The sequence below is a fragment of the Streptomyces changanensis genome, from assembly GCF_024600715.1.
GTDB classification, from domain to species: Bacteria; Actinomycetota; Actinomycetes; order Streptomycetales; family Streptomycetaceae; genus Streptomyces; species Streptomyces changanensis.
In genome coordinates, this window is sequence record NZ_CP102333.1 from 1 (window position 1) to 56,264 (window position 56,264).

Sequence of the window (56,264 nt, forward strand, 5' to 3'; positions counted from 1 at the left end):
GTCCCACAGCGCTGCGCGCTGTGCAAGCGAACCCCCGCGCTGCGCGCGGGGTTGCGCTCCGCTCCGCGGGAGCGCTGGTGGGCCGCTCCGCGGCCCACCCAACCCGCCCGCTTCGCGGGCGGGTTGACGCTCCGTTCGCTGCGCTCTCGGAGCTGCGGAACTTCGTCCCGCAGCCGGTCTTCCGCTTCGCTGCAGACCGACTGTGGCGGGTCCGCTGCGCTCCCCCGCCCCCAGGCTTTCCGGCTTCGCCTTCAAGCCTGCGGCCCGCTGGCGCGGGCCAGGCTGGCTACGGAGTCAGGGGGTTGGGCATCGGCGTGGTCAGAGGTCGCTGTCGATACCGGTGACGGCCGGCGGGCCGAGCGGGGCGTCGGCTTCCGCGATCCCTGCCTCCTTCAGCGCGGCTGAGACGAGCCTTGTGGCGTCTAGCTCGGCCTCGTACCGGTCTGGGGCGTCGACCTCGAGGCGGACGGAGAAGGTGCCGTCCTCGTGCAGTGTGAGGAGGTTCAGACCTTCACTCTCACTGACGTCCGTGTGCTGCGAGGACAGCTTTCGCTCGAGAGCCGAGCGCGCAGAGTCGGTGATGCCCGAGATGAAGGTGCCGGGAACAGTGATGACAAAGGTGGTCATGGCGACTCCTCGCATGGGACGGAGCTTGAATGTCGTCCTGCTTCCCTCATTGTCTGCAATGAACTCGTCTGGCCATGTCTGACCTGCCTGGGAGGTGAGCCGGTGACACCTTCACCTCTACTCCCGTTTGACTGCCCGGCTGCCAAGGGCACATGCGGTCACCCGTACGCGCCACGAAATCCAGGTTTGCGCATGTCAGGCTCAGGCGTTTGCGTGGCGTGGGGCGATGGCTCGTCGGGCGGCGTGATGTGCCGGCTTGCGTCCTGCGGCAGCCTGGAGGCGCTGCAACCACAGGGACGCGGCGCCGAGCAGGCCGGTGAAGACCGCCAGGAGGAGCAGGGAGATCCACATCTGCCGACTCCCGGGATGGACCCGTCCCGTCCAAGCCGCGGCGGCCGCCCACAGCAGGGCGCCTGCCATGTAGAAGGTACGGACGCGGCGCAGCTGCCGCACGGCCCGCGGGGGCATCGGGTGTTCAGTCTTCGGTGCCATGCCGGCCCGTGTACCCCGATCCGCGCTACTCACCGGGGGGTGGCAAGTGGAAGAGGGGGGTGGGGGCGGGTGGTCAGGTCGGTTGCGGGTGCATACGGAGTCGGCCATTCGGGGGCGGCCTGAATGGCCGCCAGGTCCCTGAACGTCTGGGGCTTTCAGCTTGCTGGCCAACCGGTTCTCAACCATCGACCAACTCCCCTCACCTCACTGTCCAGCTCCAACACCCTCCCCCACCACCCCGCACAACCCGCAAGACAAATCCGATCAGCCCACTCAACCGTATCCGCCCACCTGGACACCGAAATGAGAACCACACCGGACAAGAACACACGAGAACTCCCAGCTGGGCGAGCCGTTCTCCATGCCTGCTTCGCAGGCATGGAGACGCTCCGTTTGCTTCGCTCCCGGAGCTGGTGGGGGACTTCGCCCCCTGGGGCTTCCGCTGCGCTTCAGCCCTGCGCGGGGTTCGCTGCGCTCCCCCGCTTGATGACCTGTCCGTTGTGCTCCCAGGCCTAGCCCGCTTCGCGGGCTGCTGGCTGGGTGAGGGTCAGAAGAGGCCGAGTCCGTATGCGATCCCCCCTGCCGCGAAGGCGCAGCCGATCAGAACGAACCCCTGCCTGCTCACGTTCTCCACTCCAGTCCTCCCTGCCGTTTCACCCCAGCCCTGTCCGCTGCCCTCACGGCGACTACGCAACCGGGGGCCCGCTGTAGCGAAAAGCACCCCGAAAGCTATGAACAGCACCATGACCGCAATTCGCACCGCACTCCCCCTCCAACAGATGGCTTGCCCTGTACCCCCACGCCAGCCAGACATGCGGATGCCGCCCGAGGTGGCGTGGCCGCGATTGGGAAGAGCCGGGAGGAGTTGAGTGGGTGTCACTTCTTCAGGTTGGCTTACGGGGCCGCTTAACGGCTTTCGGCTACGTCAGGAGAGAGTCTAGGATTCGGTGTGCTTCATTTTGAGGAGCGGGATAGACTCTGGATTCGGATCACACCAACCCGGTTCGCTTCGGAGGGGTTGTTGAGCTCCATCCCACAGCATTGTCAGCGCTCTGGTGAGACAGAAGCGGCCAGCCGACCGCGATGGACCAACCGTAGCCCTGCAGCTCATCTACGCGGGTGTTTCCCCGCTTCTCGCCGCTCGAATCGACCGGACGGCACCCAGGAGAAGGCAGACGGATATGTCGACCACGAGCCGAGCTGATCAGCGCGAGGCAGCCCAGCGAGAAGCTGTTGACGCGGTGCTTAGTGCCCTCGAATTGCCTGCAAAATCGCTGGTGCCCGAGCGGGGGCTCCGAACGCAGGTCATCATGGCGACCGGGTCCGGGAAGACCCGGGTGGCGGTCCGCAGCGCGGAGGAGCTCCATGCGGGCCGTGTGCTGGTGCTCGTTCCCTCGCTGGACCTGCTGGCGCAGACCGAGGCCGCGTGGCGGGAGGGGGGCCGCAGGGGGCCGATGCTCGGGGTGTCCTCGCTGCGAGGTGAGGAGGTGTCCTTCCCCAACACCACGGACGTGAACGAGCTGGTGGAGTGGACGCGGGGCCTGGAGAAGGTGACCGTGTATGCCACGTACGCCAGCCTCGGTCTGGGCACGCTGGAGCGGGCGCACGCTGCGGGTTTGGCCGCTTGGGACCTGATCGTCGTGGACGAGGCCCACCGGGTGTCGGGCCGGATCGGGAAGCCGTGGGCGGTCGTCCACGACAACACCCGCATCCCCGCTCTGCGGCGCCTCTACATGACGGCCACGCCGCGGCTGTGGCAGCTCGGGGACGAGGACGAGGCCGGCGCACCCGGCGAGCTGGTCGCGAGCATGGACGACGACCCCGACGGGCCGTTCGGCAGCAGGGCGTACACGCTGACGCTCTCGGAAGCGATCGACCGGGGGATCTGTGCCCCCTACCAGGTCGTATGCGTGGACGTCACCGACACCCAGCTGCAGGCCGCGCAGCTCCTGGGCGCCGAGGGCCGCTCCGCGGAGGTCCGCGGGGCGCGGCTCGCCGCGCTGCAGACCGCCCTGGTGAAGGCTTCGGCGGAGGAGGGCTTTAGGCGCACGCTGGTCTTCCACCACGTGGTGAAGGAGGCCGAGGCGTTCGCGGCCGGCCTCCCGGACGTCGCCGCGCAGCTGCACGCCAGCGACCCGGAGCTGTATCCGCGCACGATCTGGGCGGACTGGCTGTGCGGTGATCACAAGCCGCTCCACCGGCGGCGTCTGCTGGGCGAGTTCGCGGCCGGGGTCGCCACGGACGGCACCGTGGTGGAGAAGTGCTTCCTGTGCTCGGTGAAGGTCCTGGGCGAGGGCGTCGACACCAAGAACTGCGACTCCGTGTACTGGGCGGACGTACGCGGCTCGATGCCGGACCTGGTCCAGGCTGTCGGTCGGGCGCTGCGGATGCAGCCGGGTGAGGGGAAGGTCGCCTCGCTCGTGGTGCCTGCCCTGCTCGGGCCGGGCGAGACGGCGGACAACATGCTGACCTCGCGGGCGTTCGGCGGGCTGGCCAAGCTGTTGGAGGCGCTGCGGGCTCACGATGCTCGGGTGGTGGAGCAGCTCGCCGAGCAGCAGGCGCAGAGCCGGGTGCGGGGGGTGCAGAGCCGCAGCGGGGCAGACGGTGAGGAAGCCGGGAGCGACCGAAGCGACCGTGGACTGTCGATGCCGGCACGGGCGCTGCTGAAGTTCTCCACGCCCCGCGACCCGGCGCAGCTGGCGGCGTTCATCAACCTGCGCGTCCTCGACCCGGAGCACGAGCATTGGCGGCGCGGGGTGGAGGCCGCCGTCATCTATCACCGGCTGCATGGCGACCTGCGGGTGCCGTTCACGTACCGCGTGCCCTCCGTAGACGACCAGGAGGCGGAAGGCGAGGGGTGGCCGGGCTCGCTTGCCGGGTTCCCGCTGGGGCAGTGGATCGCCGACGCCCGCCGCTTCTACGCCCGCGGCGAGATGGACGAGGGCCGTGTCGAGCAGTTGGAGAAGCTCGGCATGGTGTGGTCGCACTTCGATGTCGCGTGGGAGGAGGGCCTGGCCGCCGCGCGCGGGTGGGCCGAGACGAACGGGCACCTCCTGGCCCCGCTGGACGCCACCTTCCAGGGCTACCGGGTGGGCATCTTTTTGAAGAACGCGCGGGCCGCCGCCCGGAAGGCTGCCGAGATCGAGCGGCGGCGTGTCGAGGGGTTGCCGGTCGAGTCGTCGGCCGGGGCCCTGACAGACGAGCGGCGCGAGCAGCTGGAAGAGATCGACCCATCCTGGTGCCCGGCCTGGCCGGTGACGTGGCAGCGTGCCTTTCACCTGGTGCGGGTGCACCTGGACGCGGGTGGGGCGCTGCCCACTGAGACGGGCGAGGTCGTGTGCCAGGGCGAGGACCTCGGACGGTGGGGGCGGGCGCAGCGGCTGGGTTGGGAGAAGCTCACGACGGTGCAGCAGTGGATGTGCGAGCAGGTCCTTGGAATCACACCCGCCGGCGAGGACGAGAAACCGCTCCCGCGCCGCACGCAGGCCGACAAGTGGGCGATGAACTACGAGGCCGCCCGGCAGTACTACCAGCGTGAGGGGCATTTGCGGGTGCCGAGGAAACACGTCGAGACGATCGCCGTCGGCGGCGACGGGAGTAGCGGCGAGGAGCAGGAGGAACGGGAGCTGCGGCTTGGTGCATGGATCAGCAACCAACGCTCGCGGGCCGCGACACTGACACCGGAGCGGATCGAGCTACTGTCCGCCATCGGCATGCGATGGACGTGATGGGCGTGATGGGCGTCGTCGTCACCGCTGCCGCCGTACTCGCGGCCGGCTATCTGCTCGGGCGGCTGCGCCCGTGGCAGCATGCGGGTGACTGGGCGGCCGCTCAGGTCCGCTTCACCGGAGCGTGGGTCCGGGGCGGCACCGTGCGGCAGGCCGTCGTCGTCCTGGTCCACGTCGTCACCCCGCCGCGCATCAGCTGGCGCATCGTGTGTGCCCCGGCCACCGAGACGCGGGCGCTGGCACCGTACGCGATCCGGACTGGGTCGCCAACCGCTCCCGGGGAGAGCAGGAGTAGACGGTAGGTCTCCCACTCCCTTACTGGCGTTCGGCGCGCTAGAGGACTTCGACAGCGCAAGGCCCGGACCGGGTGTCCGGGCCTTCGTCGTGCCCGGGATCCTTTCTCGCCGCCGCTGCTGTCAGGGTCCCGGCTTCCGGCCCTACGGGGTGAAGGGAGCCGTGCCCGCCAGGACGAGACGCAAGCACCTGAGTCCTGTCACTGTGCCGCTCGCTCAGCCGAACTCATTCCGGGGGCAGTACCGATGAACACCCGCCAGACACCCGGGGCAACACCCGCGCCGATCGCCGTTACGCTGAACACGCCCACCCTGGGCCGGGCCGAGACCCCACAGGGACGCTCTCCAGAGAGCCGCCGCAGGACCGCCGACCGCGAGGCGCGCGCCACCCCCACGCGGACGACACCACCACAGGTGTCCGCCGTCTCTGTTCCTCCGCCTCGTAGGAGACTCCCGATGTCTCGGGACCCGCACCCGCGCTCCCCCATACCCGCCCGCCCCGAACCGCCCGGCCCGGCCGGCGCAGGGACGCCTTCGGAGACCCCGCTGCTGTCGGTGCACGCCGCCGTGGTGTTCCTGGCGGCCGTCATCATCGGCCTCGTCATGGGCGGCCTCATGTTCCTCCACGACAAGTCCGTGCCCGCGGCCGTCGCTGCGGGCCTGGTGGCCGCTGGAGGCAGCGTTCCTGTGCTGCACAAGCTGATCGGCTGACCGGCGGCGGGCGCCGAGTGCACATGCTGCGCCGGCGCCCGCCGCCTCCGTCAGGCTGCGTGTAACACGTGGGCCTGACCGCCTCGCCACTCCACCCGCTGCGGGTCGTCCCAGATGGCCTGGGGCCGTGTCGTCCACGGCGAAGCCGGTCCGGAGCGAGGAGAGCCCGCTGACCTGCGTGTCGACGCAGGGCGGGTCAGCGCCGGGCGGCCTCCAGGACCGCTTCCAGCTGCCGCAGCGGCTCGGCGCCGACGAACCGGAGGACGACGGTGTCGGCGCCCGACTCCCGCAGCGCGTCGATCCGTGCCGCGGCCCCGGCGGCGTCGCCGGAGACGGTGAAGACCTCCTCCTGCGGGCGGCCCAGCCAGGCGCCGTGCCCCTCGGTGTGCGGGTGCAGGGTCCGCGCGACCTCCTCGGGGTCGTCGCCGACGCAGGCGAACGCGAACACGTTCAGCGTGTGGTCGTCACCCGCGCCGCCCTTGGCCAGCAGCGCCCGGATGTGCTCCAGGTCCCGCGGTCCGTGGCCCTCGGCGATCAGCGTGCCGTCCGCGACCCGCCCGGACAGCTCCAGCGAGCGCGGCCGTACCACCCCCGCCACCAGCGGCGGCGGCTCGGCGGGCGGATGCACCAGCTCGATGCCGTTGATCCGCACCTCCCGCCCGTCCACCGTGACCCGCTCCCCGTGCAGCAGCGCCCGCACCGCGGTGATCGTCTCCTCCAGCAGGGCCAGCGGAGAGCGCGGCGCCACCCCGACCTGCTCCATCCACTCCCGTACGCCATGACCGATCCCGGCCACCAGGCGGCCGGGGAACACCCGTGCCAGCGTGGCCAGTTCCATCGCCAGCAGGGCCGGGCTGCGCAACGGCGCCGGGGCAATCCCGATGCCCACCCGCAGCCGCTCGGTCGCGCCCAGCGCCACGGCCGCCGCCGACACCCCGCCGTTCCAGCGCAGGTCCTCCACCACCCACAGGTCGTCCGCGCCGAGCGCCTCGGCCCGCCGCGCGAAGGCGGGCAACTCCTCGGGCACCCAGTCGCGGTCGTACATCACACCGATCCGGAGATTCGTCATGCGACGGAACCTACGGTCCGGCCGAAGAGGTGATCAACGGCTTTGCCGGTACGGGGTCGGCTGCCGACCGTCGCGGTAGGTGCCGGTGGCAAAAACGAGGCCCGGCACCGAGCAGGCACCGATAAGGGGGTGAGAGCGACGCCATCGTCAACTTCCTCGGTCCGCCAGCCGCGGATGTCCAGCAGCAGGCCGTCCAGTGGCCCGCCGACCAGTTCGGCGGGTCCGGTGCGGAAGCGGGCCGGGGTTGGGGGCGTCGTGCTCCGCGCCGTAGACGCGGCCATTTCGCAGCTGCTCGTCTCCGTTCATCCGATCAGCTTTCCAGCCGCCACCGACAACCGGGCAGAACCGGCGGGCCCGGCCTGGGTGGAGGCCGGGCCCGCTGTGCTCACCGCGGCTTGGGCAGCGACAGCGTCCGCCGCTCCTCACCGTGGCCGACGACCCGCCACACCGGCCGGTCGGCCCCGTCATGGGTGAGTTGGTGCAGGGTCGTCGTCGCCACGGTCATCTGATGGTTGCGGCGGGCGCGGCCAGGTCGGCCGGGCCACGCCAGGTCGGCGCCGGGAAGGCAGCGGCCAAGAGGCGGCGGAACGCCGAGGATGGGGCATCAGCACCCTGGTGCAGCACGCCCGGAAGCACAGCGGCGACACAGCGGCAGCCGAGACTGGGGAGCGGCGGCGGCACGGCGGACGGCAGCGGCCGGGGCGCGGACGGCGGCTCGGCCACGGCACAGTGGCCGGCACCTGCCCGACACGGGACAGGGCGACATGCGGTACGACGACGAGGAGCAGCCGCGGGCGGCGCACGGCGCGCGGCGGCGGGGTGGCCCGACGTCGGGGAGCGGCACAGCGACCCGACAACGGCCCAGCGGCCCAGCGGCCCAGCGGCCCGGCGGCCCGGCGGCCCGGCGGGCAAACGCAGCAGCGAGGCCTCCGAGGCAGGAGGCCGGCCGGAAGCCGGACCGCGGCCGGACCGCGGCCGGACCGCGGCGGCGGACGGCGGCGGCAGGACGGACACGGTCCAGCGGTGTGCCCGGCCAGCGCAGGGGCGGACGAGCCGCGAGGCAGATACCACGGTGGCTACGGGCGCGGCCCGGCGGCAGGACAGCGACAAGCCGTTGGACACGGCGGGCTGGCGGCGGCACAGCGGACACGCGGCGCCCGACAGCGAAGCCACGCCGGGCCGACCGCGGCGGCAGGACGACGGCGCGCGGCGGACGGCGCGCAGTCAACACGGCAAGGCAGCGAACCAGCAGCGGGCGGCAGCGACAGGACGGCGCGCGACGAGCGGGCAGGAGGTACGGGCCGGAGCGCAGCAGCCACGCGGCGAAACCAGGACGGCGCGCGGCCGGCGGACGGACGGCGGACGGACGGCGGACGGACGGCGGACGGACGGCGACAGCACGGCGCGCAGGCGCCGGAACGGCTCGGGGCACGGCCGGCGCGGGACCGGAGCTCAACGGCTCAGCGGCCCGGCGGACGGACCGGCGGACGGACCGGCGGACGGACCGGCGGACGGCGGCGCGGTGACGGCGGCACGGCCGGGGAAGGGCAACGAGCCGCCACACCGCCGCGCCGACGCCATGCTCCTGGAGCTGCTCCAGGGTAGTGACGACGACGGGCACCGCCTGGCTGTAGTCCTTCCGCCGTGATCCCCCGGTGGATGGTCTGGTACCGGCGCGGCGGCCGTACGGCGGAGTGGCCCGGGGGCCTGAGGCGACCTCGGCCGTACGGCGACCTCGGCCAGCGGCCGTACGACGGCCGGAGCCGGGGCGTGACCGAGGGTTCGACGGGTACACGCGGTCGCACACGACGGAGCGTCAGCGCACCACCGAGGAAGTGGGGTCCAACCATGATGATCGCCGGGATCATTGCCGTCTGCGTCATACTCGCCGTTCTGGCGTTCTTCCTGCCCCGCCTCTCCAAGCACCCTGAGCGCGGTACTCAGAAGACCCTCGGCCTGGGTTCCCGCGCGGGCGGCAAGGCCCCCGGCCCGCTGGGCCGCCTCTTCAGCAAGCCGTTCAGCAGCAGCTCGAAGGCGGTCGGCAAGAGTGGCACGGCCGGCCGCCGCATGCGGGGCCACATGCCCTTCTGACCCCACGTCCCACTCGGCCCGGCCCGCAATCCCCGTTGGCGGCCGGGCCGCGGTGTGTCTGCGAGGGCGAGCAGCAGAGTCTGCCCGCGCTGCTCGATCTCCTCGATCGGCTGGGAGAGGCAATCGGCAGCTTCGCGGAGAATGCCGTCGGCGAGGGCGCCGCGGCCGTCGTTCTTCGGCAGGGTGGCAGCGTGGCGCTGGTCGTCAGCGGCAAGCGCGCGGGCGTGGCCGGTGAGCTGGAGGGCGAGCTGCTCCAAGTCGCTGGCGGTGAGGGTGTCCTGGTCGGTCCACACGAGGACGGCCTTGACGAGGCACTCGTACGGTTCGCGATCGACCGGAAGCCCGGCTCGATCAGGCCGTCGGGGTCATACAGGACCGTGTGGGTGCTGGTGTACATGGCTGGCCTCGCTGCCGAGAGCGTCGTGTGCGGGTGTCCGGCGCTCACCAGTGGGGGTCCTCGCCGCCGCCAACTCCGTCGTCCTGGTCCAGGACGTGCTGGCCGAGGAAGCGGGCGTAGCGGCGGTCGGCGCGTGCCAGCAGGGCCGGGGAGGGTCGGCCGAAGGCGGGGGGCTGGAGGCCGCGTCCTTCGGGTGCGGGTCCGGGGGGTGTGGGTGCGCTCATGGGGCACAGCCTTCTGTTGCTGGGTTGCGCCGGTGCCGTTCGACGCCACGGAGGCCGCCGCGCGGCTCTCAACGAGATTGCGGGTGATTGCGGAAGTTCACTCCAGGGCGCCGGTCGCGGCCTGGATTAGGGCGCGGGCGGCGTCGCTGTAGACGGCCATCCCCGCGAGCCCGGCGTGAGCGACGTAAGGGCCGTCCCCGCCCACCCGTAGACCCGGGCGGATCGGCCGCCCACAACGGGGCTGGCGACCGTCCCGGCCCACGGCCACGGATCACCCCCAGCGGCGCAGCACCGCGCGTCGCGCGCGAAGGAGGGGACCATGGTTCGCGTCACCGGCATGGTCGCCTCCGCCAGCTTCAAGCCGCTCGTGGCCGTGCTCCAGGGCCTGCGCAGCCACGGTGAGCGCCTCGTCGAGCAGCTCGCCTCCCGCGCGCTCACCAGCGGCCAGCGCAAGGTGCACGTCCGGCGTGACGAGGAGGGGCGGATCGTCGGGGCCGGCGGTACGGGCGACGGCGAGGACCAGGAGCACGACGACACGCAGGCCGCCGCCGAAGCGGCGCTGCTGCACTTCTCCAGCCCGCGTGACGCCGCGACCATCGCCGCGTTCCTGCGCACCCGGGTCTACCGGCCGGAGTCGCTGGTGTGGCTGGAGGGCTACCAGGCGCTGCTGCGCTGGCGGAAGGAGAACGAGATCACCGGCCTGTACGCCGTTCCGTATGACGTCGAGGTCGAGGTCGGTGTCACCAAGGATTTCCCGCTTGGCCGGTGGGTGCATCAGCAGCGGAAGGCGCTGCGGGCGGGTGAGCTGGAGGAGCGGCGCAAGACCCTGCTGGACGCGCCGGAGGCCGGGATGGTGTGGGAGCCCGGTGAGGAGGCGTGGGAGAACAAGCTCGCCGCGCTCCGGGCCTACCGGCGGGCCATGGGGCACCTCGCGCCGCGTCAGGACGCGGTGTGGGGCGAGGGAGAGGCGATGGTGCCCACCGGGCAGCACATGGCCAACCTCCGGCGCAAGGGCGCCCTGGGCAAGGACGCGGAGCGGGCCGCCGTGCGCGCGCAGCAGCTGACCACGATCGATGAGGACTGGAACTGCCCGTGGCCGCTGGACTGGCAGCGCCACTACCGCGTCCTTGCGGACCTCGTCGACGCCGACGGCCACCTGCCCGAAATCGCACCCGGCGTCACGTTCGACGGCGATGACATCGGACGGTGGCTGGAGCGGCAGAAGAACCCGGGCACCTGGGCCCAGCTCCTCCCCGAACAGACAGGAACGGCTGACCAAGCTGGGCGTGCAACCCGCTCCGGCGCCGTCTCCCACCCCTGCGGCCACGCGCGCGAAAGGCCCGAGCAAGGCGCAGCAGGCGTTCCAGCGGGGCCTGGCGGCCCTCACGCAGTGGGTCGAGCGGGAAGGCGCGGACCGGCCCGTGCCAAGGGGACACAGCGAACAGATCACCGTCGACGGTGAGGCGGAGCCGGTGGTCGTGAAGCTGGGCGTATGGATTTCGAACACACGTGCGAGACGCGACAGGCTCACCGCTGCCCAGCTCGCCGCACTCGCAGCGCTGGGCGTGGACTGGGCGTGACACCGGCTGCGGCTGGTCGTTGAACAGGACGGTCAGCGAAGTGCACCGAGAGGCCCCGGGCGTCTTCGCCCGGGGCCTCGTGCTGTCAGCGCCGGCGGCTCCGCCCGGTCATGGCGCGGGCCTGCAACGCGAGGTGCAACACCGATTCCACGAACCTCGATTTGCGGCATCACCGCAGGTCAGAACGCGATGCGCGGCGGTGTTGCACTGAACATGTCGCCCTGGACGCTTTCGACGCTGCGGCCGCTCCGTGGCGTGAGGCCCTCAAGGACCTGGACGAAGACGTCCTCGCCGAGGCCGCCGCCGAAGCGCGGGCCTTCGGCCCCGGCCCGGCGGCCGCCGTCGACGAGCTGGGGCGCGGCCTGCTCGGGCAGTTGGCCGACTGGCAGCAGACGATCGGCGAGCTGGGCCGCGCGCTCACCACGGCAACTGAACGCCGACCGCTACCCGGCTGGTCCACTGACGCCGGCCGCACCGAGGACATCGGGTGGCGCCAGGCCCGCACCACGCTGCTCGAGGCCGTCGCACACCACCACCACGCTCACCTGCTCCCCGCCATCGTCGAGCCGGGCGGTGAGCTGGAGCTCCCCGCTACCCGTAACGGGCGCTTCAGGGGCGCGGTCATCCCAGAAGGCTGCGCGGTCAGCGACGCTGGCCGCCGCCGATGCGGCGGTCGTCGGCCAGTGCGGTAAGCGGGCCGAACTCGCGGGCAAGCTGGCTCCACGTCAGAACCTCGCCACAGCGGGCCGGGAACTCCTTCGGGTTGAACTCGGGCATGGTCCAGGTGCCAGTGCCCCGGTCCCGCAGCCACAGGTCCCCGTCACCGTCGACCACAGTCGGCGGGACCGGTACGGGCTCGGCCTGATCGATGGGCTCCCAGGTGACCCGGCCCGGGTGTGAAACGCGGCGCAGCTCGGTGGTGGCCAGCCGCGCTGCCAAGTCACGGGTGGACTCTTCGGCGTCCTTGACCGACGCGAGTCGGAATGCGTCGTTGAGTACGGGCAGGACTGGATTCTTGCTGCGCTTTGAACTCATACGCTGACTACCTCCGGTCGGGGGCGTCACATCCGTTATGGCACCCCGTAGAGCAACACGGTATCCGAGGCGGGAGCCGGGCCAGGCCTCCTCCGCTGGAACGGTCAGCAAGCCCGCCGACGCCCAGGAAGATGCTCTGCGCCAGGTCAGCGACTTGTTGGGTGAGGCGAGGAAGGCACTCGACACGCTGACGAAGTAGCTGGAAGCAACCGTCCAGCCCACGGTTCAGCCCCCGCTCGGTACAACCCTCTCCGGGGCGAGCGCGGCCTCCAGGCGGTCCAGCCGTTCGTAGAGAGCGTGAACGAGGCGGGCGCGGTTCTGAACGCAGCGCACGGTGCCCTCCAGGTCGCGGACAGCCGGCCTTCCGCCTCGCGCAGGACGACGTCGGCGAGCGCCTTGGGTCCGCTGTCCTTGGGCAGCTGGTCGGCGTGGCGGCGGACGTCGCAGGCGACGGCGCGGGCGTGGCCGGTGAGCTGGAGGGCGATCTGCTCCAAGTCGCGGGCGGTGAGGGTGTCCTCGCCGGTCCACGCGAGAGCGGCCTTGACGAGGCACTCGTACGGCATACGGCGAGATCCTCGGCGGTGTGGAGCCCTGCAGTCACCGGCCCTGCCCGGCCGGTCCCACGACCTGTTCCGTCGCCGACCTGTCAGGGGTAGTACGACAGGTAGACAATGGGGGACCAGGCAGTACAAAGAGTCCCGCTGCACGCTCGCACCTGAACCGTGTAGCTGGTGTATTGCCCCTTGGCGTGCGCGGCAGGCAGCGTCTTCTTACGTGAGCCAGCCGCACGGTCGTTGTATGTGTGGGTTTCGCCCGCAGGCGAGAGCGTCCACTTGACTTTGTACCACGCGGGCGCCTTGTAGCCACCGTAGTAGAGGGTGACCGTGTTCGTGCAGCGGTCGTATCGCGCGCCGGCATAGGGGGTCCCGGAGTGCTTCCACTTCAATGGACCGCTTCCTACGGGGGTGCCTTTGTTGAAGGTATGACCGTCCACATAGCACGGCGTATACGGAGCCTTATTACTCTGTGCCTGCGCGGTCATCTCTTTCGCGCCAGCGCCCGGGACGGTGAGGCCTGCCACGAAAAGCCCGCTGGCTACCGCGACCGTCATGGTAGTGCGCAGTTTGGTAGCTGGAAAAATCTTCATGTCGTACCCTCCCTTGCCTGAGCGGTGTAACCGATACGTCGTCCTGACACTGCGATTATCCCGTCGGTATAACTCTGACGCGACTCGTACGCTGCTGTGACCGGGCGGTTTTCAACCATCCGAACTCGAAGTGAATGCGCAGGTCGTGACCGACCCAGCCGGGCGATTGCTGTGGATCTCACCCGCGCTGCCCGGCCGCACCCACGACCTGACAGCGGCCCGCACCCACCGGATCATTCGTCTCTGTGAACGCCAGGGCGTCCCGATTATCGCCGACCGGGCCTACATCGGAGCAAGCTCATGGGTGACGACACCCCTCAGACGCCCACCGGGCCGCGAGCTCACCCCGACCCGGCAAACCGTCAACCGTGCGCTGTCCGCGGCACGGACCGGTCTAACGCGGCGTGGCACGACTGAAGTTTTTGCGCATCTTCCACAGATCCCGGTGCAGCCCGAATCGGATGACGTCAATCGCCGCGGTCGTCCTCACCCTGGAACGGCAACACTGAAACAGCTCACTGGTCAACCCCCGAGAATGGCGGCCCCGGGCTCTTTGGTCCCCGCTGAGGAACGTTCAGTTTCCGCGAGCTCGCGGGGATCTGGCCCCGGGCTTCCCTCTCCGACCCAAGCCGCCAAATAGAGGTCCCGGCGCGAGACGGACCTGGTCGCCGCCGACACCCCGCTCGGACCCGAGCAGGCCGCCGCCCGCCTCCGGGTCCGCCGTGCCGACTTCGACCACATGGTCCGGCTCGGATGGGTCCGCTCCCCGCAGTCGATCGAGGTCCGCTTCGGCACCAGCCGGGCCGGGGCCGTCGACGTCGCGCTCTACACCACGGCCTCTGTCGACGCGATCGCCCCCGCCCACCCGGAGGTCGACTGGGAGCAGCTGCGCGCGGTGGAGAAGGGCCGGCGCTCCCCGCTCGCCGTGCTGACGAAGCAGGCCGCCCCGGCCTGACCCGAGCCGCTGCTCGTCGTCGCCGCCCCCCCTGTACCGACAGGGAGGGGCAGCGACGCCGTGTGGGGTCAGCCGCGGCGGCGGAACAGGCCGCGGAGCTTGCCCGCTTCTGGTCGTGCTCCGGCTCCGGTTCTGGTGGCGTGGCGGCCTGGAGGCGGGCGGCTTCGGCGGCGGCTTCCTTGCGGGCGACGTCTTCGGCGTGGCAGTCGCCGCACACCGACAGGTCCCCGGCCTTCCAGGCCGTCCGGTGCGCGGTGGTCTCCTCCCAGCGCTCGTCGGTGAACTTCTGCCCGCACCGCTGGCACACCGGCCGCCTCGCCTCCCGCTTACTGATCGTTTCAAAATGAGTTCGGTGTAGGGGCTTGGCAGTCAGGTCTGGTGGCTGCAGAGTGGTGCGGGTGTCGGATGATCTTGTGCCTGATGAGCTGTGGGAACGCGTCGCTCCTCTGCTGCCGCCCCGGCCGCCGCGGCGTCATCGGTATCCCGGGCGTCTGCCGGCGGACGACCGTGCGGCCTTGCGGGGCATCGTGTATGTGCTGCGCAAGAACGTGAGCTGGAGGGACGTGCCGGCCGAGCGGACCGGCTGCAGCGGGGTGACGGCCTGGCGGCGGCTGCGGGACTGGACCGAGGCCGGTGTCTGGCCCCGCCTGCACGAAGTCCTCCTGGCCGAGCTGCGCAAGGCAGGTCTGCTCGACATGAAGGACTGCGCGATCGACGGCTCGCACATCCGGGCCCTGAAAGGGGGGCTCACACCGGACCTTCGCCGGTCGACCGCGCCCGGCCGGGCAGCAAGCACCACCTGATCGTCGACCGCCACGGCACACCCCTCGCTGTCACCCTGACCGGCGGGAACAGGCACGACGTGACCCAACTGACGCCCCTGCTGGAAGCGATACCCCGCATCCGCGGACTTCGCGGGCGGCCGCGGCACCGGCCGGGCCGGCTCTTCGCCGATCGCGGCTACGACTACGACAAGTACCGGCGGATCCTGCGAACCCGCGGCATCACACCCAAGATCGCCCGCCGAGGCGTGCCACACGGATCAGGTCTGGGCAAGACACGCTGGGTCATCGAGCGGACCTTCGCCTGGCTCCACCAGTTCAAACGCCTCCGCACCCGCTACGAGATACGCGCCGACCTCCACCTCGGCCTGCTCCAACTCGCCTGCAACATCATCTGCTTGCGACGCCTACGAACCTCCTTCTGAAACGATCAGTTAGCGGCCCACCCCGGGATGCGCGGCTGGAAGAAGTAGCCGGTGTTCTTGGCGACGGTGATCGCGGCGGCGGCCGGGCTGTCGGAACCGACCGGGATGTGCGGGTAGACGCAGTCGATCAGGTCGTACGACTCGTCATCGTTGCCGCCGGAGCCGACCACGGCGCACACCGGGTCGTGGTAACCGGTGGCTCCGGTCCACACTCCGGGCCAGTCGGGGTGCTGCTCAGTGACGTGCATGTCGCAGTTCTGACACTGGACCTTCTGCTCCCTGCCGGTCAGCTTCCCGGCCGCGCGAGCATGAGCGGCATCGAGGACGTGGCCGACCCGCTTCGGGGACTTGTGCCCGAAGCGGGAGCGGTCGCAGACCGGGCCGAACTCGTTTTCCACGCTGACCAGCACACCCGGCCAGTGTGGGTGCCGGTCGGTCACCGGCGCCCCGCAGCCGGCGCACCCGCGGGCGGTCAGGCCGTGCTCGCGGAACAGGGCGTAGGTCTCTTCCGGCAGCGTGGAAGAGCAGCATCCCCATTGCGTGCTCGGTATTGGTCACGAAGGCTAGTGACCGTCCGGACGAGCTGGTCAGCCACATCTCAAGCCGCCCGCTGTCGACCCTCGAGCGCTGCCGTGGCTGTCGCTTCGGGGAGACGTCGAGGCTGGCTGATCGGGAAACGGGAAGCGACCCGGCTGCTTTCGCTGAGAACGTTTCCGGTCAGCTTGCCTCTCAGAAAAAGTGCCTTGCGACAAGACAATCGTTGCCCCGCGACATGATTTGCGGCGGAAAAGCCGGTCGCATACTTGGCTAGTTCTCGACCGTGTGTGCGACTGGATGGCGGGCAGGTCCCGGCCGGCCGGAGCGCCGCTGTGGCAGCGTGTGCGGCTCCGGTGGCCGTTGGGGCCGCTGTGACATCTCTTCTCGTGGGGGGAAGTGCATGACTTCGCGTGCTTCCGGCACGCCTTCTCGGCGTGCCCGTATGACGGCAAGACACTCTCTGACGGCAGCGATCGCGGTTCTCGTGCTGGGCGCGTCGTCGCTGCCGGCGCTCGCCGCCTCGCCCGCGGCGGATCCGGGGCCCGGCTCGGTGTGGGGCAGGAAGGCAGCGCCTCTGGAGATCCCGCCGGTCAAGGTGGGATCGACCAAGCCCGTGCCCGGCAAGCCCGAGGCGGCGCCGACGAAGGAGGAGGCCGCCTGGCGGGCGGCACAGAAGGAACGTGCCCGCACCGGCAGTGTCCCCTCGAACGGGGGTGGGGTCACCGCCAACCGCACGGCCGGCGAGACTGGAACCCTGGTATGGGTGCCGCAGGGGCAGGGATCGGTGCCTTGGCATCAGATCTCGGATTTCCGTATCACCGACTCCCTCGTCGCGCGGATCAACCTGTCCAACGGCAACCTGATGCTGGCCGCGACCGATTTCGAGGTCGCCGGTGTAGGCCAGAAACTGCGCCTGGCGCGTACGTACAACTCGCTGCACGGGCCTTATGGCAAGGTGTCGGACCGCTGGTGGCAGGAGTACGAGCGCTACCTCCACGTCTTCACCAACTCGGTCGTCCTCTACGACGCGACGGGTGCCTCGGTCAGCTTCACGAAGAACGCCGACGGCACGCTCACCACGCCCAAGGGGTACTCGCAGGACCTGAAGAAGAACGCAGACGGCACCTACACACTGACCAACCGCAAGTCGGGCGTGAAGGACACCTACGACGCCAACGGGACGCTGACGAAGGTCACCGACCGCAACAAGGGCACGATCACGGTCGACCAGCACGACGAGACCGGCGAGCACAAGGGCTTCAAGCTGACCGAGACCCGCTCGGGCCGCTGGGTCGACCTGGTCAAGACGTACCCCAACCAGTGGCAGGCCAAGGACCACACCGGCCGCACCGCCGTCTTCGACCTCGACGGCGGCGGTAACCTCTCGCGCACCACGGACACCGAAGGTAAGAGCACGACCTACGCCTTCGACGCCGACGGGAGGATCACCAAGGTCACGACCCCCGAGGGGCGGGTGACGGTCTTCACCTACGACGCCCAGAACCGGGTCACCTCCATGCTGCGGGCGACCCAGACAGGCAGCTCCGGACACACCGGCCCCACCTATACCTACGCCTACACCGGCGTCTACCCCTCCGACGCGGGGACGACGACCGTCACCGACCCCGAGCAGCACGCCACCAAGTACGAGCACGACGGCGAGGGCAAGGTCACCAAGGTGACCGACGCGCTCGGCCACTCGCGTTCGAAGACCTTCGACGGAAACAACAACGTGCAGACCGCGACGGACGCAATGGGTGTCGGTGGCGTCGGTGGGAATGTCACCACCTACGGCTGGGACACTCGCAACAATCTCACCTCGGCGAAACTGCCCACCGGAGCCACTGCCACCGTGGCCGGTTATCAGACGCTCTCGGGCGCAGATCTGCCCGGCTCGATGACGACCGTCGACGGGGAGAAGACGGACTACACGTACGACACGGCCGGCAACACCACGTCGGTCGCCGTGACCGGCACAGGTGGCGGTACACAGTCCTTCGACTACAACCCCGCCACCGCGACCTGCGGTGGTTTCGAGGGCCAACGCTGCAAGGTCACGACGAAGATGTCGTCGACCAAGTCGGTCTTTACGTCCTTCACGTACGACGCGAAGGGCAACCTGATCAAGGTCACTCCCCCGGCGCCGCTCGGGGTGACGACGTATACCTACGACGACCTGGGACGGCCCGCCACCGTCAAGGACGGCCGAGGGGTCACCACCCTCTACACCTACGACCACCGCGACCGCATCACCAAGGTCGACACCTCCGGCTACGCCACCGTCACCTACTCCTACGACGGCGACGGAAACCTCACCCAGCGCTCCGACGGCACCGGCGTCATCACCTACGCCTTCGACCCGCTGTCCCGTGAGACCGTCCGGACCCTGCAGAACGGCTCCCAGACCCGCCTCACCTACACCCCGGCGGGCAACGTGGACACGTACGAGGACCCGGCCGGCCTGACCGACTACACCTGGAACGAGGTCAACAAGCTCACGCAGCTCAAGGACCCGACCGGGAAGGTCACCACGTACGCGTACAACAACAACGACATGCGTACGAAGACGACCTACCCCGGTGGCACCGTCCAGGAGGTCACGCTCGACAAGTCGAGCCGTCCGGAGAAGATCCGGGCGACGTCGCCCAAGGGCACGCTGGTCGACCTCGCCTACACCTACGGCTACGACCACGACGCGAGCACCACCACTCCCCTCAAGGACGGTGGCAAGATCCGCACCCGCACGGACGTGGTCGCGGGGATGAAGACGACCTACACCTATGACGGTGCGGGCCGGTTCTCCTACGCGAAGGAGGAGAAGGGCACCACCCTCAACTCGTCCTGGCAGTACTGCTACGACCTGGCTGGCAACCTCACCTCCCAGGGCGTCGACCCCGGCTGCCCCCGCGGCACCACCTACACCATCAACGACGCCCAGCAGATCACCGCGAAGAACGGCGTCGCCACGAACTGGTCCTACGACAAGGTCGGCAACGAGACCGCCGGCGCCTCCACCCCCGAAGGCACCCGCACGGCCGAGACGTGGTCCGACTACTCCCAGATGACGTCGGTCACCGTGGGGGCCAAGACCTACGCCGGCCAGTACGGCTCGACGGACCAGAGCGAGCGGATCAAGCTCGGCGCTACGTTCTTCCACAACGGGCCGCTCGGCCTGTCTGCAAAGAGCCTCGGCGGTGTCGACATGGGATTCAACCGTGAGCCCGGGGGCACCCTGAACTCCATGACGACCGGCGGCAAGTCCTACTACTACCTCACCGACGCGCTCGGTTCGGTCGTGGCGCTCGCCGACGAGGCCGGCACGAAGGTCAACACGTACTCCTACAGCCCCCGCGGCGTCCAGCGTGCCGGGACCTCGGAACAGGTTCCGCAGCCGTACCAGTTCGCCGGCGGTTACCACGACGCCACCGGCCTCTACCACTTCGCCGCCCGCTACTACGACCCCAACATCGGCCGCTTCACCAGCACCGACCCCTCCGGCCAGGAGAAGAACCCCTACCTGTACGCCGAGGGCGACCCCGTCAACCGCATCGACCCGCACGGGACCCTCAGCCTCAACGGCGTGATGGACACCGTTGGCAAGGCCGGGGACGCCATCGCGGTCGGTGAATTCGCCGGTCAGCTGGTGACGGGCGACTACAAGGCGGCTGCTGGAACAGCGCTCAGCTTCGCCGCCGACAAGGCGTTCACCGCCGGCTGCACCTACCTGACCGGGGGTGCCGGAGCAATCCCCTGCGCCGTCGGCGGAATGGCGGTCGGCGAAGCATCCGAGGCGGCCTACGAAGACGCCACAAGCTGAACCAAGGAAACCTCGACCGAAGGAGCTCTCGTGCGATCAGCTACTGATACGGCGGGCATAGCTTACAAGGGGCTCGACGGTGTCCCCCTGTGGCTCTTGTTCGGTATCGCCATCCTCGTCCTCGTCATCTTCGGCATCGCGCAAGCACGGAAGAGGAAGTAGCCGCCGCCGACGTGCCTTGGCTCCATAGGTGATGTATTCGGCGTGGGGAGGACGCTTCACAGCGTCCTCCCCCACGTCCAGGAGCGGGATCCGTTGTCCAGGCCGCCGGCCAGCAGCGCCAGCAGCTCGCCCTGGCCGGCCTGTGACGGCAGGTCTCCCGGATCCGGCAGGCTTCCCCGACTGCCCGGTGTGCGCCTACCGCATCACCGGCACCGCCCGCCTGTGCTCCGACTGCGCCGGCCATACCCTCCAGCGCAGCTTCGTGCCGTACGCCGGGGCGTCGGGGGCGACGTCCAGGCGCCCGGTGTCCGCGTCGAAGCCCACGGCCTTCACGTGCCCGGCGAGCTCGGGCGCGGCCGCGGCGAGGATGTCGCCGAACCGGGCGAGGACGCTGCCGCCGGCGGCCGGGGCGACCAGGCCGCGCTCGGTCACCATCATGCCGATCGCCGCGCCCAGCCCGAGCGGCTCGCGGCCGTCCCGCCGCAGAGCCGTGTCGGTGCGCCACTTCGGCTTCGTGGTGCGGGCGCCGTTCCTCTTCGCCGCCTCCCGTGCGGCGAGGAGGGCCTGGCGGGCGAGGTCGACGCCGGACAACATCTGGCAGGGCAACAGGCCGAACACGCTGGCGGCGTACGCCGAGCGGATCGCCGGCGCCCATCACTGGGACTTCTGGTGGGACTGATCCGCTCCCCGGGAAAGCCTAACTTGATCTTTAAGGTGCGTCGTCGAACGGTGCGTCGTACTTGATCACTCGGTGCGGTATCCGCCGTACATGGAGGCGGCCTTCGCCTGAACATGTGCTCCGGCTAAGACCGTGTCCTATGTGGTGAGGCGTCGTTGACTTCGGTATGGGGCGGGGTACGTGGAGTTGGATTGTTCCGGACGGGTTGTGGGAGATCGCGGAGCCGTTGATCCCGCCCTCCAAGGTGCGGCCACAGGGCGGTGGAACGCAGGACACGCCTGATGAGACGCTGTTCGCCGCGATCATCTACGTGCTGGTCAGCGGCTGCGCCTGGCGGGCTCTGCCGCCGTGCTTCGGCATATCGAAGTCGACCGCCCACCGCCGGTTCCTGATCTGGTCGAGGGCCGGGGTGTGGGGCCGGCTGCACGAGGAGATCCTGCACCGCCTGGACGACGCCGGCCTCCTCGATCTGTCCCGCGTCGTCCTCGACTCCGCACACGTGCGGGCTAAAAAAGGGGAGAACTCACAGGTCCGAGTCCCGTGGACCGGGGCAAGCCGGGTTCCAAGATGCACGTCCTGTCGGACGCGAACGGACTGCCCCTCGTTGTCGGCCTCACGGCAGCCAACACCCACGACAGCCAGGCACTGAAGCCCATGGTGCTCGGTCACCAAACGAGACTCGACCCCCATCGAGGCCGCTACTTCAAGCCTCAACGCCTGCACGCCGACAAGGCATACGACATCCCTGAACTGCGGAAATGGCTCCGCGGCAAGCGGATCGGCGTCCGCATCGCCCGCAAGGGCGTCGAGTCTTCAGAGCGGCTCGGGCGCCGCCGGTGGGTGATCGAGCGGACCATGTCCTGGCTGACCGGCTACCACCGACTCAACCACCGCTACGAGCGTCATCCCCGCAACTACCTGGCCTTCCTCGGCCTCGCCGCAGCCCTCTGCTGCTACAAACGCCTGGTCCGCCTCACCACATAGGACACGGTCTAAGGACTTGTTTCAGGGCAGGGCCGATGGCCGTTGGCCGGGGTTCTCCTGAGGGTGGAACGAGAGGTGCGCCCCGAGCGGACCGCAGGGCCACGGGCTGCCGAGTGCGGGCCCCGGCGGTCGATCGAGTGCGGGGGCGGCCCCGGCCGTATTGTGGTCCCATCACCCGAGGACCAGGGCCTGTCCCACGCACTCCATACCGGCGGGGGCCGGAGCGAGCCTGACCACCGACCCCGGACACTCAAGGTCGAGGCGCCGCCTGCCGGGCGAACTCCCCCGCGCCCGCACCCGGCCGGGACGGTGCGGGCGCAGGCGCGGGGTGGAAGGGTCCTCCGGGGGCCTTGCCAGTACGGCGAGCGGGACCGCGCTCAGGGTCTTCGCCCGGGGCGCGGTTCCACCTCGTCGTCCAGGCGCCAGGGGATGCAGGGTCAGCACGGAGACACCGGAACCGCTGTGGCGGAGCCCTGGCCGCCGTCGCCGGCGACGGGCCGGGTGAAGCGGTAGCACTGACCGACCGCTGTGTCCGGGCTGGAAAGCAGGATGGAGACGGTCACCAGGCCTGCCGTGCGCACCGCGCTCCTGACGTCGTAGGAAGGCAGCCGCCCCGTCGGATCCAGGGCCTCCTGCACTCCGGCTCGCGTCAGATCCCCGGCGGGCATGCTGGCGATGCGCGTTTGCGCGATGCGTACCAGACCGGCGATCGCGGTGCCCGGACGGCATACGTCGCCGTCCCGTTCGGAGACCCGCGACGTCCACGGCTGACCGGGGCGGTGGGCGTAGGCGAAGACGATGCACCGGGTCACCCGGACGGGCCCACCACCGGGGAGCAGGGCCTCTTCGTCGTACAGGGCGGATCTCGCGGCCGTGGCGGTGAACTCGCGGTGGGACGCGTCGTAGGTGATCACGGGAGCTTGCGTGTGCCGCCAGATCACGCCGATGAGAGCGTCGGTGCCGGTAGCGCCGCTCGTGCCGAGCGCGCGGGCCGTGGCGTCCGCCGTGGCACGGGCCTGCTCCAGGACCGATGCGGACGCCCTGTCCCTGCGCTCACTGCTGAGTTTCCCGTCGTGCCAGTGCCGATACCACAACCAGGAGGCGAGGACGCCGAGAACGGTGATCAGAGCGATCAGGATGGTCAGGCAGCCGGCGGTCGCGAGGCGGTTCGCCCGCCTCGCGACCACCGCGCTGCCCGTCTCGTCAGCTGCCACCAATTGCCCTTGTACCCCATGTCGACCAGTGCTTGGTCCATGACGCGAGCATAGCCCGTTGTACCGGCGCTCTTCGGGTGGAACGACTCCAGGCTGGCACAGACGTTCTCCCCGGGCCAGGACAGGCAGGGTGCCTGGTTGGCCGGATCCCCGTCGTGGAAGTCGCCGTCCCCGTTCGGCCCCGCCACGAGGCGGGTGATCCACTCGTCGCCGTCGCAGATCCCGTGTCCCCCGGAAGGCGGGGATCGGATCGGCGAAGGCAGCCTTGTACCCCGCCTTGCGCAGTTCCTCCACCTTGGCCTTCTGCTTGTCCCGTACGTAGTCGGCGAGGCAGTTCAGAGTGTCGAAGTCCGCTGTCACGCACTGGCTGGCACTGACCAGGCGGGGGTAGCCATGAGCACGATCCGCGCGTTCGGCGCGGCGGCCGCGATCTGGCTGATGGCTGTCCCGGTGTCCTCGACCGCCTGGTCCGCCTTGCCCGTGTAGTCGGCCGGGTCGCACACCCCCATGAACAAGACGTAGCAGTTCGTGACGGCGTTGGTGAAGTTGTCCCCGACCGAAGCCCAGCCGGGCTGCCAGCCGAGCGCCGGCCCGCCCGGCCAGCGCGAGCCCCATCCGCTCCAAGGCGCGGTTGAGCCGCATGGTGAACCGTGCGTGCGGGGCAGCCAACCGGGAGAACGGCTCGGCGAACCTCCGGCGCGGGCAGTCCGCCACTCCGCAGGTGAAACGCCGGACCGTCAACCGGATCACAAAGCCCTGCTCAGAGAGCGGAAGGTCCTTCAGCCTGCGCTGATAGCGGTCGTGGACTCGGTCCGAGAAGCGACCACAGTCCGGACATGCCGCCCCCACCGCGCGGCCTCTCGCCATCACCTCGACCGTGCCGAAGGCGGCCGTAACCGCCTCAACGTCCACATCGTCGATCCCCTCGAACACCAGCGACTCTCAGAACGGTGCATCGGTCTGCATGACCAGCACCATCACGGTCAACGACCGACTACAGCAGCCGCCGGCAAGAACCTGAGAAAGCGTCACTTCCGATCGTCTGACGACAAGGCGTACGCGATCTCACGCGAACCTGTCTCCTCGCAATCGAACAACGGGGTACACTTCGCGACGAATCCCCAAGATCTGTGCCAGAGCCGAGTTTTGATGTCGATGGTGTGTTCGATCGAGGGTTGCAGGATTTGCTTCATAATCCAGCTGTGGACATATCCGATGAGGGACAGTCGCTCGATCCGGTCTGGCTTGAGATCAACAACAACCTGTGTGGTGGCCTGGTAGGAGCCTCGAGTGCATCGTTGGTGGCCGAGCGGTTCGTCGGGGCTGGTTGGAGTTCCACATCAGGCTCGTCGTGTGAGTCGTATGAGGTCGAGGCCAGCTGGTGTCGAATCGAGGTCGACCCGACCGACGAGGGGACGCTCCTGAACGGAGTTGTCGATCCTCAACGGTTCGAGGATCTGGCAGCGCTGCTGACCCGGTTCGGTCTGCTGTTCAGTCTTGAGCTCTATGGCGATGACGCGGAACTGCTGCGGGAGATCGAAGCTGGAACCCCGTGAGCGCCTCATGGCGCAGCTCGGCGGTCTTTCAGCCGACTGCTCGCTCCGCTTGAGCTTCGGTCGCGTCGAGGCGGTGGGACTCGGTTCCGGTCTGGATGATGTTGCCGCCGAAGGTGAGCCGGTCGACGGTGGCCGCGCAAAGCCGGGGATCGGTGGACGTCTTCGTCCAGCCTCCGAACGAGTCGTTCGAGACGATCGCCACGTTGTTCTTTTCCTCGCACTCGGTCAGAACCTGGAAGAGGAGCTCGGCGCCGCGGCGGTCGCGTTCCATGTAGCTGAGTTCGTCGACGGAGAGCATGTCGACGCGGCCGTAGCGGGCGATGGTCTTGGTCAGCTCCTTCTCATCGGCAGCCTCGACGAGCTCGGCCCTCGGCTACAACGACAAGACAGCCACCCACCTGGTCACCGAAACAGTAAGAACCAGGAGCCGACACGCCCCCGGCGACCACACCCGGTGAACCGCGACGTCGCTTCCTCACTCAGGGAACGAAAAGCCCAGCTCACGCAGACGGGGCAAACACGCTGCGAGGCATTGCTCCATCGACGCGGCGTCCGTTCGCACAAGGACGTCCTCGCGCGACGGTGCTCCACTGGCGACGAAGGTCCAAGGCTTGCGCCTCTCCGCCATCCGCTCGGTGTCGGCCTTGACCAGCACCGTTACGCCCTGTTCAGCCAGCGCTTCCATGATCGCGACGACGTCCACCGACACTCCCCCGAAGCGCTTCGACTGTGCCACCGGACGAACATACCCACTCCGGGCCGGACCCTTAACACCGCTCCCCTCACCTGAAGCGACCACTCGTGGCGATTGGAGCTGGAATACGCGGCACCTCAACATGCGAGCCCACCAGTCCCGAGGTCGTTGTTGTGCTGCGCGAGCGGGATACCCTTCTCGGCCATGTGCGTGTTCGCGCCCGCCACGACCTGGGGACGGGCGCGGTGATAGCCGCCCGGCCGCTTCACCTTCCCGAGCAGTACGTCGGCCGTCTCCCGCAGTCGGACCCCCTCTTCGGCGCCGGCACCGCACATCCCCGCGCCCCCCGAAACAGGTGCGAGCCGATCAGCCCGCTGGCGCCGGCCACCTTGCCGTTGACGCCCATGACCGGGCCGCTGCTGGTCCGGCAGGCCAGCTGGTTGCCGTTACTGATCGGACCAGTCTTCGACCGCGGGTGGCGGCAGCGCCAATGGGCTGAAGACCGCGACCAGGGCCAAGCAGTGCGGTCGACCGACGTCTCACGACGCCTCTCGGATGGCCGTCCATTCCGCGCGGTTGAACATGATGTCACCCGGCGCCGCCATCGGCGGCTTGCCCTCAATCTGAGCATCTCGCTGCGCGCGCTCCGTGGCGGTCGTCGTCAGCTTCCAGTCGCCGCCCCGCCATTGGGCGCCGGCCAGGGTGCGGGTGAAGAAGCCGTTCTCTTTCTCGATCTCGCCGGTCTTCTGCACCACGCGGCCCAGCAGCCATGCGCTGACCTCGTCACCCGACTCCTTGATGATCTTGTAGCCGACGATGTGGCTGCGCGTGTAGGCGCCGGACGGCAGCGGCTGCCCGGCGCGCACCCCCGCCTGCCGGGCGAGCATCGTGTCCGTGTCCGTCGCTTGACGCTCGACCGCCTCGGTACCTTCGGCCGACTGGTCGTCCGTACTGAAGTACGAGTGGTAGATGCGCAGCTGCTCGTCGACGGACGACTTCCCGCCCTCAACGGTCATGGTATTGGCGGCTGCCATCATCGCCACGGCGCCCTCGGCGGTGTGCGGGTATCCGACCTGGCTGCCGCGCTCGTCGGTGCGCTGCCCTGGCGGCAGCGCCGCCCACCGCTCCGGCTCGTCCCAGTCGCTCGGCGTCGTGTAGGACGGGGTCGGGCTGACGGAAGCGGCCGCGCTTGCGCCCGCGCCGCCTTTGACCGGCACCTCGCTGCCGGTCTCGCCGGTACCGAGCAGGGAGCACGCCGACAGGGCCAGCACGGCGGCAAGCGCCGCGCCCCCGGCCCACATGCCCCTGGTGTTCCATGTTCCCCGGGTACGTGACATGTCAGCCACCCTACGCCGTACTGCTGTTGAGGATGGTGATCAGCAACCCGGCCAGCAGAATCGCCGCACTGCCGCCACCCGCAGGTGGGCCGGCGGCCAGCCGGTATCGCACCGGACGGTTCGGGGCGGAGACGGGCTCGTCGTCCGGCGCCGCGACCCAAGCATGAGAAAGGCCGGGTCGGGCGTCGACCTGGGCGGTGGCCACGTCGTTCAGGCCCACCGCTTCCCTGGCACCTGCAAGGCTCAGCAGCGCATTGGCGGCACCGCGCAGACACGGCTCCTCGGTCTCCGCCAGCCGCCGAACGAAACCACCGGTCAAGAGCCCGTGCTTCCGGCTCGCCCTGCGCGCTCAGCGCCGCGACGAAAGCCTCGTCGGCCACAGGCAGTTCGACCCAGTCGGCCGACCGCATCTCCTCGTTGCTCACCGCTACACCGTGGAGCCGGCGAGCCGACACACACAGGCCGGAACCGGACAGCCCGGCACAGCGGGTGCGGTGCAGGGCGGGGCGGGGGCAGCGGATCAGGTGCTGCTCGACGGAGCGATGGTCACCCTCTACGTGCACAGGCCGCCCCCCTCCTACGGAAGTACGTCCTCATGTCGTGATCAGCGATGGCCGGAGGAACTCGATGGCGGCGGCGTCGGCGGATGTGCGAGCCTTCTCCTCCCGGCTGCCCGAGCGAGAAGACTTGATGACCCCAGACGACGCCCTCGATCAGCTCAGACACATCGCGCGTGAGAGGGCTTTCGGCAGGCACGTCGGGTCTGACCGACTCATTCAGGCAGGGGTGGGCGCGCTGATCGCCGGGGTTGAGAGCCCGTCCCTCGCCATGCTAGCTGGCCTGCTCCGCAGCGAAGAGCCGGAAGCCCCCATTCTCTTCGACCAGGTACTGGAGGAGCTGGGTCTGCTCTTCCAACCGCCCGCGGACCCCGAGGCCGCAAAGTGGGCGATGGCTTACTGGATCGCCGGCCGGATCGCCGACGGGTCCCTGGATCCCGCCGCCGGCACTCACCTCATCTGGGCAGACATCGCCTTTGACCTCGACTACCCCGAAGAGCTGGAACCCCTCGTGGCTGCGCGCACAACCTGGACGGTTGGGAGAAGAGCTGGGGCGTCTCCTTCGAAGAACTGAGCAGAGAAGCGGTCGAGGCGGCGAGGCAGCTATTGAACAAGCGGCCGACAGCACAGGCGCCAGTCACCTCAAGAGACACGGGTGAGACCGATGGACGGCATCCGCTGGCTGGCTGAAAACCGCGACACCTACTGCCTGCTGCTGACCCGCGGGCTGGACGTGGACTCGCTCGTGGCTCGTCTGGGCGGGGATCCAGGTGACGTCATGCCCGCGGTATCCGCTGGCGATGGACGAGGGCGCGGTGACGCGTCTGGGCGTCTGCGGCGCGTGGGCCTTCTCGCTGGAGCGCTCGAGCGCTGAGGGTATGGAGACTCAGACGCTGGAGCGGGTGTCGCTGGGCACCGAGTGCGTCGTCGCGTTGGACAGCGGCACGCCGCCCCTATGGTTCGCGCATGCCGTGGACCGGAGGTCGCCGCGTTCTTCGAGCCGGTCGAGGGCCGGGGCGCCTTGGAGCGGTCCGCGCCGGGCGCGACTCTGGGGCAGGGTGGCGGCGGGCCTTGTGGCGGCGGGAGTCCCGAACCTGACTGCTGCGGAGAGCGTCGAGACCGTTCTGCTGACCCTGGCGGGGAGGCACTGCGAGGTGGACCTACCGCGCGTGTCCTTGGACCGTGACCCCCACCCGGCTCTCCTGCTCGTCTGAACCTGAGGCAGCAGTGCCCGGGAGGGTGGACGGTCTCCCGCCCAGCGTGGCAGCAAGGCCCTGGCGCTGGACGCCGGAGACGGACGAGGCCGCTGTCGGCGTACACGTGAACGTCCCCACCCGCGTACGGATGAAAAGGCGATCGAACGGGACAACGACGTGGCCTGACGCCCCAGGTCGCTTCCGCCGTCCGAGCACTGATCAGTTGCTGATCACCCGCTGAAAGATCTCGGGAAACTCGCCGTTCTCGATCAGTCCGGCGATTACGTCGGTCATGTTGTCGATGCCGGGATCCCTGACGATCAGGCCGTCCGAGACCCAGAAGTAGCGGCCCTCGAGGGCCTCGTCGGTCCCGGCCCAGAGATTCATCAGGTGCTCGACTTCCGCGACGGTGAACACGGTCGCGGTCCAACGAGATCCATCCGTCAAAGTCACGAAGACATCGATGTGGCAGACCTCGGCCAAGTCCTCGCCGTCGCTGGGCAGGAACGACGCCTGGAAGCTCTCCGTGCGGACCCGATACCAGGGCGCGTCCCACCCTCGCTCGATCGGTTCAGGCGATGTGCTGTGGCTCATCGCGCGAGTGTCCCTGGTCGGGGTACCGATCTCAACCGAGATCCTCTGCCGCACTGCCGCTGCCTGCGGTCAGAGCTGGGGAGGTTCGTTCGTACGCAACTAGGGAGAAATGCCCCTATGCCGACAGCCGCCCAGACACCTCACGCCGCCGGCCTTCCAGCAGACGTGGCATGCGCCATCCGCGGCGTCTGCGAGCACTGGGCACCGGACAAGGACCCGCACCTGCCACTCGACGCCGTGCTACGTCATCTTCGCCACAGAGCCATCAACCCTGGGAGTTGTCGTCAAATGGCATCCGTCAGCCCGAGCGCGAGCCGGAGCCCGGCGGATGGACGTGTTGACATCGCCGTAGGTCGAGCCGAGTGATCGACTGCCTCGTGGCGGTGATGTCGGTGGCTGCTTCTACGCTTCCAGCCGTGAACACAGATGATCTTTCATGGCAGGCCAGCAACTACGGTGGGCTTTCTCCCCGCAAAGTGACTCTCCTGCTGGAGCACGGCCACCTGAACCTGGTGATCCGGGCGGCAGAGGAACGCGGCGAGTGGTTCTGCGCGGAACGTGCGGCCCAGGAGCTGTGCCGGTCGGGTGAGTTCGGGCGGGCGCTGGAGGTGATGGAGCCGTTCGTCGCGACCGGGTGGCGGGCAGCTCTTTGGGCGAAGGCGGAGATCCTGTTGCGGGCGGGCCGGGTGGCTGAGGCTCTGGATCTGATGCACCCGGACGAGGAGGGCCGCGCTTCACCGATCGTGTGCCGTGGCATCGCCGAGTTGCTCGCCAAGACAGGGTGCGTGGATGAGGCCATTGACCTGCTCGTGCCGCACATCGGTGAGTCGTGGATCCGGACGGTCCTGGTGGAGATCACCAAAGGCAAGGACCGTGATGAGCGGGTGCTGGTGTTGATCGCCCCGCATGCCGAAGCCGCGCGGCGCGCCCGCGACGAGGGCCGATGGGACTACTCCCGCTCGGATGCCCCGGAGCTCCAGGCCCAGGTTCTGGAGCGTGCGGGCCGCGTCGACGAGGCGATCCGAATCCTCGGCGAGGACGTAGCCGCGCGCCGTTTCCTCTCCGCGGACACCCTCACCGCCTACGCCGAACTACTGGCACGCCAGGGCCGTCTCGATGAACTGCGCGAGCTGGTCAACGGACAGGACGCACGCACCCTCCTGCACATCTACGTCGGCGCCTTGCGAGACCACGGGCAGGCCGAGGAGGCCGAGAGGGTGATGCGTGAGGCCATCGCTGCCGACGATTGGGTCGGCTACCGGGCCTGGCTCTCCTCGGTCTTGCTCCAGGACGGCCGACTGGACGACGCGATCGCCGTGGCCGAACCCGGCTTCAGCTGGTACGACTGCTCCAACCTCCTGGCCCCACTCGTCTACTCTCTTTTCGACCGGCCGGCAGAACTGCTCCACCTCCTGGACCATCCCCTTACCGTGCCCCACCACGGCCACAAGGAGTTCCAGCACTGGTGGCGGGCCTTCGCCCTTGCCGGTCTCGGCCGTGCCGAGGAAGCGATCGCCGTGGTCGAAGCCCATCCCGATCCGTGGACCGACCCCCGTATCCTCAGAGCAGGTCTCCTCAGCGCCGCCGGCCACCTTGCTGAAGCCGCGGCGGAACTGCGCGACCTGGGCGCCATCGAAGCACGTGAGGAGCTGTTCGAGGTCCTGGTCCAGCAAGGGCAGGCGGCCGAGGCGATAGCCGCCCACCCCACAGTCGCCGAACAGCGCGCCGCCCAGGCAATGACCGAACTCGTCCGTCTCAGGGAGGACGGGTACTCTGCGGAGCCCCCCGTTTAGCGTGGCGCTGGTGCCCACATCAGAGGTGATGCGAGAGCGAAGGCCGCCTCGTAGGACTCGGCAGCCTTGGCATATCGGATGGCGATGCCTCGGGTGACAATGCTCAAGGCAGGGGCGCCCGGGACGGCGATAATGGCTTGGTTCGTCTGCAGCGACTACGTTGGTCGCCGAGCTTGAGTAGCGGTTGGCGGTCACTGGAGCGATGACTGTTTCACGAGTTGACAGAGCAGTCGTGTCCGTCGCCTGACAGCCCCATGGCGTTCAGCACGGGATCTTCGCCTTCGGGGATCTCGAAGGTGAAGTTCGCTCCTGTCGGGATCGCCACGAGGGAGCACTGGTTGCCGAAGGTCGATGGAGAATACGGCTCCCAGGAACAGCCAGCTTTCTCCAGGGCGGAAACGATGTCCGTGTGGTTGAGCCTCGCGGGGAAGGTGCCCGTCCCTCCGGTAACCGATGGAGGAAGTTCGATGATGTCACGCCAGGTCTGAACGCAGATAAGAGAAACCTTTCGGCCACGGCAGACACTCAGCTCAAGGTCTCCGTAGGCGAACAGTCGCGGCCACTTTCTCTTGCGGCTCATCGAGCCGATGTCGCACGGCTTGCCGAGCATAGAGGTCACAGTGCTCCAGTCCGCTCCACTGAACACCGGGCCCAGCCGACCCGTCTTCGCCATGCTGGTCAGGACATCAAGAATCTCCACGAGACGAACCCTGACAGGTCCGCTGACCAGCAGTCCAGTGGTTTCAGCCGCCGCGTTTCGTTCGGCCCCGCGGACTCGGATGGATCGTGCAAGTCCGCCGCAACGCACGCGACACGTACGGCTTCCCCCACGCAGCGATACCCACCTGAACTAGTCATTCGTCACTCCGATAACCAAGCGGCTGAATCGGAGGAGTCCAGCTGGACGAAGCAGGCATCCCTGTTTCACCGCAGCAGGACGTCGATGCCGTGGTCTGTGAAGATCTCCAGGAGCACGTCGAAATCGGCGCCGGTGTCCCTGTCGCTCGCTTGGCCGCCGGCCAGCTGTGATCTCGCGATGTCTGAGTTCTGCCATTCCAGAGTGAACGGTGGTGTGGCGCCGAAACGCCCGCGGAGGCAGTCGTCCACGGCAGCAAGATTCCACCCGAAGTACCCGCCGGACCCGTTGATGGCCTCACCCAGCGCACAGTAGAAGCTGTCCGCGTCCACGACTTGTCGGCCGTCCAGTGTGAACACCTCTCCTGGCGCAGCGTCCTCGGGGTGTTCGCGACGTTGGTAGTGCCGTGACCACAAGGCCACGGACAACCAGGCTCTCCGTCCTTCCGGGTCCAGGGAGTGCCACAGGCCTTTCCGGTCCAGCTGCCCCGTTCGGAGCAATTCCCACACCCAGGCCGAGCCAGGGAGAAGCTCGTCGCACCACAGGCGGACAGTGACATCGAGAAGGCCATCCCCGCGTGGTGACGGCTTGGCTGCGGTCGCGGTGACATTGCTGACGAAGTATGAACCCATCTCGACGCCTTCGGTGTCGAGGAAGGCCAGATGCGCGCTGCCTGCAGTTGCGCGGCGGCGGCCGAGGTGATCGAGGCAGGTCAGGAGCGCTCCCCGGGGCGAGCACCCCAGGAGTTCGACCTGGCGCAGACCGTCCTCACTCGGGGTGAACAAACCTCCGGCCTCCTGCGCGAAGCCCCAGAAGTCGCTCTCGTCCTCGTCGCTCCTCAAGGCGTAGTTATCTTCTTCTACTGCGCTGGCCACTTCTCCCACAGCACCTCCTGGGCCGTAGAGACTACAGAAGATGGCCTCGGTAGGGCCGGTGGGGAAGGTATCAGGGTGGCGCTCGGCTGTCGCGGCGGCGTTGTCGAACACAGCGAGCGCTGGCTCGGTCAGGGCCGCGAGCCTGGCGGACGTCGCCGGTCCGGGCGGCCGGGGCGGCTCCCACGAGGCGCTGCAGCGCGCGCCCGCGTCCGGGGTTTGGGAAAGGGCCGCGGCGATCACGAGCGGGCCGGCTGCGGCGGCCATGCAGGTCCTCCAGGGCGACGACGGTGGGATGACACGTCGCCGGTCGGGCTGCGGTCCGCGGGTCGGGTGGGCTGGGCGGCTTCAGCCTGACCTGCCAGTCCATCCATGTGGTGACCCAGCACAGCTCGAAGTCGAGCCGGAGCATGATTCGCCCAGGCTCTGTATTGAGCCAGACCCGCAGGGGCACCCTAGGGACGTCTCTCCGGCCACATGAAGGCTGAGCGGCCCGTCGACTTACCGCCCGCAGGAGCTTGTGAACCGGCTCTGAGCTGCGACGGCCTGCATGTCCGTGAAGCCGAGTCGGGCCTGTGCCGTGGCTCATTCGGATGATCCACGTGGCCGGGGACTACTCATCGAAGCGCGCCCAGGGAAAGTCGTATCGGCGCAGAGAGGCGAGGGTTTCACGGTGAAGTGCGCCGAAAGCGACGGTCGCCTGATTCTCGTCGACGCTGACGCTCGCGAGCAATCCGGGGGCGGCGTAGAACCGGTCGGCCCCGTAGGTGGGAAGGAAGGGACTGAGGGGGACCGGGCGCAGGAAGTCCCACAGCGGTTCGAGGCGGTTGACGGGCATGACCAGAGTCCAGGCGTTGAAGGGCGCGATGCCGCTGGCTTCGTGCAGGGTGAACTGGAGGAGGAAGCGGCTGAGCGGTTCCGCTTCGAGGATCCTCTCCGGGTTCTCGTCGTGCCAGGGGTCCTCGGTGAGCCAGACGTGGGGGTCGGTGCTGGCGGGGTGCTGGGGCGGCCAGGGGATGGACCAGTCTCTGCAGCCCTGGTTGTCGGCCGCGAAAACCAGTCGGCCGCCGAGCGGGCCTGAGGTGTGCCGGGGACGCAGTAGCACCGGGTCACTGAAGCGGTGGAGGGCGGGGCGAAGGCGGGCGAGGCGGTGGAAGGCGGCAAGTGCCTGCGGCAAGCCGACGAGTTCGTCGTCGGTTAGCGCTTCCTGGTCGAGCTTGGTGTCCTCCGCGGGATACCAGCCGAGGACGAGCATCTCCAGGGCGCGGATGGGGTCGGTGTCGACCTGATCGATCCAATCGACGGACGGTAGCGGCCCAGTGGCGGACGCGACCGCTGTGGGCGAGGACCAGGGGGTGCATGTCATGGGCTCACCCTAGGAAATGCTCGACCATGGCCCACTGCGGCGCCCTGTCCGCTTCAAACCGCTCCTCGGTCGGTGCCGAATGACGCCGGCGCAGCGGGTTGGGAAAGGACCGCCCTGGACAGCGGCCCGTCCACCCGGACGGTGGCGGGGCGTGCAGGGGTTTGGCGAGGGGGCGAGGGAAGGCCGCACGATTGGCCGCCCTGGCTGGGGCAGTCGTAGCAGCCGAGCTGGGCCAGCAACCCGGAGGTGAAGTAGTAGCTGCTTTCGTGTGGTTCATCGTCGGCTTCGAAGGGACGCCGACAGCTGAGCAGCAGATCGGGGGCGACGAAACAAGCGGGATGCTCATGACGCCGCCGCACCACTTCGGGAGCAATGCGAGGCGGTCAGCCGCTGGCAGGCTCGGCGCCCGCGCCGAAGGGCGGGATGTCCCTGACCCCGATGTCCAGCCGGAGCCGGGTGAAGCGCACCGGGTGTCGCCAGGACTGCGCTCCTGCGCCGTGTCCACCATGATCTCGGCGATCAGCTTCGGTTCGACCAGCACGACATCGAACGGCGTCCGCGACCTCCAGGAGGTCGTGAACCGCACGCCTCCCACGGGTGCTCGGATCCTGCCGGCGTCAGTCGCTCGGCCAGGGCGCGGGCCGCGTCCGACCACAGCGGCGTACTGCGGCCGATCGGCCGCAGCGTCCCGGCCTCGTCGAGGCGGCTCAGCACGAGCGTCTGCGGCCGGCGCAGGGTGCTGGTAATCGCGCCGATCACCGCCTTTCTGGTGATCTGACGTGTGCAAGGGGTTGTTCACGAGTGGCGGTGATCTGGTGCGGTACAGGGCAACTGGAGATCGCTTCCCGTTCTCAGGTAGATCGTTTCCCGTCTGCGGCAGATTCCTGGCGGACAAGGTGAGGCGGCGGCGCACGAGGTCGACCTCGACGATTCGTACGGTGATCTCGTCTCCCTCGCTTACGATCTGGTCGGTGTGCTCGACGGGCTCGTCTCGGAACTCGGTGTTGTGTACGAGGCCATCGACGCCGTCGGCGATGCGGACGAAGGCTCCGAACGGGATCAGCTTGGTGACCTGGCCGGTGGCGACAAGGCCTGCTTGGTCCGCGAAGGGAACGAGCGGGTCCTCTTGGAGAGCCTTCAGCGACAGCTGCACCTGTCCACGCCGGGTGTCCACGTCGATGATCTCGCCTACGACGCGCTGGCCCACCGTGACGGCGTCGGTGGGGTGGTCGATCCACCGCCAGCTCAGTTCGGGGGGCCTGATGAAACCGGTGCACTGATCGACCGGTTCGCCGTCGAGGTGCACGAACACACCGAAGTTGTGGACGCTCTGTACCTGGCCTTGGTGTGTTGCGCCGCGCCGAAGGCCGAGAAGGAATGCTCGCAGAGCCGGGTCCTCGCACGCTGAAGCGGAGGCCCAGACGTGCTCCTGCTGCCAGTCGACGGCTATCACTTCGAAGGTGAGCCGCTGCCCGATGCTCACGGCTTCGGATGGATGCCCGATCGCCTTGCGGGTCAGATCACCGCGAGGGATACACCCCACTGCTTTCCTGGGGCCGGAGAACCCGTCCAGTTCGACGAGCACCTCCCGGTCCTCGATGCTCATGACGCGGCCGGTACGGACTTCACCGGCTCGTATGGTGTTCAGGAAGTCCTTCAGGGGCTCGCTCGTCAGGGGTTCGGTCACGGCCACGACTCTAGGTCTGGGGCCACTTCGAGCCTTGCCCCTGAAGCTGGTGATCCTCATGCTCAGGCTCATGAACACGCCAAGCGGGACCTTCGATGCCGTGCCCCTGGAGGCCCTCTTCCCGGACGCTGGTGTCGCCGATCTCGACCGCATCCGGCGTTCGGCGGATGCGATCGATGGCGCCCAGGTATCGAGGAAGCCCCAGGTCTGGCAGTGGTTCCCGCAGCACGTCACGTTTCCGGGACGGGCCAAGGCCGGAACCCCGGAGGTCCTGTTGGCTGAGGTCTCGCTCTACGACGAAGGCGGTGACTGGCTCGAGGTCTCACTCGACGTGGAGTGGACCGAGGAAGGCCTTCTCAGTGTCTGGTCGGCCATCAGCGTGGCCTGCTGGTGCGAGGTGGACCACAACGCTCACTACATCGACCCGGTCGAACGGACTGTCGTCGGAACCACTTCGCTGGCTGACGCTTTCGAGACTTCGGCAGATCGGTTCATCCAGTGGCTCACCGGACCACGGGACCCTGAGTTCTGGAGAGCCCGGGCGAGCTTCCCCCTGGGGAGTAGGAGCGGGCGCCTGCGGTGCAGCAGCCGGAGCGCAGGGCCTTTGAGGGACGCTTCACCCGGGATGGACGAGCGTTCCTGGGAAGCGAATTAGTCCCACCAGAAGTCCCAGTGATGGACGCCGGTGATCCGCTCGGCGTATGCGGCCAGCGTACGGCCGGCTGCCTTGCCAGATGTTGTCCGGGCAGAAGGCGAAGTGCTCGGCCGCGACCAGGAGAGCTTCATGCTCGTTCGCTGGCGGCGCGGCGATGCTGAGATGCAGCGTGGAGAAGCCGACCGCAACGACACGGGCGCCCAACCGATGCTCCCAGTCGCGGACGATTGCGGAGAACTTCGCGGTGTCGTTGTCGTAGTTGCAGGGGCCGGCCCAGCCCGCGGCTGTCAGCGCCTCGGCACCGGATGCTGCGGCGACGAGCCCCAGACGCGTCAGGGGGCGGTCAGCGAGGAACGCCTGCGCGAACTCGGCGGCCAGTTGATCGGGGTTCGTTGTCATCTCCCGACCGGGTGCGAGACCGGGCCAGGTCTGCCCGAAGGGAGCCGTGACGGCGCGGCGCTTGTCGGCGTCGAGCATGTCGTCTTCGTCGACCGCTGTGTAGGTACCCCACCACCGGGCTAGGGGAGTGTCTTTCCGATCATCGGATCGTTGGTCCGGTGGTGAGGGATAGGGAGATTTCCGACGCCGCGTGGGCGGTGATTGAACCGCTGCTACCGCCTGTGGGCCGAGCTCGTGGCCGGTGGCGGGATCACCGCCAGGTCCTGGAGGGCATCGTGTTCAAGTTCCGCACCGGCGTGCCCTGGAGGGACCTGCCCGAACGGTTCGGCCCGTGGCAGCGCGAAGTACGGCTGCCCGGCGGGCCTGGTCGGCGATGATGTCCAGGACGACCTGGGCCGCCCTGGGACAGGTCGTCGCGAACCGGTCGTAGTCAGTGAAGACGAGGACCGGTCCGGCGCCCTCGGGAGCATCGTCGTAGCCGCCGTAGCAGGCCACGTCGCCGAGGCAGTCGTTGAGCGCGTCCAGGTTGTGCCCGTAGCAGTCGGGGAAGTCCAGGGCGACGGCCATGGCACGGTGCGTGTCTCGCTCCGTGTTCCCTTGGCCGGTTTCCAGGCGGATCACGCGGAAGCTGCGGCTTCGAGACGTTCGGTCGCCTGTGTAAGGAGACGCTTGCGCCAGAGGAGGGTGACGAAAATGTTGATTACGCAATCGATGCCGAGAAGCCGAGTAGTCGTGGCGGTGGGCTCCGGAGTCTGCGCCGCCGCGTCGCTCCGGTAGGCGTCGAGCAGCGGAAGAACTCATCGACGGGGGTTGAGCCGTCGGGGGTGCTGCGCTCGATCTCGGCTGCCCAGGTAGGGAGCCGGCTATGTGTCGCGATACTCACGGAGCCAACGGCTGAAGTCGCCTTCGGGCCAGAAAGCCCAGGGTTCGTCGGTACGGTGCGCCGAGTGCTGCCCGGTAGCCGGTGAGCATGGGCTGCAGGTGCAGGAGTGAGCCTGCGGGCAGCCACATGCCGGGCCGGAGACGGATCTGGTCCAGGAAGTCGTACACATCCGTGCAGTCCTGCCAGTGCTTGGCCGTGGGGGCCGGGAGGTCTTCGGTCGAACTGTTCCGACCCTATGGTGCGAGCGGGTGCTGTCGGCGGCGGGGTGTGAGCGGCGGGCAGTGGGCGGTGGGCGTGCGTACTTGAGGCTGGCGTCAGGTCCTGGGTCGGCGGCTGTACCGGGGAGGCGACCCGAGCAGCTGAACTTCCGCCCACGTGAACTGCCAGGTGGCCGACGAGGTTGGATAGCTCCATGGTGAGACGAGAGCGGGTCAAGAACGGGCGGCCTCCGTTCGGCATGCCGAAGAGTATCGTCCTGACGGCGACGCCTGAGGGCTGGCGCCACAGTGTTCTCACGGGGGAAGGTGGGATGCTCTGCGGGCGCCTTACCGATGTACCAGCCCACACCGAGCCAGCCGAGGCACGGGCCGCCGCGGCCGCCATGGTGGTGGGACTCGCGCACGACTTCCACGGAGCCGACGTCGACGTGGCCTGGGATCCACCTCGGGAACCCGGCTACTGGACAGCCCAGGTCACCACCTCAGCGACCCCGCCGAACGCCTGAAGTCAAACGACAGGCTTGGATCGCTCCTCAACCTGGCCGCTGCCCTGGTCGATGTGATTCCAGGTGCTGTCACGCATACCCAATGCTTCGGTACGTCCCTGCGGGCAGAGGGCATGGCTGATCGGGACCCCGAACGCCACGGCGGGCGCGGCTCGCATCAGCGCGATGCTCGATTCCCCCGGCTCCCCTTCCGATCGTTGTCGGGGGATCAGGGCCCTTCCTCCTCGGCGGACGGTTTGCCCACGTCGCAGTGGGCGCCCCGTGTCTGTGCGGTCGTCCCGAACAATCCGGCTGGCATCCGTGTTTTAGGGGCCAGGGCGGTGGGCTCTGGCTGCTCGAGCGGGGCAGAGCATGGCTCGCGAAGGTTCCAAAACGTCCGCCGGACCCGCGCGGGTGGCGCGGCCTGTGGTTCACTGGCGGCCCGCCCGACCTCCAGACGAGTGATTGCCGCAGGCGTACGGCCTGCTGCCGGTCGTCTCGCTACGGCCTAGCTGTGCTGTTCGGACAGGTTGGTGACGCGGCTGGCTGGTGGGTGGCCGCCGATGCCGGTGTGGGGTCGGTGGTAGTTGTACCAGTCCAGCCAGTCGGGAAACGCCGCCTGCCGTTCGCTGTCTGAAGTGAAGGGCCGCATGTAGGCCCATTCGTCGAGCAGGGTGCGGTGGAAGCGTTCGACCTTGCCGTTGGTCTGCGGTCGCCAGGGCCTGGTCCAGCGGGGGCTGATACCCAGGTCGCGGCAGGTGTCGCGTCAGGTGTTCTTCGTGTAGGCCCAGGCGTTGTCGGTCAGGACCCGCTCGATCGTGATGCCCTGCTGGGTGAACCAGGCGGTGGCTCGTCGCAGAAGGCCGCGCAGGTGGCGGCCTTCTCGTCAGGCAGGTCTTCGGTGTAGGCCAGGCGGGTGTGGTCGTCCAGGGCGGTGTGCAGTTAGGCGTATCCGGTGCCGTTGCGGCGGTCCTGGTTGGCTCGGCCGGCTGCGTGGCCGAGGACCTTGTGACCGCCGCCGTCGGGGATGCGGCCGAGTTTCTTGACGTCGATGTGGACCAGTTCGCCGGGCCGGGCTCGTTCGTAACGGCGGACGGGTTCGCCGGTGGCCCGGTCGATCGCGGTCAGAGCGGGCAGGTGGTGGCGCACGAGAATGCGGTGGGCGGTGGAGGCGGCGATGCCGCATCGGGCAGCCAGCCGCACCGGACCGATTCGATGCTCGCGTCGCAGATGTACGACCTGCTCCTCGGCGGCAGCAAGCGTCCGGCGCGGGCTGAGGTGGGGGCGACTGGAGCGATCGTGCATTCCTGCAGCGCCAAGCTGGCGGTATCGGTTGGCCCAACGGGCGGCGGTGGTGTGGCTGACCTGGAAACGTTCCGCGGCCCGTCGCAGTGGCCAGCCGTCGTCCACGACACACCGGGCCAGACGTAACCTGCCGGTCGGCGTCAGCGGGGCATTACGGTGGGACACGAGGGCCTCCTGGCGGTCGGCGGTAGATGTCGCAATCCACACCGAACCCAGAAGGCCCTCACCTGTTCAAGCACCCAGCACGCGTGTCACCAACGTCCCGGGACAGCACACCTAGCCCGTAGACAGGGGGGTGCAGCCCGCGGTCCCGAGGACGGGAAGGGACCTCAACGGCTGCTGCCCCTCTCGCCGGGGCCCCCGTCACCCCGAGGCGCGCGGGCCCCGGCGAAGACCTGGCAGGGGTTGCCCGGGTCCCGGCTATCCGAGGTGCCGTCGTCGGCAGAGGTCATGAGCGAGGAGAAGGCGTCGTGGCATCCCGGTGAGATTTGTCCGCCAGTGGGCCCTACACGTGCGACTGCGGCGGCGGACACCACTGGAGTACGGGCCTGAAGGGGCACACCGCTTCCCGCCCCTGAGCGGCATCTGCCGCTGACCGCCGCGCTACCTCTTCTTCGTTGTAGCAGTGATCATCTCTGGTCGCGGCGTTGTAGCGTATAGAGGTCCCCGCTGTCGGGGTCCCCTATGAACACGAAGAGCTTCGGGTGCTCGAGACTCCCGAACACCTCCCAGGTGTCCATGGCGCAACCGTCGAGCGACACGTCCACTGTCTGGGACCACGGTCCGCTACCTGGCTCGTATGTCCAGGTTCCCGTCCCGGTGCACTCGTGGACCACGGAATCGAAGGACTCCCCGAGAGCGAACGTCTTGATGCGGTCCGCCGTGGCCTTGCCGTCCGCCGCGAGGACGAGCGTGCCGCCCTTCCCGTCGGACCAGGTCCCGGCGATCCGTTCCGTGCTCAACCGCGGAGGCTCGTACCCGATGCCGGCATACAGGCCGATGCCGGCGAGCGCACCGGCGACGACGACGGCGAGCGTCCCGTACACCACCACCGACCCGAACATGTTCCCGCCGGAGAGCCACGGGCGGTCCGTCAGCAGCAGCCTGCGGGCGACCAGCGCCGCGAGGGCGAGGGCCACCGTCGCCGCGAGCCACCAGCCCAGGCCCGCCAAGGGGCTTACTTCCGCGAGCACCGCCACGGCGAGCACCGGCGGCCGCCACTACCGGGACCCACCACCACGCCTCGCGTCCGGAGAAACGGCGGCCGAGCCACGCGGCCGCCGCCAGGAGGGGAACCACCCCGCCGAGCGACAGCAGAGCACCGAGCGCGGCTCCCACCGCCGCTACGAGCGGCGCCATCACCACCAAAAGGAAGATCCCCATCGCGTTGTAGGGAAGACCCGGGCTCTCCTGGACCTGCCCCCACACGACGACCGCGATCATCCCGATCACCGCTTCGACGGCCATCACCGACACCGATGCCGTCAGCACCGCGCCCAACCTGTCGGTCACGCGCACCTGCCGCCGCCCCCACCCCAGCATTTCTGAACGCATTCAAATCCCTCCCCGCCCCACATCCTGCCTCATCGGGACGGGCCCCCGCGGCCCACCCCCCTCCCCCGCTACCTGCGGCATGACCCAGAGATGCCCAAACCGCCACGGGAATCTCGGAGCCCGGATGGCTCGCTACAGGTCGTCGCCCGCGAGGGCGTGGACGCGGTCCGCGTACTCGCGGCCGACCAGGCCCGAAACCGCCGGAAGCTCGGCTCCAACGGTGGCCGGCCGCCGCACTTCGACGGGGTCGACTACCGCGAACGTCACGCGGTCGAGTGCGGATCAACCGCCTCAAGAGGCACCGCGCCGTCGCCACGCGATACGACAATCTCGCGGTCCGCTACGAGGTAGCTGTCCAGCTCGCGGCGATCCACGAGTGGCTGTGACCCCCGGCCGTCGCACGGTGGGAACCACGTTCCACGCGGCAGGCAGATCGCTGCCACAGGCGAGGCCGACGAAGTCGTCCTCGCGCACGATGCTGTGCTCAGGCAATCGGGGCACCGCCGGAACACCATCTCGTGGGTGAAGTGCGACGGCGCGGGATCGCCTGCACGATTCCCGAGCGGATCGACCAGATCAACGGCCGCATCCGCCGCGGCGAGACCCTCTGCCGCCTCGACAAGGCCGCCTACCGGCGCAACATCATCGAGCGCTGCTTCAACCGACGCAAACAGAACCGGGCCCTGGCCGCCCGCTACGACAAAGGAGCCACCCACAACCAAGCCATGGTCACCCTCGCCTGCCTCCGACTCTGGCTCCACGACTATCCGGACACCCCTAGCAGGCGTTGGCGATCCAGTCTTCGGTGCTGCGATGGCGGCCCAGCCCCATGGCCTCGAACTCGTCCTCGCCCAGACTCCTTCGGGCGCCCAGCCGCCGCAGAGCCTGGGGGATGGGGCTGACCGCCCGAGAGAACCGCTTCTTCGTCGGCTCATCCAGCGGACCCAGTGCCAGTGCACCGTCAGCCCAGACAGCGGCTCGTTGCTCGCCGTCTCCTCCGAAGTATTCGGCCTCCACATAGGCGACCGGGCCCGCAACAGACCACTGAGCCAGCAGCGTGTCAAAGCCCCCTGGCAGTCCCCAGAATCCCAGGTCCCGTCCATCGCTGCCGTCCGTGACGGCGTCAACGACCTCATCGGTCATCGGCATCAGCGACAGTCCCTGGCCAAGAGGCACCACTTGGGCTCCAGGAACCTCCCGCGACGCGACGCGCAACATCTCGTCACACGCGATGACCGCCTGCAATGTGTAACCCACCCCAAACCCTCCCCCACTGATACGGACGCATCTTGCCTGACACATCGTGCTCTGTCGGCGTACACGCGAACGTTTGCTCTGGCAAGATTTTCGTAGGCGGAGACTATCTCGGTGACACGGTCGGCAGGTCCGCACAGCGGGCTGGCGAAGGGCACGCATTCCGCACACGTGGCGCTGCGGCTTGGGCCGGGCATCCAAATCGTTCAGCAGCGTGAGGACGGCCGGGTGCGGCAACCGAGGCCCCAGCACTCGCTCCAGCGACGGGTCGCAATACGGGTATGCGATCTTGATAGGACTGCGGCGGTACTGCGGCCACTGTTAGCCTGCCGTCCATGATCACGGGCGGCCTGACAGGCCGAATAGGCCGCATGGCGGGAGATAGCAAGCCGGAGCGCGTGCTGATCGCCGCCAGTTTCGTCAACCGGATCGGCAACGGTCTGTTCAACGCGGCGTCGGCGCTCTATTTCACCTTGGTCGTGGGCTTGCCCGCGGTGCAGGTCGGCGCCGCGCTCACCATCGCCGGACTGATCGGCCTGTGCGCGGGCATACCCGGAGGGCATCTCGCCGACCGGCGCGGGGCGCGCACGATCATGATGCTGGCCCTCGCGGTCCAGGCGATGTCGATGGCGGCCCTCGTCCTCGTCGAGAGCTGGGCCGCGCTCACGATCATCGCGACGGTCGACCAGATCGCCGCAGCAGTGGGCGGGGCGGCCTGGGGTGCTCTGGTGGTCCGGGTCGGGGGTGATCGCCCGGCCCTGTTCCGGGCGAAGTTGCGTACCTTCGTCAACCTGGGCGTCATTCTCGGAACGGTGGGTGCCGGGCTGGCGCTGGCCGCGGACACCCGCGGCGCCTATGTCACGCTGGTCCTCGGCAACGCGGCGAGCTTCGCCCTGTGCGCGGTGCTTCTGCTCCTGCTGCCCCGCTATCCGGTGCTGGCAGCACCGCCGCAGCAGCGTCGCTGGCTCGTTTTCACGGACCGCCCGTTTCTGACGTTCACCGCCCTCTACGGGGCCATGGGACTGCAATACCCGGTGGCCTCCCTGCTCCTGCCGATCTGGATCTCCGAACACACGGAAGCGCCGCGCTGGACGGTGGCCGCGCTGTTCGCCGTCAATGCCGCCTTCTGCGTACTGATGCAGACCAGGATCGGCTCCCGTATCGAAACCCCGCACGACGGCGGCAGGGCGTTTCGCACCGCGGGGCTCCTCTTCCTCGTCAGCTGCCCGATGATGGCGCTGGCGGCGTACACCCCGGTCTGGGCGGCAGCAGGACTGCTCCTGGCAGCGATCTTCGTCCATAGCCTGGCAGAGGTCTGGGAGTCCTCGGCGCGCTTCGCCCTGGGCTTCGGTCTTGCCCCGGACCATGCGCAGGGTCAGTACCAAGGTGTCCTCGGCCTCGGCTTCAGCGCGGGCCAGGCTCTTGCCCCCGCGATCCTCACCACGGTGGTGCTGGGCCTTGGCACGGCGGGCTGGCTGCTGCCGGCGGTGTTCTTCGCGGCGCTGGGTGCTGCCGGCCCGTCTCTTGCCCGCTGGGGCATGCGGACCCGGCTGCAGCAGCCGGGCGTTGCCGTGGAAGCGACGGGCTGACCAGACAGATAGGTGTCAGAGTCTTCCGCCTTGCGGCACGTGCATGGCGCTGCCGCTGGAGTAGTGACAAGCGCATTGTCTTCTCTGAGCGCTGTCCCGTAAATGATCTACGATATGCCGATTGACCAGCGCCGCTGTGCCTCATCCGGCGAGGCTGAGGCTGTGTAAGCGGGCGATGCCGAGCAGGCATGGTGAACGCCTTCGGCTTGGAGGCGGCAGTCGCGGAGGATCTTGCAGAGCGCGGAGGGGTGCCGTTGAGACTGAGTGTCAGCGGGGAATGCTCTGTCCCGCTTCGGTGAGGGTCAGTGTGAGGCACCCCAGCCACGTGCCGGATGGCGGGTACTCCCAGTTCTCGGCGTCCGCCAGGACAGCGGGAAGGTCCTCCTTCGGGATAGGGGGCCCGGGCTGCTCTCCGAGAGTGCCATCCGGTGCTGTCCAGGGAACGACCCGGCACACTTCGATCCATCCTCTGTCGACGAGGGGGAGGAGGATCGGGACGAGAGCCGAGGCGGGCTCTGAGACCAGCGGCTCGTCGAGGTCACCCCAAACGCCAGGGAGGATGTCGATCTCGGTGGCGTTGATCATGAAGGCACGTTCGGGGGAGGACAGCTGGTCTGTCGCGGGATAGCTCACACGCAGAGTGTCGCAACTCAGGAGATCGGCCGCCGAGAGCCCCCGGTGGCTCTCTGAAGAAGTGGTCACATGGACGAAATGATCTCGATGTGACTGGTGTGATCACGGCGTCGGAGCCGCAAGACCCTCACGATCGCCGACGGCGGCTACCCGGGCACCGGCCTCGTCATCCCGCACCGCCGCAAGCGAGGCCAAGGCGAACTCCCGGCCTGGAAAGAGGAACACAACAAGTCCCACAAGCAGGTCCGGGCCCGCGTTGAGCACGTCTTCGCCCGCAGGAAGCCCAGGAAGATCCTCCGCGACTGCCACCTCAGAGGCGACGGCGTCCAGCACGCCATGCTCGGCATCGCACGGATGCACAACCTCGCCCGAGGCGACTCGTAGATCATTTACCGGACAGCCCTTAGCTCGACGGGCTCGTTGTCCGTGATGACAGCGCCCTTGCCAAAACCATCCACTCGGGAGAAGCCGGGGGATGCCTCGACCTCGTCGTGGTTGCGGTCACCCGCCGGCGCAGCGGGACGTCGGAAAGGTAGCGCAGCAGCTGGACCGTCGGTGACGCGGCCGACTTCCCGGAAGGCGGTGTAAGTGGCGTTCTTGCGCACACCGACGCGAAAGCGCCGCAGCAGCATGGCGGAGGAGATCGCGCCCTCGCGCACCGAGATCGTCACCCGCAGTGGGTGCCGGAACTCGGACTCGATCAGGCCGAAGTCGATGATGTCGCGGCCTGGCTCCCCGAACGGGAAGGACTGGCCCTGTGTGTCGGCGTGCACGGTGCACAGTTACTCACCGTGTCGAGGAGCCCGAGTTCCGGATTGCCGGCCGCCCGACGCGGCGTCCCGCACGGTGGCGGACTGGGCAAGGTGCGCTGGGTGGTCGAGCGCACCTTGCCAGGCTGCACCGGTTCAAACGGCTCCGCACCCGCTACGAACGACGTGCAGATCTCCACCAGCATCTGCTTGAACCGGCGCGCATCCGGCGTCTGGCCGGTCGCCCCGAGTGGTCGACTAAGACGTCATTTCAGTTGGCATGATCTTGCGGCAGTCTGGGGTGATGACTGCTGCGCTTGTCGAGCGGATGGCGCCGGAAGACCTGTGGACGTTGTTCCAGCGGGTGGTGCCGCCGGCGCCGGTCCGCCCCCAGGGTGGTGGGCACCGGCGGCGAGGGGACCGCGAGGTGCTGGCCGCGATCATCTTCGTGGCCACCTCAGGCTGCACCTGGAATCAACTGAATCAGGTTTGCCAGGGCATCGGCGGAACCCGGCTTCCGACGCGTCGACTCCACCAGCTTCGAGCGGAGGTCAGATGCTGGTTGACCAAGGACGATGGCGCTGATCACCAACTCAAGCATGACGCAGTCGTAGGCGTCGTCCGTGCCTCGATAGCGCTTGGCATCACGTTCGAAGACGGCACTGGCGATCCGCCATCCACCGCCCTCAACCGGTGCGAAGGTCGCCGAGAAGACGCCGTTACCGGTCCAGCTTCGGTGCAGGAAGACAACCTCGCCCTCCGTGAAGACGTCCCACTTCTCGTCCATGTCCCGCGAGGCGTAGCCGAGCTGGATCTGCTTCCAGTCTTCATCTGACCAGATTCGCTGGGGAAGCTGCGGCATCGGCTGAGGGAGGGATATCGGCTGAATACGACCGGAAAGCGTGGCCCGGGTGACGCGTTCGACAGCAGGCATGGAGTGATCCTATGGAGGAAGCCGAACACCGCAGCTTCCCGCCTCTCAGGGCCCTCATTCTGCAACGCCCTGTCAAAAACCCGGGGCGGGGATGAAGCTCGGCCACCATGGGGGCACGCCGTGGGGGCACAGAGGGGTGGCGGCGCCCTCCCAGAAGATGGAGATACCGCACCAGGCGACACCCAGGAGCGTCACCACGAGGGTAAGGGCATGGAGCAGGGGACGGTTCCCGACAAGGGCGCCCACCGCGACCCAGGCCAGCAGCAGGACCGTCCAGAGGCCCGGGATGAACAGCCAAAGCAGGAAGCCGCTGTTTGCTGCGTTGTTCACTCCCGCGTCACAGGCGTTCCAGGACCTGCCCAGAAGCATGGCAATGGGCACCACGAGAACCAGCGCCACCGCGGCCCCGAGACATCCGTGCAGCCGTCGACTTCCCACAGACTCCCCGTTCGCCGTCCGCTGCGGGAAGCACCGGATCCGCATCACTGGCCACTGACGCACCCTCCAGTCCGCCAGCACTGACCGACAGGGCTCGGACACCCCTGATCCTAGTGATCACGTAATCCGCTGGACAGAGCCTATGCAACTCCCGTACGCACCGGTGGCCGCTGAGGCCCGGACCCTTCCGCCTTCGGCGGCGTGCTGGTTCCACCCGCCCTGGCCGCCTGCCCGCAGCCTGGCACGAGAGGCCGGGGCCGATGTCTCCCTCCTCGGGCACTCCCCCCCCGCAGAAGGACAAGTGGATGCGCCCTGTCCGCTTCACCGAGTTCGTCGTCACCACTGTCCGGCCCCGGGCCGCCCGCGTGCAAACCCTGGCGGAGGCGTGCGACACCCGGCATCCGTTCGGTGTCGGGATCACGCTGGGTGTCGGCGGCGAGGCGCGGTGGCAGTTCACCGGGCAGCTGCCCGAGGGGGCGAAGCACGACAGCTTCACGGACGAGGCCGGGGCCGGCACCCCGGCCCCGGCCGGGCCCAGCCTCGTTCGTGAACGACGAGCCGGAGCCTGGATCGCCGCGGTGGCGGGCGCGCAGTGCCCGGAGGTCGCGGCGATTGAGCGGTGGTCGACCCGGCCGAACACGGCCTCGGCGACCAAAGGCCTCACCCTCACGTTCCACAACGGGGCGCGGATCTTCGCCCGGCTCCTGTGACCTGGCGGTACGGCGGGTCGTACCCAAGCCTCAGCAGCGGCGGTCGGTGATGAAGTGACCGACGGCCAGGTCCCGTCCTGCCGGCATCGTCCGGGGAGCAGCGCCAGGGCCTGTCAGCGGACCTCAGGCCGCCGTACCGGTCGCCGCGGCCCCCGGATGGCACCCGGGAACGAGAAGGGGTCGGCACAGCCGGTGGACCCCGCGGTGTGTCACCCGCCGAGGCGCTCGTTGTAGTAGTGCTCGTCGCCGATGAGGACCGAGGTGGCGTGGACGGGGAGCCCGGCTACCGTGCGCGGGAGGTCCTGGGAGGTCTGGCGGGTGAAGCCGAGGGAGACCCCAGGGATGAAGGGGTACTCGGGCTCGCTCTGGTCCACGATCCAGCCGCGTTCGCGCGCGGCGTGGAAGAGGTTCTCGGCAGGTGTCGTGAAGACGTCGTCGCCGCGGAGGAGGACACGGACGTCGGTGCTGCGGCCTTCGCCCGGCCACCACAGCTCGACCGCGGTCACGGCCTCGCCGGAACCTTCCAGCAGGATGGTGACGCCGATCTCGCGGCACTTCGCGCGGATCGTCACGTCATCGTCGTCGTGCTCCACCTCGGGCGCCCCCCAAGGGGTGACCGCGGCGACGGCTTCCGCGAACGTCATGCCGATCCGTACGGGGCCCACCCCGTGGGGCGGATCCAAGACGAGATCCATGTGCTGCTCTGCCTCTCCTTCAGCCTGGTGATCAGCGGGACCGGCGTTCCAGGAGCGCCTTGCGGGCCGTCTTCGTGCGGATCGCCCGATAGTAGAGCGGTTTCACGTACGAGTACCGCCACGGAAGTGCCTCCGTGAAGCCGTCGACCTGGCGGAACTGCTCTCTGGCCGCCCTGTACCGGCCCTGCCGATACAGGAAGTACGCCAGCAGGTGCCGTACTTCCGGGAGCCTGGGGTGGTCCGGGTCAGCGAGAGCTGCGTCGGCGAGCGCCGCGTCAACCAGTCCCCGTACCTTCGGGCTGCGAAATCCGGCATCACCGAGCTCGTCCGCATGGTTCTCGTACCAGGCGATGACCGGCAACACAGCCAGCAAGCTCCCCGGCGGCGCACCGGCAGCCGATCTTTCGGCGAACTCCCGCGCGAGCCGCTTCGAGCCTCGCCATTTCCCGGTCCAGTACTGAAGGGCACTGATGTGCGCTTCGAAGTGAAGTGGCGCGCGGGCCGTGATCTCGGACCACAGCGCGTGCATCTCCCGGCCGGAGCAGCCCAGTCCGAGCGCCCTCCAGATTTCCGCGACGAGAGGGGTGGGGTCGTCCGGGCGGAGCGCCGAGGCATGCCTGATGTCGTCGTGAGCGATCAGCAACTGCCGGTGGAACCGCTCGAACTGCTTCCGCGACGTGCGGTGCGCACCCGCCTTGCCTCGCAGCTTCCACGCGTACAGGACGCTTGCGCGCGCCACCACGAGCGCGGCGTCCGGATCTCCGGGGCGGGCCTCCTCCCAAGCCTTCAGCCAGCGATCGTTCCTCCTGGCTGCGAGATATCCCAGCCGCTGGGCGTACAGGGAACGGCGTTCCCAGTCTTGGCCGGCTTCCTCGAAAAGCCGTGCGGCGGGCTCCCAGCGCCCACGAGCGGCAGCCCTGCACGCGCGCTGCAACCGGGCATCAGGACCGGCGAGGTAGGAGTTCTGCCATCGCAGCGGCAGCGAGCCGTACCAGAGCACCAGCAGGCCTATGGCGACGAGGAGTGTCATGGGTGGGCGAAACCCTTCATGAAGATCGTTACGACGCATGAAGCAGGGATGGCGGCAGTATTCCCGTCCCAGGGAAAGACGCGGCACGCAGGGCGCCCAGGAAGGCCGCCGGGCTCGGGGTGATCAACGTGCCGGCATGCGTGCCCGGGAGGACGGTGCCGTTCTGTTCGTCCAGCGCGGTCAAGATGCCCCCGATCATCCGTCCGGCCGCCCGGGGTGCCTGCGACCGCGACGGTGTGGCCGGTCACCGACGGTTGGCCCCGCGGTTGTGGGCAAGGCGCCCGCTCCATCAAGGCGGGCACCCGAGTGCTGCAACCGCGGCTTACAGCACCCGTTCCAGCGTCGGATGGATCTCGGGAGGCAGGCCCGTGCGAGCCTGGTGCGACCCGCGTCGCCTCGCAGGCCGGGTCGTCGTGGATCCCGACGATCATCTCCAGCTCGGCGATCGTTTCCTCCTCGGTGTCGATCGCCCGCGACGTGCGGATGCCCCGCCCGACCGCCCAGGCCGAGATCGAGCCCCCACCGGATTCCCGAGTTCCGGGTCAGCCGTCGGCGACGGTGACGCCCCTGCACGAGTGGCGCCCCGCGCTCCTTCCGCCGGACACCAGGCCGCTGCCCTCGGTGAAGCACGATGACTCTGCCCGTCAGCGAGGCTTCCGAGCAGGTCGCCGACGCGCCCATCGACTACGTGACCTGCCCCGTCCGCAGCATTCGTTGCCGGTCGCGGACGAGGCATGCCGCATGCCGCCCTCGACGGCCAGATGCTCTGAAGGACGGCTGGCCGTTCCACGCTCCGGACGCGATAGCGCCGTCGTTTCTCATCGACATCCGTAAGCTTGGTGATCACCAACCGCCTCCGGAGCCGGTCGACAAACGCTGTTCCTAGAGATCGACGAGGCCACCCGCGGAAGCGGGCTGTGGCCCGCATGGTGCTGACCGCGACCGCGGCTCAGCACGACTCCGTCCTGGCGGACTTCCAAGAGTTCGTGCGCACCGTCTGTCCGGACACCGGAGGGCAGTGAGCTGGCGGAGCCCGAGAAGGTGCAGGAGATGCCCCCGGTCAGCCGGCCTTGCCCTAGGCAGCGGGCATCCTTAGGTTGACCTGATGGGCCTCTTCGACAAACTGACCGGCATCAGGCGTCCCAGCGGTGAGATCGCCCCCCGCTCCGCCGAGGAAGTCAGGGAGGCGCTGCTCAGGCTTAACGGCCCGGACATTCCGTACGTCCTGCGCGACGGCTCTCCCGAGGGCGCGGACCTAGGGAGCGTCTTGTCGATCATGTGTCGAGCCAGATGAGTGTGCCGGCGAGGGTGACGGCGGCGAGGTAGCGGTCGGGGCGCTTGTCGTAGCGGGTGGCGATGCCGCGCCATTGTTTGAGGCGGTGGAAGCAGCGTTCGACGATGTTGCGGCGTCGGTAGACGGCCCTGTCGAACCCGCAAGGTCGTTCACGACGCCGTTTGCGGCCGGCGAGCTGGTCGACGCGTTCGGGGATGGTGGCCTTGATGCCGCGCCGACGCAGGTAGGCCCGGAAACTGCGGGCGGAGTAGCCCTTGTCCGCGACAACGTGGTCGGGCCGGGTCCGAGGTCTGCCCGGGCCCGGGCCGGGGACGCGGATCTTGCCGATGACGGCCTGGGCCTGGGTGCAGTCGTTGCGGTTGCCAGCGGTGACCACGAAGGCCAGCGGCCGGCCCTGTCCGTCGCAGGCGAGGTGGATTTTGCTGGTCAACCCGCCTCGGGAACGTCCAAGGCCGCGTTCTTCGAGCCCCCTTTGGCGGCCGCGTGCTGGTGGGCTCGCACGATCGTGGAGTCGATCGCGACCAGCCAGTCCACGTCCGTCCGGGACTGGGCGGCGGCCAGTAGGCGGTCGAAGGTGCCGTCGGCGGCCCAGCGGGCGAACCGTCCGTGGACGGTCTGCCACGGGCCGAACCGCTCGGGCAGGTCCCTCCAGGGCAGCCCGGTGCGGAACTTGAACACGATGCCCTCCAGGACCTGGCGGTGATCCCGCCACCGCCCCCGGGCCCGACCCACGGGCGGCAGCAACGGTGCGATCACCGCCCACGCAGCGTCAGAAATCTCCCCATCCCTCACGACCGAACCAACGATCCGTTGATCGGAAAGACACTCCCTAGCACCAGGTCACGGAGTGCATGCAGGATCCAGCCGACAGGGCTGACCCGAGGTGGACGCTCTCTTCTCCCTGCGTGCGCGGAAAGAACCGGATAGCGCCCCTGCCGCGTGATCAACTTATGGCGGTCTCTGCGCGGGAAGCAAGCGAGGTCAGCGAGATGGCTGGTTCGCCCTGGCCAGAGGGACTGCCGCGGAGCCATAGCGGGGCCACCCAGGAAGGGCCCGAGCCCCGGCGGCCGCCCGGTGGCCGCGGTGGGTGGTGTGACGGGGCCGGCGTACGGCCCCGCCTGCGCTCCGGCCGGGGCCGGGTACGAGGCTTCCGCGCGCCGCGCTTCCCTGCGCGGCTGCCGACGGGCTCCGCTGCTCGAAGCAGGGCTCCCCCCACCGGAGCCGGAGCGGTGGCGCATGGGTGCCGGGAGCCGCCTCTACGGCGGCCTGCGGTACCGTCTGTCGCAGCCGGAAGCGGCCGGAGGAGGAAAACCGCATTGCCCGCCCGCCGTCCGGCCGTGGTCGTGGCGGCCGTGCGATGCCTCTCCGCCTCCGCGGATCCCAGCGCTCTGGATCGTGCCGTCGCGTACCCTACCGACGGCCCCGTCGCCGCCCTGGCCGCCGAGCGGATCCGCGAGGACTCACCGCCGGCCGGTTCCGCCCGGAGTGGGTCTGGCTTGCCGAGGGCAGGTCAGGCGCGACATCGCCCGCGCCCTGTGGTGGGGGCGTGCCGACAGCGAGCGGCCCCTGGCACTCGACTGCCTCCAGGCGCGCTCCTCGGTCGCCGATACGGCCGCCGTCGCCACCGGGCTCTTGGACGCCGGGCACGCCGCCTTCGGCACGCGCCCCCTGTACAACCTCTCCCTCCCTCGCGGACTTAAGCACCCGACCGGAGCTGACCGAGGCAGTGACTAGGCGCCGTGCGGCCTGCTCGCGGACGGGATGGAGCCGGGGGATCCAGCGCCGCTCTACGAGTGGGACCTGCGGCGGGCATCCCGGCGGACGCCGGCCGCCTTACGTTCCGCGAGGGCAGCGACGAGGAGTTCCCGGACGCCTTCGCCCGCGTGTCGGCCGACAGCCTCGACGAGGCCACCCGGGACGAACTGCGTACAGAGGTCGCCAGGCAGGTGGCCGAGGAGGACATGGGGTTCTACCTCGACTGCCTGGGGGAGCACCGCTGGTGGAAGCTCGCCGAGCTGCCTGGCGGCACCCTCGCCGGGCTGGCTGTGCCGTCGGCCGCCCCGTACCAGCGCAACGTTGGTAATCGGGGGGTCGCGCTCGAGCAGCGCGGCAAGGGTCTGATCGACGAGATCCCCGGCGAGATCACCCGCTTCCACGCACTCGAAGGCGCCGAGCGCGTCACCGCGACGACGGACACCGCGAGCATCCCGAAGGCCGCGGCCTTCGACCGCGCCGGCTACAGGGTGACGGAGGTCCGTATGGTCCTGGAGGGCCCGGGCGCTGTATGACCGGCGCCCGGGGCGCTGCCGCGCCGAGCGGGCGCTCGGTAGGAGCGCGGGTGCGGCAGGCGCGTCCGGCTGGCAGGCGCGCCGGGTCCCGCCCGTCTGATCCGGCCCTCCCTCCGGGCGGCCAGACGCCACCGCCCGGCGACCGCGACGCCGGAAGCTCCCATCTGGTCTCGCCGGTCGTACCTCACGCACGCTCCCGGCAGCAGTGGTCGCCGCCTGCACCGTCCCGGTCGGTCACCCCTCCCCGTGGAGCCGGACCGCCTTGTCCGGGCTGGGATTACAAGGGCCTGGCGCTGGATGCGGAACCACCCGCCGCCACGCCACTGACCGTCGCCGACGGCATCCGCCTCCTCGGCCGGGCAACCGCCGCAGACCCCGCCACCCGTGGCATCTGCGACGATGAGAACGGCCCTGCCCCGTGCCACCGGTTTGCCCCCCGAGCCTCGTACAGTCCCTGAGGAGGAGAACGAGTGGCCAAGCGAGCAGAGCACTCCGCCATCACGCTGCTGCTGACCGTCTGCGGCGCTGCTCTCGTGGTCTTCTCCCCTGACGCCGCGGATCTACCGGTCGCCTGGTGGCTGGCCTTGAGTGCCTGCTGCTTCTGCGTGCTCGTGCTGGCTGCGCGCTGGCTGTCGGGAAGGCGCGGCCGGTAGGAGCACGTGCCGGAACAGCAGAGCCGGCTCGGGCTCACCCGCTGGACGGTTCGCGGCGGCCGCCTCCGCGCAGTGGCCTGGGCAGTCCCCCCTGCGGCGGGCTCCGCCCTTCCGCAGCCACAGCCTTCCGGCATCACTGCACATACTGCTCGTCGGACTCCTTCGCCCCTGCACTCCCGGCAGCGGCACACAGCCGAAGCGGTGTTCCAACCGGCGCATCCCTCGCCCAAGGCCCCGCAGTCCACGAGTCCTGCGCCCCTGTCTGACGACGCGTTGCGGACGGCGGCCCAGTGGGGTCCTGCTCCGGCGGACCGGCGGAGAAGCCCGCGAGGGAAGCGAGCGCTTCTGGAGCCTCTTCGGCCACGTGGAGCCCGGCGTCGATGCCGTGGCCGCGTACGTCCGGTGCCCACCGCCGCCAAATCTCCAGCGGGTTCCCGTACTGGTCCTCAAGGTCGTCGCGGAGCGACCGCAGAACCGGCGCCGGGCACCGTATCCGCGCCCCGGCGGCGCGGCCGTCCTCCTCGTGCCGCCGGTCGATGGTGAGGCCGGCCCGGTAGTCCTCCGGCACCGCGCGCACGCCGGGTTCCGTCTGGCCGCGTGCCACTCGTCGTAGTTCTCCTGCTTCATGCTCTGCGGGTCGCCGCGGTACCAGCTGTCCGGATCGGCGTTGATGACCCGCTCGGGGATATCCGGCTGAGCGGGGAGAACAGTGCCACCACCGCGCGGCGAACTCAGCCGTGATGCGGGACAGGTGCTCGGTGGCGGGCAAGCAGTCGATCAGCGCCACCCGTACGACCGCGTCGGGACGGTCGAGCGCGACACGCAGCGCGGCAGTGCCTCCTCCTCGGTCGTGCCCGGTGAGCGCGAACCGGGCATGGCCCAGGGAGCGCATCAGCTCGACCACGTCACCGGCAACGGCCTGCTGGGAGTACCCGGTGCGGTTTGCGGTAGGCGCCGGCCCGGTGGACCGGCCGTACCCCCGCAGGTCGGGAAAGACCACGATGAAACCGCGCCGGACGAGGAGCGGGGCGACGCGATGCCAGGTGGTCGGGCTGTCCGACCGGCGGACGGCCCGGCCGCGGCGCCCCGTTCCCAGGGCCTGCGGCGCTCGGATGCGGCGCCGCCTCCCGGAGCGCCTGCCCGCGGAAGGGGCCGCGGTCCCGGCGGGGGACCGCACCGGTGGGGTCACCGGCGCGGCGGGTCCGTGACAACGACCTTCTCAGGGCCGCACCCGATGCGTTCGGCTTCCGCGGCGACATACGGGGGCAGCAGCGCCCGGGTCAGGTCGAAGCGGCCGTCTCCCAGGGACGACCTCTGCTCGACCATGAAGACCACGGGACCCGTCTGACAGGCGGCCTCGTACACGGCGCGCTTCTGGTTCACCGTGCCGTTCCCCTTGGTTCCCCTGACGTGGATCCCTCCTCTGACCACGTCCCGCGAGAACACCGCGCTCAACGCCGGATCGACCACGGTCGTCAAGCGGAGGGTGGCGTCCAGGCTCTTGTAGTTGACTTCGCAGACGCCCGCCGGGCCCTCGCCGCCACCGCCGGTGCGGGACCACGTCATCCCCTCGCGGTAGGCGGCCGGCAGGGTGAGGCCCTTGATCCCGCAGAACGATTGCGCGGTGACGTCCTGCCGGACGGCCGGCTCGGGAAGCCGGCCCAGCATCCGGTACGCACCCGAGCAGCCGAAGTCGCGCAGGACGCCGTTCGCCGCGGACACGGCCGCGCGGGCCAGGACCGCACGGTCCTCCTCCTCGTGTTCGGAGAACGACTGGGTCCCCCCCCATGGCGAGGCCGACCACCGTGGCCGCGTCGTACTCGCGCGCCGGGCCCGTGCAGCTCTCCGGGAGGGCCAGCCACGCCCGGGACGCCGACGCCATGCCGGGCAACCCGGCTCCCATGGAGGCCATCCGGGCGCCGAGGAACTCCTCGGGCCACTGCTGCGCGTCGGAGCCCCGCAGCCCGTCCAACGTACGGACGTGCACAGTCAGCTGCCCTGCGGCCCTGCCCTCCCCGTAGCTGGTGATGCGGCACTGCCCGTAGACCAAGCCCCCCAGCGGATCGGGCTGCAGGGACTGCTCCTCGACTCTGGTCTCGCGTTCGCCGAACAGCGCTTCCATCGTCCCGTCGTCGAAGGAGTCCCAGCAGGGGGCCGCCGCTTGGTTCAGCAGGGGCAGGGAGCCGGTGCGCCAGGCAGCGGTCCCCGCGCCGAGGACGGCGCCCGCGGTCCCGGCGGCGACGGCCGCACGGACGGTACGGCTCCGCAGCAGGCGCCGCAGAAAGGGCAGCCGCGCCGGGGTCCGGGCTCCGGGCTCCGCCTCAGCGCCGCCAGCGCTCCCGCCGGCGCCCGGCTCACGGCTGCCGCCGTTCGTGTCGGCCATCACGCCTCTCCCCCGGTCCCGCATCCGACGCGCTTGCTCGCGGACGCGACGAAGTTCTCGAACACCCGCCGGTCGTCGGGCCGGCCGCGGCCCTGCAGGCCCAGCCCCACTCTCCCGTAGAAGACCGTGGGCCGGCCGTCGCAGACCCTGCGCACAAGTCCCTTGCCAGTGCCCTCGGGCAGCCCCGCGAACAGCGCCGCTATGCGCGGGACGCCCGCCATCACGAACTGGGCGGCGGGCTCGTCCGGCCCGCGCATCCCGGCCGCCCACGCCGAACAGGTCTGGAGGTGCTCGCTGACCACCCCGACCTGCTCCTCGTAGGAACCCGACTTGCCGAATTCGAAGACCACACCGGGGATCCGGCACAAGGGGGTCCGGGCGCGGCCGTCCGGCGCCGCGACCTTCACCATGGGCGACGACATACGTCCGCCAGCACCACGCGGTGGACCGGCTGTCGCTGGTCCGCCTCACGACCGGAGCCGCCGTAGTGCGCACGGTGTGGCACCTGCCGCCCGGCCGGTTCCTCGCCGACTACACCCGGCTGGTCGACGAGGCCGGGGACGAGCCGGTCAAGGGCCGTCCGCTGGTCCCGCTGGCGTACGAGGCGCTGCGCGCCGTCGCGGTGGTGTCCGCCGGGGCCTGGGCGCTCGGTGCCGGG

Annotated in this window: 48 protein-coding genes and 14 pseudogenes (1 of these 62 running past the window's edge); 25 read left to right on the forward strand and 37 right to left on the reverse strand. The window is 69.2% G+C overall.

All coding sequences use genetic code 11. The features are described 5' to 3' along the window. Positions 1-318: 318 nt before the first annotated feature. Complete coding sequence (locus NRO40_RS30040; RefSeq protein WP_257375591.1) at positions 319-627, reverse strand: hypothetical protein; 309 nt, start codon at positions 625-627, stop codon at positions 319-321. Positions 628-828: 201 nt separating this feature from the next. Next, on the reverse strand, positions 829-1,119 hold the full coding sequence (locus tag NRO40_RS30045) for a DUF2530 domain-containing protein (RefSeq protein ID WP_058945324.1): 291 nt from the start codon (positions 1,117-1,119) through the stop codon (positions 829-831). A 1,181-nt stretch (positions 1,120-2,300) separates the two neighbouring features. Here NRO40_RS30045 and NRO40_RS30050 point away from each other — a divergent pair. From NRO40_RS30050 to NRO40_RS30060, 3 genes are all read left to right on the forward strand, one after another. Beyond that, on the forward strand, positions 2,301-4,847 hold the full coding sequence (locus NRO40_RS30050) for a DEAD/DEAH box helicase (protein ID WP_079047540.1): 2,547 nt from the start codon (positions 2,301-2,303) through the stop codon (positions 4,845-4,847). Next, entirely contained in the window at positions 4,838-5,149 is a 312-nt protein-coding gene (locus tag NRO40_RS30055; protein ID WP_058945326.1) for a hypothetical protein, read from the forward strand. Before NRO40_RS30050 ends, NRO40_RS30055 begins: the two co-directional genes overlap by 10 nt. A 447-nt stretch (positions 5,150-5,596) precedes the next feature. Further along, on the forward strand, positions 5,597-5,851 hold the full coding sequence (locus NRO40_RS30060) for a hypothetical protein (RefSeq protein WP_023591431.1): 255 nt from the start codon (positions 5,597-5,599) through the stop codon (positions 5,849-5,851). A gap of 196 nt (positions 5,852-6,047) precedes the next feature. On the opposite strand, the gene NRO40_RS30065 is transcribed toward NRO40_RS30060, so the two are convergent. Both NRO40_RS30065 and NRO40_RS30925 read right to left on the reverse strand, forming a co-directional pair. Further along, a complete protein-coding gene (locus tag NRO40_RS30065) occupies positions 6,048-6,920 on the reverse strand; it encodes an LLM class flavin-dependent oxidoreductase (protein ID WP_058945327.1) in 873 nt (290 codons plus the stop codon). Continuing rightward, positions 6,917-7,226: pseudogene (locus NRO40_RS30925) on the reverse strand (hypothetical protein). The gene NRO40_RS30065 and the pseudogene NRO40_RS30925 overlap by 4 nt, the downstream one beginning before the upstream one ends. Before the next feature lie 1,542 nt (positions 7,227-8,768). Between NRO40_RS30925 and NRO40_RS30070 the strand changes: the two are divergent. Further along, entirely contained in the window at positions 8,769-9,011 is a 243-nt protein-coding gene (locus NRO40_RS30070; protein WP_023591429.1) for a DUF6411 family protein, read from the forward strand. 441 nt (positions 9,012-9,452) lie between these two features. Here NRO40_RS30070 and NRO40_RS30080 read toward each other — a convergent pair whose 3' ends face one another. Continuing rightward, positions 9,453-9,632 carry a hypothetical protein gene (locus NRO40_RS30080; RefSeq protein WP_058945329.1) on the reverse strand — a complete coding sequence of 60 codons (180 nt, stop codon included), beginning with the start codon at positions 9,630-9,632 and terminating at the stop codon, positions 9,453-9,455. A 331-nt stretch (positions 9,633-9,963) separates the two neighbouring features. Between NRO40_RS30080 and NRO40_RS30085 the strand changes: the two are divergent. Both NRO40_RS30085 and NRO40_RS30090 read left to right on the forward strand, forming a co-directional pair. After that, positions 9,964-11,212 (forward strand): annotated as a pseudogene (locus NRO40_RS30085) (helicase associated domain-containing protein); the annotation flags it as partial. Between the two features lie 110 nt (positions 11,213-11,322). Next, complete coding sequence (locus NRO40_RS30090) at positions 11,323-11,904, forward strand: hypothetical protein (protein WP_157901982.1); 582 nt, start codon at positions 11,323-11,325, stop codon at positions 11,902-11,904. Here the strand turns inward: NRO40_RS30090 and NRO40_RS30095 are convergent. From NRO40_RS30095 to NRO40_RS30105, 3 genes and pseudogenes are all read right to left on the reverse strand, one after another. Next, complete coding sequence (locus tag NRO40_RS30095) at positions 11,855-12,247, reverse strand: hypothetical protein (RefSeq protein ID WP_058945513.1); 393 nt, start codon at positions 12,245-12,247, stop codon at positions 11,855-11,857. The two genes, NRO40_RS30090 and NRO40_RS30095, sit on opposite strands and share 50 nt — an antisense overlap. A 225-nt stretch (positions 12,248-12,472) precedes the next feature. Beyond that, positions 12,473-12,810 (reverse strand): annotated as a pseudogene (locus NRO40_RS30100) (DUF6415 family natural product biosynthesis protein). A gap of 83 nt (positions 12,811-12,893) precedes the next feature. Further along, positions 12,894-13,394: a hypothetical protein gene (locus tag NRO40_RS30105; protein WP_157901981.1), complete on the reverse strand. Its 501-nt coding sequence runs from the start codon at positions 13,392-13,394 to the stop codon at positions 12,894-12,896. A 130-nt stretch (positions 13,395-13,524) separates the two neighbouring features. Here NRO40_RS30105 and NRO40_RS30110 point away from each other — a divergent pair. The 3 genes and pseudogenes from NRO40_RS30110 to NRO40_RS30120 all read left to right on the forward strand — a co-directional run. Further along, positions 13,525-13,903: pseudogene (locus NRO40_RS30110) on the forward strand (transposase family protein); the annotation flags it as partial. Positions 13,904-14,133: 230 nt separating this feature from the next. After that, positions 14,134-14,349, forward strand: coding sequence for a hypothetical protein (locus NRO40_RS30115; protein WP_058945512.1), 216 nt, complete (start codon positions 14,134-14,136; stop codon positions 14,347-14,349). A gap of 398 nt (positions 14,350-14,747) precedes the next feature. Then, positions 14,748-15,556 (forward strand): IS5 family transposase gene (locus NRO40_RS30120; RefSeq protein ID WP_198549469.1). Its coding sequence is split into 2 segments (ribosomal slippage): positions 14,748-15,087 and positions 15,087-15,556, totalling 810 coding nucleotides; the frame shifts between segments, so codons are not numbered across the junction. Positions 15,557-15,561: 5 nt separating this feature from the next. Here NRO40_RS30120 and NRO40_RS30125 read toward each other — a convergent pair. Then, complete coding sequence (locus tag NRO40_RS30125) at positions 15,562-15,954, reverse strand: hypothetical protein (RefSeq protein ID WP_157901943.1); 393 nt, start codon at positions 15,952-15,954, stop codon at positions 15,562-15,564. A 581-nt stretch (positions 15,955-16,535) separates the two neighbouring features. Between NRO40_RS30125 and NRO40_RS30130 the strand changes: the two genes are divergently transcribed. Beyond that, positions 16,536-19,910 carry an RHS repeat-associated core domain-containing protein gene (locus NRO40_RS30130; protein WP_079047503.1) on the forward strand — a complete coding sequence of 1,125 codons (3,375 nt, stop codon included), beginning with the start codon at positions 16,536-16,538 and terminating at the stop codon, positions 19,908-19,910. A gap of 357 nt (positions 19,911-20,267) precedes the next feature. Here NRO40_RS30130 and NRO40_RS30135 read toward each other — a convergent pair whose 3' ends face one another. Continuing rightward, entirely contained in the window at positions 20,268-20,690 is a 423-nt protein-coding gene (locus tag NRO40_RS30135) for a DUF721 domain-containing protein (RefSeq protein ID WP_232791264.1), read from the reverse strand. Between the two features lie 227 nt (positions 20,691-20,917). On the opposite strand from NRO40_RS30135, the gene NRO40_RS30140 reads away from it, so the two are divergent. Beyond that, a protein-coding gene (locus NRO40_RS30140; RefSeq protein WP_107115251.1) for an IS5 family transposase occupies positions 20,918-21,735 on the forward strand; the annotation gives its coding sequence in 2 pieces (ribosomal slippage) (positions 20,918-21,266 and positions 21,266-21,735; 819 coding nt in all). A 437-nt stretch (positions 21,736-22,172) separates the two neighbouring features. Here NRO40_RS30140 and NRO40_RS30145 read toward each other — a convergent pair. Beyond that, positions 22,173-22,949 carry a hypothetical protein gene (locus NRO40_RS30145; RefSeq protein WP_257375599.1) on the reverse strand — a complete coding sequence of 259 codons (777 nt, stop codon included), beginning with the start codon at positions 22,947-22,949 and terminating at the stop codon, positions 22,173-22,175. Between the two features lie 729 nt (positions 22,950-23,678). After that, positions 23,679-23,816 (reverse strand): annotated as a pseudogene (locus NRO40_RS30150) (transposase family protein); the annotation flags it as partial. A gap of 335 nt (positions 23,817-24,151) precedes the next feature. Here NRO40_RS30150 and NRO40_RS30155 point away from each other — a divergent pair. Then, a complete protein-coding gene (locus NRO40_RS30155; RefSeq protein ID WP_157901945.1) occupies positions 24,152-24,505 on the forward strand; it encodes a hypothetical protein in 354 nt (117 codons plus the stop codon). A gap of 28 nt (positions 24,506-24,533) precedes the next feature. On the opposite strand, the pseudogene NRO40_RS30160 reads toward NRO40_RS30155, so the two are convergent. The 4 genes and pseudogenes from NRO40_RS30160 to NRO40_RS30175 all read right to left on the reverse strand — a co-directional run. Beyond that, positions 24,534-24,869 (reverse strand): annotated as a pseudogene (locus tag NRO40_RS30160) (ATP-binding protein); the annotation flags it as partial. A 111-nt stretch (positions 24,870-24,980) separates the two neighbouring features. Further along, entirely contained in the window at positions 24,981-25,241 is a 261-nt protein-coding gene (locus tag NRO40_RS30165) for a hypothetical protein (RefSeq protein WP_232791265.1), read from the reverse strand. 497 nt (positions 25,242-25,738) lie between these two features. Next, positions 25,739-26,536 (reverse strand): hypothetical protein, encoded by a 798-nt coding sequence (locus tag NRO40_RS30170; protein WP_058945075.1) that lies wholly within the window; start codon positions 26,534-26,536, stop codon positions 25,739-25,741. 10 nt (positions 26,537-26,546) lie between these two features. Continuing rightward, on the reverse strand, positions 26,547-26,855 hold the full coding sequence (locus tag NRO40_RS30175; RefSeq protein WP_157901946.1) for a hypothetical protein: 309 nt from the start codon (positions 26,853-26,855) through the stop codon (positions 26,547-26,549). Between the two features lie 371 nt (positions 26,856-27,226). On the opposite strand from NRO40_RS30175, the gene NRO40_RS30180 reads away from it, so the two are divergent. Further along, positions 27,227-27,667 (forward strand): hypothetical protein, encoded by a 441-nt coding sequence (locus NRO40_RS30180; RefSeq protein WP_257375592.1) that lies wholly within the window; start codon positions 27,227-27,229, stop codon positions 27,665-27,667. A gap of 841 nt (positions 27,668-28,508) precedes the next feature. On the opposite strand, the gene NRO40_RS30185 is transcribed toward NRO40_RS30180, so the two are convergent. Then, a complete protein-coding gene (locus tag NRO40_RS30185; RefSeq protein WP_058945080.1) occupies positions 28,509-28,883 on the reverse strand; it encodes a hypothetical protein in 375 nt (124 codons plus the stop codon). A gap of 416 nt (positions 28,884-29,299) precedes the next feature. On the opposite strand from NRO40_RS30185, the gene NRO40_RS30190 reads away from it, so the two are divergent. Further along, on the forward strand, positions 29,300-30,676 hold the full coding sequence (locus NRO40_RS30190; RefSeq protein ID WP_058945081.1) for a tetratricopeptide repeat protein: 1,377 nt from the start codon (positions 29,300-29,302) through the stop codon (positions 30,674-30,676). Between the two features lie 211 nt (positions 30,677-30,887). Here NRO40_RS30190 and NRO40_RS30195 read toward each other — a convergent pair whose 3' ends face one another. The 4 genes from NRO40_RS30195 to NRO40_RS30210 all read right to left on the reverse strand — a co-directional run bounded on the left by NRO40_RS30195 (position 30,888) and on the right by NRO40_RS30210 (position 35,517). After that, entirely contained in the window at positions 30,888-31,376 is a 489-nt protein-coding gene (locus tag NRO40_RS30195; RefSeq protein ID WP_058945077.1) for a hypothetical protein, read from the reverse strand. Positions 31,377-31,600: 224 nt separating this feature from the next. Continuing rightward, on the reverse strand, positions 31,601-32,671 hold the full coding sequence (locus tag NRO40_RS30200; RefSeq protein ID WP_079047373.1) for a barstar family protein: 1,071 nt from the start codon (positions 32,669-32,671) through the stop codon (positions 31,601-31,603). Between the two features lie 346 nt (positions 32,672-33,017). Then, positions 33,018-33,770, reverse strand: a complete 753-nt coding sequence (locus tag NRO40_RS30205; protein ID WP_257375593.1) for a hypothetical protein — start codon at positions 33,768-33,770, stop codon at positions 33,018-33,020. A 4-nt stretch (positions 33,771-33,774) separates the two neighbouring features. Beyond that, a complete protein-coding gene (locus NRO40_RS30210) occupies positions 33,775-35,517 on the reverse strand; it encodes a S1 RNA-binding domain-containing protein (RefSeq protein WP_257375594.1) in 1,743 nt (580 codons plus the stop codon). Between NRO40_RS30210 and NRO40_RS30215 the strand changes: the two genes are divergently transcribed. Beyond that, positions 35,408-36,112, forward strand: a complete 705-nt coding sequence (locus tag NRO40_RS30215) for a hypothetical protein (RefSeq protein WP_058944304.1) — start codon at positions 35,408-35,410, stop codon at positions 36,110-36,112. The genes NRO40_RS30210 and NRO40_RS30215 overlap by 110 nt on opposite strands. On the opposite strand, the gene NRO40_RS30220 is transcribed toward NRO40_RS30215, so the two are convergent. Continuing rightward, the gene (locus NRO40_RS30220; RefSeq protein WP_058944305.1) at positions 36,074-36,589 is read right to left on the reverse strand and encodes a DUF4253 domain-containing protein; all 516 of its coding nucleotides are present in this window, start codon (positions 36,587-36,589) and stop codon (positions 36,074-36,076) included. The genes NRO40_RS30215 and NRO40_RS30220 overlap by 39 nt on opposite strands. Before the next feature lie 80 nt (positions 36,590-36,669). Between NRO40_RS30220 and NRO40_RS30225 the strand changes: the two are divergent. Next, a pseudogene (locus NRO40_RS30225) lies at positions 36,670-36,849 on the forward strand (transposase); the annotation flags it as partial. On the opposite strand, the gene NRO40_RS30685 reads toward NRO40_RS30225, so the two are convergent. The 4 genes and pseudogenes from NRO40_RS30685 to NRO40_RS30930 form a co-directional block, all read right to left on the reverse strand. Then, positions 36,791-37,312, reverse strand: a complete 522-nt coding sequence (locus NRO40_RS30685; RefSeq protein WP_306674903.1) for a barstar family protein — start codon at positions 37,310-37,312, stop codon at positions 36,791-36,793. The pseudogene NRO40_RS30225 and the gene NRO40_RS30685 overlap by 59 nt on opposite strands. A gap of 1,293 nt (positions 37,313-38,605) precedes the next feature. After that, positions 38,606-39,567: pseudogene (locus tag NRO40_RS30235) on the reverse strand (IS481 family transposase). 464 nt (positions 39,568-40,031) lie between these two features. Further along, a complete protein-coding gene (locus NRO40_RS30240; RefSeq protein WP_157901915.1) occupies positions 40,032-40,601 on the reverse strand; it encodes a hypothetical protein in 570 nt (189 codons plus the stop codon). Positions 40,602-41,088: 487 nt separating this feature from the next. After that, complete coding sequence (locus NRO40_RS30930; protein WP_408057103.1) at positions 41,089-41,223, reverse strand: hypothetical protein; 135 nt, start codon at positions 41,221-41,223, stop codon at positions 41,089-41,091. Positions 41,224-41,483: 260 nt separating this feature from the next. Here NRO40_RS30930 and NRO40_RS30250 point away from each other — a divergent pair. Further along, positions 41,484-41,714: pseudogene (locus NRO40_RS30250) on the forward strand (IS5/IS1182 family transposase); the annotation flags it as partial. Between the two features lie 19 nt (positions 41,715-41,733). Here NRO40_RS30250 and NRO40_RS30255 read toward each other — a convergent pair. Further along, a complete protein-coding gene (locus tag NRO40_RS30255; protein WP_058944308.1) occupies positions 41,734-42,213 on the reverse strand; it encodes a hypothetical protein in 480 nt (159 codons plus the stop codon). A gap of 332 nt (positions 42,214-42,545) precedes the next feature. On the opposite strand from NRO40_RS30255, the gene NRO40_RS30260 reads away from it, so the two are divergent. After that, a complete protein-coding gene (locus NRO40_RS30260; RefSeq protein WP_058944309.1) occupies positions 42,546-43,799 on the forward strand; it encodes an MFS transporter in 1,254 nt (417 codons plus the stop codon). 267 nt (positions 43,800-44,066) lie between these two features. Here NRO40_RS30260 and NRO40_RS30265 read toward each other — a convergent pair whose 3' ends face one another. Next, on the reverse strand, positions 44,067-44,384 hold the full coding sequence (locus NRO40_RS30265) for a hypothetical protein (RefSeq protein ID WP_058944310.1): 318 nt from the start codon (positions 44,382-44,384) through the stop codon (positions 44,067-44,069). Between the two features lie 168 nt (positions 44,385-44,552). Between NRO40_RS30265 and NRO40_RS30270 the strand changes: the two are divergent. Beyond that, positions 44,553-44,816, forward strand: a pseudogene (locus NRO40_RS30270) (transposase); the annotation flags it as partial. A 5-nt stretch (positions 44,817-44,821) separates the two neighbouring features. On the opposite strand, the gene NRO40_RS30275 reads toward NRO40_RS30270, so the two are convergent. Continuing rightward, entirely contained in the window at positions 44,822-45,205 is a 384-nt protein-coding gene (locus NRO40_RS30275) for a Tn3 family transposase (protein WP_058944312.1), read from the reverse strand. Positions 45,206-45,256: 51 nt separating this feature from the next. Between NRO40_RS30275 and NRO40_RS30280 the strand changes: the two are divergent. Continuing rightward, positions 45,257-45,465: pseudogene (locus tag NRO40_RS30280) on the forward strand (transposase); the annotation flags it as partial. Positions 45,466-45,485: 20 nt separating this feature from the next. Next, positions 45,486-45,665, forward strand: a pseudogene (locus tag NRO40_RS30285) (transposase); the annotation flags it as partial. Here NRO40_RS30285 and NRO40_RS30290 read toward each other — a convergent pair. Both NRO40_RS30290 and NRO40_RS30295 read right to left on the reverse strand, forming a co-directional pair. Beyond that, positions 45,639-46,043, reverse strand: a complete 405-nt coding sequence (locus tag NRO40_RS30290; RefSeq protein WP_058944325.1) for a hypothetical protein — start codon at positions 46,041-46,043, stop codon at positions 45,639-45,641. The pseudogene NRO40_RS30285 and the gene NRO40_RS30290 sit on opposite strands and share 27 nt — an antisense overlap. A gap of 144 nt (positions 46,044-46,187) precedes the next feature. Further along, positions 46,188-46,514, reverse strand: coding sequence for a hypothetical protein (locus tag NRO40_RS30295; RefSeq protein WP_058944313.1), 327 nt, complete (start codon positions 46,512-46,514; stop codon positions 46,188-46,190). Positions 46,515-46,858: 344 nt separating this feature from the next. Here NRO40_RS30295 and NRO40_RS30300 point away from each other — a divergent pair, with 344 nt between their 5' ends. Then, positions 46,859-47,263, forward strand: coding sequence for a hypothetical protein (locus NRO40_RS30300; protein WP_058944314.1), 405 nt, complete (start codon positions 46,859-46,861; stop codon positions 47,261-47,263). A 209-nt stretch (positions 47,264-47,472) separates the two neighbouring features. On the opposite strand, the gene NRO40_RS30305 is transcribed toward NRO40_RS30300, so the two are convergent. From NRO40_RS30305 to NRO40_RS30315, 3 genes and pseudogenes are all read right to left on the reverse strand, one after another. Further along, positions 47,473-47,958, reverse strand: coding sequence for a hypothetical protein (locus tag NRO40_RS30305; RefSeq protein ID WP_058944315.1), 486 nt, complete (start codon positions 47,956-47,958; stop codon positions 47,473-47,475). A 31-nt stretch (positions 47,959-47,989) separates the two neighbouring features. Beyond that, positions 47,990-48,988, reverse strand: a complete 999-nt coding sequence (locus NRO40_RS30310; protein WP_058944316.1) for a hypothetical protein — start codon at positions 48,986-48,988, stop codon at positions 47,990-47,992. Between the two features lie 1,274 nt (positions 48,989-50,262). Continuing rightward, positions 50,263-51,074 (reverse strand): annotated as a pseudogene (locus tag NRO40_RS30315) (IS5 family transposase). A gap of 1,001 nt (positions 51,075-52,075) precedes the next feature. Here NRO40_RS30315 and NRO40_RS30690 point away from each other — a divergent pair. Then, positions 52,076-52,570: a hypothetical protein gene (locus tag NRO40_RS30690; RefSeq protein WP_306674904.1), complete on the forward strand. Its 495-nt coding sequence runs from the start codon at positions 52,076-52,078 to the stop codon at positions 52,568-52,570. A gap of 470 nt (positions 52,571-53,040) precedes the next feature. After that, positions 53,041-53,223: a hypothetical protein gene (locus tag NRO40_RS30325; protein ID WP_058944318.1), complete on the forward strand. Its 183-nt coding sequence runs from the start codon at positions 53,041-53,043 to the stop codon at positions 53,221-53,223. 310 nt (positions 53,224-53,533) lie between these two features. Here NRO40_RS30325 and NRO40_RS30330 read toward each other — a convergent pair. From NRO40_RS30330 to NRO40_RS30340, 3 genes and pseudogenes are all read right to left on the reverse strand, one after another. Next, a pseudogene (locus NRO40_RS30330) lies at positions 53,534-54,268 on the reverse strand (alpha/beta hydrolase); the annotation flags it as partial. A gap of 140 nt (positions 54,269-54,408) precedes the next feature. Next, complete coding sequence (locus tag NRO40_RS30335; RefSeq protein ID WP_107115197.1) at positions 54,409-54,945, reverse strand: hypothetical protein; 537 nt, start codon at positions 54,943-54,945, stop codon at positions 54,409-54,411. Positions 54,946-55,605: 660 nt separating this feature from the next. Then, a complete protein-coding gene (locus NRO40_RS30340) occupies positions 55,606-56,016 on the reverse strand; it encodes a hypothetical protein (protein ID WP_157901916.1) in 411 nt (136 codons plus the stop codon). A 240-nt stretch (positions 56,017-56,256) separates the two neighbouring features. On the opposite strand from NRO40_RS30340, the gene NRO40_RS30345 reads away from it, so the two are divergent. Continuing rightward, positions 56,257-56,264, forward strand: the start of a protein-coding gene (locus tag NRO40_RS30345; RefSeq protein ID WP_058944320.1) for a hypothetical protein. The gene runs 685 nt beyond the window's last position; the window shows 8 of its 693 coding nt (coding positions 1-8); it begins with the start codon at positions 56,257-56,259; its stop codon lies off the right edge, out of view.

What these genes read in the sequence shown, in the direction of transcription:
- NRO40_RS30040 (WP_257375591.1), bottom strand. Translation starts at nt 627, where the DNA reads ATGACCACCTTTGTCATCACTGTTCCCGGCACCTTCATCTCGGGCATC.
- NRO40_RS30045 (WP_058945324.1), bottom strand. Translation starts at nt 1,119, where the DNA reads ATGGCACCGAAGACTGAACACCCGATGCCCCCGCGGGCCGTGCGGCAG.
- NRO40_RS30050 (WP_079047540.1), top strand. Translation starts at nt 2,301, where the DNA reads ATGTCGACCACGAGCCGAGCTGATCAGCGCGAGGCAGCCCAGCGAGAA.
- NRO40_RS30055 (WP_058945326.1), top strand. Translation starts at nt 4,838, where the DNA reads ATGGACGTGATGGGCGTGATGGGCGTCGTCGTCACCGCTGCCGCCGTA.
- NRO40_RS30060 (WP_023591431.1), top strand. Translation starts at nt 5,597, where the DNA reads ATGTCTCGGGACCCGCACCCGCGCTCCCCCATACCCGCCCGCCCCGAA.
- NRO40_RS30065 (WP_058945327.1), bottom strand. Translation starts at nt 6,920, where the DNA reads ATGACGAATCTCCGGATCGGTGTGATGTACGACCGCGACTGGGTGCCC.
- NRO40_RS30070 (WP_023591429.1), top strand. Translation starts at nt 8,769, where the DNA reads ATGATGATCGCCGGGATCATTGCCGTCTGCGTCATACTCGCCGTTCTG.
- NRO40_RS30080 (WP_058945329.1), bottom strand. Translation starts at nt 9,632, where the DNA reads ATGAGCGCACCCACACCCCCCGGACCCGCACCCGAAGGACGCGGCCTC.
- NRO40_RS30090 (WP_157901982.1), top strand. Translation starts at nt 11,323, where the DNA reads ATGGCGCGGGCCTGCAACGCGAGGTGCAACACCGATTCCACGAACCTC.
- NRO40_RS30095 (WP_058945513.1), bottom strand. Translation starts at nt 12,247, where the DNA reads ATGAGTTCAAAGCGCAGCAAGAATCCAGTCCTGCCCGTACTCAACGAC.
- NRO40_RS30105 (WP_157901981.1), bottom strand. Translation starts at nt 13,394, where the DNA reads ATGAAGATTTTTCCAGCTACCAAACTGCGCACTACCATGACGGTCGCG.
- NRO40_RS30115 (WP_058945512.1), top strand. Translation starts at nt 14,134, where the DNA reads ATGGTCCGGCTCGGATGGGTCCGCTCCCCGCAGTCGATCGAGGTCCGC.
- NRO40_RS30130 (WP_079047503.1), top strand. Translation starts at nt 16,536, where the DNA reads ATGACGGCAAGACACTCTCTGACGGCAGCGATCGCGGTTCTCGTGCTG.
- NRO40_RS30170 (WP_058945075.1), bottom strand. Translation starts at nt 26,536, where the DNA reads ATGTCACGTACCCGGGGAACATGGAACACCAGGGGCATGTGGGCCGGG.
- NRO40_RS30180 (WP_257375592.1), top strand. Translation starts at nt 27,227, where the DNA reads ATGACCCCAGACGACGCCCTCGATCAGCTCAGACACATCGCGCGTGAG.
- NRO40_RS30185 (WP_058945080.1), bottom strand. Translation starts at nt 28,883, where the DNA reads ATGAGCCACAGCACATCGCCTGAACCGATCGAGCGAGGGTGGGACGCG.
- NRO40_RS30200 (WP_079047373.1), bottom strand. Translation starts at nt 32,671, where the DNA reads ATGGCCGCCGCAGCCGGCCCGCTCGTGATCGCCGCGGCCCTTTCCCAA.
- NRO40_RS30205 (WP_257375593.1), bottom strand. Translation starts at nt 33,770, where the DNA reads ATGACATGCACCCCCTGGTCCTCGCCCACAGCGGTCGCGTCCGCCACT.
- NRO40_RS30215 (WP_058944304.1), top strand. Translation starts at nt 35,408, where the DNA reads ATGGTGTTCAGGAAGTCCTTCAGGGGCTCGCTCGTCAGGGGTTCGGTC.
- NRO40_RS30210 (WP_257375594.1), bottom strand. Translation starts at nt 35,517, where the DNA reads ATGAGGATCACCAGCTTCAGGGGCAAGGCTCGAAGTGGCCCCAGACCT.
- NRO40_RS30220 (WP_058944305.1), bottom strand. Translation starts at nt 36,589, where the DNA reads ATGCTCGACGCCGACAAGCGCCGCGCCGTCACGGCTCCCTTCGGGCAG.
- NRO40_RS30685 (WP_306674903.1), bottom strand. Translation starts at nt 37,312, where the DNA reads ATGAGTTCTTCCGCTGCTCGACGCCTACCGGAGCGACGCGGCGGCGCA.
- NRO40_RS30260 (WP_058944309.1), top strand. Translation starts at nt 42,546, where the DNA reads ATGATCACGGGCGGCCTGACAGGCCGAATAGGCCGCATGGCGGGAGAT.
- NRO40_RS30265 (WP_058944310.1), bottom strand. Translation starts at nt 44,384, where the DNA reads ATGATCAACGCCACCGAGATCGACATCCTCCCTGGCGTTTGGGGTGAC.
- NRO40_RS30290 (WP_058944325.1), bottom strand. Translation starts at nt 46,043, where the DNA reads ATGCCGCAGCTTCCCCAGCGAATCTGGTCAGATGAAGACTGGAAGCAG.
- NRO40_RS30300 (WP_058944314.1), top strand. Translation starts at nt 46,859, where the DNA reads ATGCGCCCTGTCCGCTTCACCGAGTTCGTCGTCACCACTGTCCGGCCC.
- NRO40_RS30305 (WP_058944315.1), bottom strand. Translation starts at nt 47,958, where the DNA reads ATGGATCTCGTCTTGGATCCGCCCCACGGGGTGGGCCCCGTACGGATC.
- NRO40_RS30310 (WP_058944316.1), bottom strand. Translation starts at nt 48,988, where the DNA reads ATGACACTCCTCGTCGCCATAGGCCTGCTGGTGCTCTGGTACGGCTCG.
- NRO40_RS30340 (WP_157901916.1), bottom strand. Translation starts at nt 56,016, where the DNA reads ATGGTGAAGGTCGCGGCGCCGGACGGCCGCGCCCGGACCCCCTTGTGC.